The organism is Stenotrophomonas sp. HMSC10F06, assembly GCF_001807865.1.
Classification (GTDB): Bacteria; Pseudomonadota; Gammaproteobacteria; order Xanthomonadales; family Xanthomonadaceae; genus Stenotrophomonas; species Stenotrophomonas bentonitica_A.
In genome coordinates, this window is the sequence record NZ_KV791263.1 from 1 (window position 1) to 54,714 (window position 54,714).

General features: G+C 68.1%; 54 protein-coding genes and 1 tRNA gene (1 of these 55 only partly in view). 21 read left to right on the top strand and 34 right to left on the bottom strand.

The features are described 5' to 3' along the window. The 9 genes from HMPREF3113_RS06190 to HMPREF3113_RS06230 all read right to left on the bottom strand — a co-directional run. Positions 1–892 (bottom strand): symmetrical bis(5'-nucleosyl)-tetraphosphatase (locus HMPREF3113_RS06190; protein WP_070471476.1); only part of this gene is annotated, 892 nt, incomplete at its 3' end. 13 nt (positions 893–905) lie between these two features. Then, on the bottom strand, positions 906–1,289 hold the full coding sequence (gene apaG / locus HMPREF3113_RS06195; RefSeq protein ID WP_046272001.1) for a Co2+/Mg2+ efflux protein ApaG: 384 nt from the start codon (positions 1,287–1,289) through the stop codon (positions 906–908). A 121-nt stretch (positions 1,290–1,410) separates the two neighbouring features. After that, a complete protein-coding gene (gene rsmA / locus HMPREF3113_RS06200) occupies positions 1,411–2,247 on the bottom strand; it encodes a 16S rRNA (adenine(1518)-N(6)/adenine(1519)-N(6))-dimethyltransferase RsmA (protein ID WP_019182429.1) in 837 nt (278 codons plus the stop codon). Next, on the bottom strand, positions 2,244–3,224 hold the full coding sequence (pdxA, locus tag HMPREF3113_RS06205) for a 4-hydroxythreonine-4-phosphate dehydrogenase PdxA (protein ID WP_070471477.1): 981 nt from the start codon (positions 3,222–3,224) through the stop codon (positions 2,244–2,246). Before pdxA ends, rsmA begins: the two co-directional genes overlap by 4 nt. Before the next feature lie 3 nt (positions 3,225–3,227). Further along, positions 3,228–4,574, bottom strand: a complete 1,347-nt coding sequence (locus tag HMPREF3113_RS06210; protein ID WP_019182427.1) for a peptidylprolyl isomerase — start codon at positions 4,572–4,574, stop codon at positions 3,228–3,230. Then, on the bottom strand, positions 4,571–7,024 hold the full coding sequence (gene lptD / locus HMPREF3113_RS06215; RefSeq protein WP_019182426.1) for an LPS-assembly protein LptD: 2,454 nt from the start codon (positions 7,022–7,024) through the stop codon (positions 4,571–4,573). The genes HMPREF3113_RS06210 and lptD overlap by 4 nt, the downstream gene beginning before the upstream one ends. A 116-nt stretch (positions 7,025–7,140) precedes the next feature. After that, positions 7,141–8,052, bottom strand: coding sequence for a histone deacetylase family protein (locus HMPREF3113_RS06220; RefSeq protein ID WP_070471478.1), 912 nt, complete (start codon positions 8,050–8,052; stop codon positions 7,141–7,143). Between the two features lie 34 nt (positions 8,053–8,086). Then, positions 8,087–8,641, bottom strand: a complete 555-nt coding sequence (locus HMPREF3113_RS06225) for a cob(I)yrinic acid a,c-diamide adenosyltransferase (protein WP_070426656.1) — start codon at positions 8,639–8,641, stop codon at positions 8,087–8,089. A gap of 18 nt (positions 8,642–8,659) precedes the next feature. After that, the gene (locus HMPREF3113_RS06230; RefSeq protein WP_070426657.1) at positions 8,660–9,244 is read right to left on the bottom strand and encodes a hypothetical protein; all 585 of its coding nucleotides are present in this window, start codon (positions 9,242–9,244) and stop codon (positions 8,660–8,662) included. Between the two features lie 94 nt (positions 9,245–9,338). Between HMPREF3113_RS06230 and ubiH the strand changes: the two genes are divergently transcribed. Both ubiH and HMPREF3113_RS06240 read left to right on the top strand, forming a co-directional pair. Then, complete coding sequence (gene ubiH, locus HMPREF3113_RS06235) at positions 9,339–10,544, top strand: 2-octaprenyl-6-methoxyphenyl hydroxylase (protein WP_070471479.1); 1,206 nt, start codon at positions 9,339–9,341, stop codon at positions 10,542–10,544. Then, positions 10,541–11,716, top strand: a complete 1,176-nt coding sequence (locus tag HMPREF3113_RS06240) for a UbiH/UbiF family hydroxylase (RefSeq protein WP_070471480.1) — start codon at positions 10,541–10,543, stop codon at positions 11,714–11,716. The genes ubiH and HMPREF3113_RS06240 overlap by 4 nt, the downstream gene beginning before the upstream one ends. A gap of 9 nt (positions 11,717–11,725) precedes the next feature. Here HMPREF3113_RS06240 and HMPREF3113_RS06245 read toward each other — a convergent pair whose 3' ends face one another. The 4 genes from HMPREF3113_RS06245 to HMPREF3113_RS06260 all read right to left on the bottom strand — a co-directional run bounded on the left by HMPREF3113_RS06245 (position 11,726) and on the right by HMPREF3113_RS06260 (position 15,817). Beyond that, positions 11,726–12,121 (bottom strand): EF-hand domain-containing protein, encoded by a 396-nt coding sequence (locus HMPREF3113_RS06245; protein ID WP_070471481.1) that lies wholly within the window; start codon positions 12,119–12,121, stop codon positions 11,726–11,728. A gap of 113 nt (positions 12,122–12,234) precedes the next feature. Next, complete coding sequence (gene rlmM / locus HMPREF3113_RS06250) at positions 12,235–13,281, bottom strand: 23S rRNA (cytidine(2498)-2'-O)-methyltransferase RlmM (RefSeq protein WP_046271994.1); 1,047 nt, start codon at positions 13,279–13,281, stop codon at positions 12,235–12,237. Between the two features lie 24 nt (positions 13,282–13,305). Then, positions 13,306–13,866, bottom strand: coding sequence for a nucleoside deaminase (locus HMPREF3113_RS06255; protein ID WP_019182418.1), 561 nt, complete (start codon positions 13,864–13,866; stop codon positions 13,306–13,308). 202 nt (positions 13,867–14,068) lie between these two features. Next, a complete protein-coding gene (locus HMPREF3113_RS06260) occupies positions 14,069–15,817 on the bottom strand; it encodes a glutamine--tRNA ligase/YqeY domain fusion protein (RefSeq protein ID WP_070471482.1) in 1,749 nt (582 codons plus the stop codon). Positions 15,818–16,260: 443 nt separating this feature from the next. Here HMPREF3113_RS06260 and HMPREF3113_RS06265 point away from each other — a divergent pair, with 443 nt between their 5' ends. Both HMPREF3113_RS06265 and msrA read left to right on the top strand, forming a co-directional pair. Further along, entirely contained in the window at positions 16,261–16,527 is a 267-nt protein-coding gene (locus tag HMPREF3113_RS06265; RefSeq protein ID WP_070471483.1) for a putative signal transducing protein, read from the top strand. A 30-nt stretch (positions 16,528–16,557) separates the two neighbouring features. Beyond that, positions 16,558–17,211 carry a peptide-methionine (S)-S-oxide reductase MsrA gene (gene msrA / locus HMPREF3113_RS06270; protein WP_026069653.1) on the top strand — a complete coding sequence of 218 codons (654 nt, stop codon included), beginning with the start codon at positions 16,558–16,560 and terminating at the stop codon, positions 17,209–17,211. 236 nt (positions 17,212–17,447) lie between these two features. Here msrA and HMPREF3113_RS06275 read toward each other — a convergent pair whose 3' ends face one another. The 5 genes from HMPREF3113_RS06275 to ahpC all read right to left on the bottom strand — a co-directional run bounded on the left by HMPREF3113_RS06275 (position 17,448) and on the right by ahpC (position 22,365). Next, positions 17,448–18,410, bottom strand: a complete 963-nt coding sequence (locus HMPREF3113_RS06275; protein WP_046271992.1) for a transaldolase — start codon at positions 18,408–18,410, stop codon at positions 17,448–17,450. A gap of 53 nt (positions 18,411–18,463) precedes the next feature. Further along, on the bottom strand, positions 18,464–18,871 hold the full coding sequence (gene rnk / locus HMPREF3113_RS06280; protein ID WP_019182413.1) for a nucleoside diphosphate kinase regulator: 408 nt from the start codon (positions 18,869–18,871) through the stop codon (positions 18,464–18,466). A gap of 138 nt (positions 18,872–19,009) precedes the next feature. Next, the gene (oxyR, locus tag HMPREF3113_RS06285; RefSeq protein ID WP_019182412.1) at positions 19,010–19,966 is read right to left on the bottom strand and encodes a DNA-binding transcriptional regulator OxyR; all 957 of its coding nucleotides are present in this window, start codon (positions 19,964–19,966) and stop codon (positions 19,010–19,012) included. 91 nt (positions 19,967–20,057) lie between these two features. Beyond that, positions 20,058–21,650, bottom strand: a complete 1,593-nt coding sequence (gene ahpF / locus HMPREF3113_RS06290) for an alkyl hydroperoxide reductase subunit F (protein WP_070471484.1) — start codon at positions 21,648–21,650, stop codon at positions 20,058–20,060. Positions 21,651–21,801: 151 nt separating this feature from the next. Then, positions 21,802–22,365, bottom strand: a complete 564-nt coding sequence (gene ahpC / locus HMPREF3113_RS06295; protein WP_019182410.1) for an alkyl hydroperoxide reductase subunit C — start codon at positions 22,363–22,365, stop codon at positions 21,802–21,804. Positions 22,366–22,793: 428 nt separating this feature from the next. Between ahpC and prmC the strand changes: the two genes are divergently transcribed. After that, positions 22,794–23,642 carry a peptide chain release factor N(5)-glutamine methyltransferase gene (prmC, locus tag HMPREF3113_RS06300; protein ID WP_019182409.1) on the top strand — a complete coding sequence of 283 codons (849 nt, stop codon included), beginning with the start codon at positions 22,794–22,796 and terminating at the stop codon, positions 23,640–23,642. A gap of 102 nt (positions 23,643–23,744) precedes the next feature. Beyond that, entirely contained in the window at positions 23,745–24,689 is a 945-nt protein-coding gene (pip, locus tag HMPREF3113_RS06305; protein WP_070471485.1) for a prolyl aminopeptidase, read from the top strand. Between the two features lie 89 nt (positions 24,690–24,778). On the opposite strand, the gene HMPREF3113_RS06310 is transcribed toward pip, so the two are convergent. Beyond that, positions 24,779–25,666: a LysR family transcriptional regulator gene (locus tag HMPREF3113_RS06310; protein WP_070471486.1), complete on the bottom strand. Its 888-nt coding sequence runs from the start codon at positions 25,664–25,666 to the stop codon at positions 24,779–24,781. A gap of 110 nt (positions 25,667–25,776) precedes the next feature. Here HMPREF3113_RS06310 and HMPREF3113_RS06315 point away from each other — a divergent pair, with 110 nt between their 5' ends. Beyond that, positions 25,777–27,222 carry an MFS transporter gene (locus HMPREF3113_RS06315; RefSeq protein ID WP_046271988.1) on the top strand — a complete coding sequence of 482 codons (1,446 nt, stop codon included), beginning with the start codon at positions 25,777–25,779 and terminating at the stop codon, positions 27,220–27,222. A 15-nt stretch (positions 27,223–27,237) separates the two neighbouring features. Here the strand turns inward: HMPREF3113_RS06315 and HMPREF3113_RS06320 are convergent, their stop codons facing one another. From HMPREF3113_RS06320 to HMPREF3113_RS06335, 4 genes are read right to left on the bottom strand one after another with little or no spacing between them, the layout of a single operon-like run. Further along, the gene (locus HMPREF3113_RS06320) at positions 27,238–28,047 is read right to left on the bottom strand and encodes an N-formylglutamate amidohydrolase (RefSeq protein ID WP_070471487.1); all 810 of its coding nucleotides are present in this window, start codon (positions 28,045–28,047) and stop codon (positions 27,238–27,240) included. Continuing rightward, positions 28,040–28,591 (bottom strand): NUDIX hydrolase, encoded by a 552-nt coding sequence (locus HMPREF3113_RS06325; RefSeq protein ID WP_019182404.1) that lies wholly within the window; start codon positions 28,589–28,591, stop codon positions 28,040–28,042. Before HMPREF3113_RS06325 ends, HMPREF3113_RS06320 begins: the two co-directional genes overlap by 8 nt. After that, positions 28,588–29,553 (bottom strand): 5'-3' exonuclease, encoded by a 966-nt coding sequence (locus tag HMPREF3113_RS06330; protein WP_237393507.1) that lies wholly within the window; start codon positions 29,551–29,553, stop codon positions 28,588–28,590. Before HMPREF3113_RS06330 ends, HMPREF3113_RS06325 begins: the two co-directional genes overlap by 4 nt. A 1-nt stretch (position 29,554) precedes the next feature. Next, on the bottom strand, positions 29,555–30,130 hold the full coding sequence (locus tag HMPREF3113_RS06335) for a nitroreductase family protein (protein WP_070426669.1): 576 nt from the start codon (positions 30,128–30,130) through the stop codon (positions 29,555–29,557). A gap of 331 nt (positions 30,131–30,461) precedes the next feature. On the opposite strand from HMPREF3113_RS06335, the gene HMPREF3113_RS06340 reads away from it, so the two are divergent. After that, on the top strand, positions 30,462–32,783 hold the full coding sequence (locus HMPREF3113_RS06340) for a DUF1631 domain-containing protein (protein WP_070471488.1): 2,322 nt from the start codon (positions 30,462–30,464) through the stop codon (positions 32,781–32,783). Positions 32,784–32,853: 70 nt separating this feature from the next. After that, on the top strand, positions 32,854–33,936 hold the full coding sequence (locus HMPREF3113_RS06345; protein WP_070471489.1) for an NAD(P) transhydrogenase subunit alpha: 1,083 nt from the start codon (positions 32,854–32,856) through the stop codon (positions 33,934–33,936). A gap of 81 nt (positions 33,937–34,017) precedes the next feature. Here the strand turns inward: HMPREF3113_RS06345 and HMPREF3113_RS06350 are convergent, their stop codons facing one another. From HMPREF3113_RS06350 to HMPREF3113_RS06360, 3 genes are read right to left on the bottom strand one after another with little or no spacing between them, the layout of a single operon-like run. Next, complete coding sequence (locus HMPREF3113_RS06350; protein WP_070471490.1) at positions 34,018–34,443, bottom strand: DUF3106 domain-containing protein; 426 nt, start codon at positions 34,441–34,443, stop codon at positions 34,018–34,020. Beyond that, positions 34,443–34,754 (bottom strand): hypothetical protein, encoded by a 312-nt coding sequence (locus tag HMPREF3113_RS06355; RefSeq protein ID WP_070471491.1) that lies wholly within the window; start codon positions 34,752–34,754, stop codon positions 34,443–34,445. Before HMPREF3113_RS06355 ends, HMPREF3113_RS06350 begins: the two co-directional genes overlap by 1 nt. A gap of 20 nt (positions 34,755–34,774) precedes the next feature. After that, positions 34,775–35,350 (bottom strand): RNA polymerase sigma factor, encoded by a 576-nt coding sequence (locus HMPREF3113_RS06360; RefSeq protein ID WP_070471492.1) that lies wholly within the window; start codon positions 35,348–35,350, stop codon positions 34,775–34,777. A 130-nt stretch (positions 35,351–35,480) separates the two neighbouring features. On the opposite strand from HMPREF3113_RS06360, the gene HMPREF3113_RS06365 reads away from it, so the two are divergent. Both HMPREF3113_RS06365 and HMPREF3113_RS06370 read left to right on the top strand, forming a co-directional pair. Next, positions 35,481–35,789: an NAD(P) transhydrogenase subunit alpha part 2 gene (locus HMPREF3113_RS06365; protein ID WP_019182396.1), complete on the top strand. Its 309-nt coding sequence runs from the start codon at positions 35,481–35,483 to the stop codon at positions 35,787–35,789. After that, complete coding sequence (locus HMPREF3113_RS06370; protein WP_070471493.1) at positions 35,786–37,240, top strand: NAD(P)(+) transhydrogenase (Re/Si-specific) subunit beta; 1,455 nt, start codon at positions 35,786–35,788, stop codon at positions 37,238–37,240. Before HMPREF3113_RS06365 ends, HMPREF3113_RS06370 begins: the two co-directional genes overlap by 4 nt. A 267-nt stretch (positions 37,241–37,507) precedes the next feature. On the opposite strand, the gene HMPREF3113_RS06375 is transcribed toward HMPREF3113_RS06370, so the two are convergent. Beyond that, positions 37,508–37,927, bottom strand: coding sequence for a hypothetical protein (locus tag HMPREF3113_RS06375; RefSeq protein ID WP_070471494.1), 420 nt, complete (start codon positions 37,925–37,927; stop codon positions 37,508–37,510). A gap of 118 nt (positions 37,928–38,045) precedes the next feature. Here HMPREF3113_RS06375 and sufT point away from each other — a divergent pair, with 118 nt between their 5' ends. The 3 genes from sufT (at position 38,046) to HMPREF3113_RS06390 (ending at position 42,075) form a co-directional block, all read left to right on the top strand. Next, positions 38,046–38,597, top strand: coding sequence for a putative Fe-S cluster assembly protein SufT (sufT, locus tag HMPREF3113_RS06380; RefSeq protein ID WP_019182393.1), 552 nt, complete (start codon positions 38,046–38,048; stop codon positions 38,595–38,597). 57 nt (positions 38,598–38,654) lie between these two features. After that, entirely contained in the window at positions 38,655–39,752 is a 1,098-nt protein-coding gene (locus tag HMPREF3113_RS06385; protein ID WP_070471495.1) for a branched-chain amino acid aminotransferase, read from the top strand. Between the two features lie 577 nt (positions 39,753–40,329). Beyond that, positions 40,330–42,075, top strand: a complete 1,746-nt coding sequence (locus HMPREF3113_RS06390; protein ID WP_070471496.1) for a S8 family peptidase — start codon at positions 40,330–40,332, stop codon at positions 42,073–42,075. Between the two features lie 76 nt (positions 42,076–42,151). Here HMPREF3113_RS06390 and HMPREF3113_RS06395 read toward each other — a convergent pair whose 3' ends face one another. From HMPREF3113_RS06395 to wrbA, 3 genes are all read right to left on the bottom strand, one after another. Continuing rightward, the gene (locus HMPREF3113_RS06395; protein WP_026070231.1) at positions 42,152–42,637 is read right to left on the bottom strand and encodes an asparaginase domain-containing protein; all 486 of its coding nucleotides are present in this window, start codon (positions 42,635–42,637) and stop codon (positions 42,152–42,154) included. Positions 42,638–42,740: 103 nt separating this feature from the next. Continuing rightward, positions 42,741–43,088 carry a DUF2069 domain-containing protein gene (locus HMPREF3113_RS06400; protein WP_070471497.1) on the bottom strand — a complete coding sequence of 116 codons (348 nt, stop codon included), beginning with the start codon at positions 43,086–43,088 and terminating at the stop codon, positions 42,741–42,743. Next, the gene (gene wrbA, locus HMPREF3113_RS06405) at positions 43,085–43,675 is read right to left on the bottom strand and encodes an NAD(P)H:quinone oxidoreductase (protein ID WP_019186096.1); all 591 of its coding nucleotides are present in this window, start codon (positions 43,673–43,675) and stop codon (positions 43,085–43,087) included. Before wrbA ends, HMPREF3113_RS06400 begins: the two co-directional genes overlap by 4 nt. A gap of 132 nt (positions 43,676–43,807) precedes the next feature. Between wrbA and HMPREF3113_RS06410 the strand changes: the two genes are divergently transcribed. Then, positions 43,808–45,082 (top strand): YihY family inner membrane protein, encoded by a 1,275-nt coding sequence (locus HMPREF3113_RS06410; protein WP_070471498.1) that lies wholly within the window; start codon positions 43,808–43,810, stop codon positions 45,080–45,082. Then, complete coding sequence (locus HMPREF3113_RS06415) at positions 45,079–45,642, top strand: TlpA family protein disulfide reductase (protein ID WP_019186098.1); 564 nt, start codon at positions 45,079–45,081, stop codon at positions 45,640–45,642. The genes HMPREF3113_RS06410 and HMPREF3113_RS06415 overlap by 4 nt, the downstream gene beginning before the upstream one ends. 111 nt (positions 45,643–45,753) lie before the next feature. On the opposite strand, the gene ppk2 is transcribed toward HMPREF3113_RS06415, so the two are convergent. From ppk2 to hemA, 4 genes are read right to left on the bottom strand one after another with little or no spacing between them, the layout of a single operon-like run. Next, on the bottom strand, positions 45,754–46,533 hold the full coding sequence (gene ppk2, locus HMPREF3113_RS06420; protein WP_070471499.1) for a polyphosphate kinase 2: 780 nt from the start codon (positions 46,531–46,533) through the stop codon (positions 45,754–45,756). 51 nt (positions 46,534–46,584) lie between these two features. After that, the gene (locus HMPREF3113_RS06425; protein ID WP_070471500.1) at positions 46,585–48,294 is read right to left on the bottom strand and encodes an O-linked N-acetylglucosamine transferase, SPINDLY family protein; all 1,710 of its coding nucleotides are present in this window, start codon (positions 48,292–48,294) and stop codon (positions 46,585–46,587) included. Between the two features lie 25 nt (positions 48,295–48,319). Continuing rightward, positions 48,320–49,405, bottom strand: a complete 1,086-nt coding sequence (gene prfA, locus HMPREF3113_RS06430; protein ID WP_070471501.1) for a peptide chain release factor 1 — start codon at positions 49,403–49,405, stop codon at positions 48,320–48,322. Beyond that, positions 49,383–50,681 (bottom strand): glutamyl-tRNA reductase, encoded by a 1,299-nt coding sequence (hemA, locus tag HMPREF3113_RS06435; RefSeq protein ID WP_019186102.1) that lies wholly within the window; start codon positions 50,679–50,681, stop codon positions 49,383–49,385. The genes prfA and hemA overlap by 23 nt, the downstream gene beginning before the upstream one ends. 65 nt (positions 50,682–50,746) lie before the next feature. On the opposite strand from hemA, the gene HMPREF3113_RS06440 reads away from it, so the two are divergent. The 5 genes from HMPREF3113_RS06440 to HMPREF3113_RS06460 all read left to right on the top strand — a co-directional run. Next, a complete protein-coding gene (locus tag HMPREF3113_RS06440) occupies positions 50,747–52,435 on the top strand; it encodes a tetratricopeptide repeat protein (RefSeq protein ID WP_175440334.1) in 1,689 nt (562 codons plus the stop codon). Then, positions 52,432–53,091: a lipoprotein insertase outer membrane protein LolB gene (lolB, locus tag HMPREF3113_RS06445; RefSeq protein ID WP_070471503.1), complete on the top strand. Its 660-nt coding sequence runs from the start codon at positions 52,432–52,434 to the stop codon at positions 53,089–53,091. The genes HMPREF3113_RS06440 and lolB overlap by 4 nt, the downstream gene beginning before the upstream one ends. Continuing rightward, a complete protein-coding gene (gene ispE, locus HMPREF3113_RS06450) occupies positions 53,088–53,957 on the top strand; it encodes a 4-(cytidine 5'-diphospho)-2-C-methyl-D-erythritol kinase (protein WP_070471504.1) in 870 nt (289 codons plus the stop codon). Before lolB ends, ispE begins: the two co-directional genes overlap by 4 nt. Before the next feature lie 9 nt (positions 53,958–53,966). After that, a tRNA-Gln gene (locus HMPREF3113_RS06455) sits at positions 53,967–54,043 on the top strand. Positions 54,044–54,179: 136 nt separating this feature from the next. Then, on the top strand, positions 54,180–54,714 hold the 5' portion of the coding sequence (locus HMPREF3113_RS06460; protein ID WP_026070235.1) for a ribose-phosphate diphosphokinase. 425 nt of this gene lie beyond the right edge of the window; the window shows 535 of its 960 coding nt (coding positions 1–535); it begins with the start codon at positions 54,180–54,182; the stop codon falls past the right edge of the window.

Below are 54,714 nucleotides of genomic sequence, written 5' to 3' on the forward strand. Positions count from 1 at the left end.
GGCGCCCGTTCGGCGGCGTGCCTTCGGCGGCCGGCCGGCGTGCCGGCGGACGCGGCGCGGAGACCGGCATGGGCACATCGCGGCCCGGCACCTGCACCACGCGCAGCTCGTCGGTATCCAGCTGAAGGGCGGTGAGCTTGCCCCCCCAGACCGCGCCGGTATCGATGGCGTGCACGCCCTGGGTGATGGTCAGGCCCAGGGCGGACCAGTGCCCGCAGACGATCTTCAGATCGCGCTCGGCGCGGCCCGGCACTTCGAACCAGGGATACAGCCCCTGCTCCTGCGTACCCGGCGTGCCTTTGTCCTCGATCCCGATCCGGCCACGCGGCGTGCAGTAGCGCATGCGGGTGAACAGATTGATGATCGCGCGGGAGCGGTCGTAGCCGGCCAGGCCGGGCGACCAGCTCGGCTTGTCGCCGTACATGTTGCGGAACAGCTTGCGGTAGCCGCTGCCATGCAGCTGCTGCTCGACCTCGCGGGCGTGCTTCTCGGCCAGCTGGGTGGTCCATTTCGGGGCCAGGCCGGCGTGGATCATCATCCAGCCCAGCTCACGGTCCACATGGGCCAGCTTCTGCATGCGCAGCCATTCCAGCAGCTCGTCGCGGTCCTCGGCCTGCACGATGCGCAGCAGGTCCGGGTTGACCTTGCGCTGCTCTTCCTCGGTGCGTGCACCGACCGCGAGCAGCGACAGGTCATGGTTGCCCAGCACGATCACGCTGCTCTCGCGCAGCGAATGGACCAGGCGCAGGGTTTCCAGCGACTGCCCACCGCGGTTGACCAGGTCACCGCAGAACCACAGTTTGTCGACCGCGGGGTCGAAGTTGATCTTTTCCAGCAACCGCTGGGTGACGTCGTAGCAGCCCTGCAGGTCGCCGATGGCCCAGACACTCATGCGTGCGCCTCCATCAGTGCAGTGTGCGCGGAACGGTCAGGACGAACGGCGCGATGGGGGCGGCGAACTCGGTGCCGTCATCGGCCACCATGTCGTAGTGCCCCTGCATCGTGCCGTGCTCGGTCTCCAGCATGACACCGGAGGTGTAACGGAAGTCTTCACCGGGGCGCAGCCGCGGCTGCTCGCCGATCACCCCGTCGCCGTCGACCCGCTCGGTGCGGCCATTGGCATCGGTGATCCGCCAGTGGCGGGCCACCAGGCGTGCGGCGACGCGCCCCTGGTTGAGGATGCGGATCGTGTAGGCGAACGCGTAGCGCCCGTCCTCCGGCGTGGACTGGTCATCGAGGAAGCGGGGGGCGACCTCGACGGAGATCGCGTAATTTGCAGCGTCGTTCATGCAGGCAGTGTAGTAAAAGTTGTGCACGATGAGATGAGTGCTGCCCGGCTGGCAGCGCCCCGTCATGAAGGTCAGGCGGTTCCACGTGCGCGCGGCGCCCCGGGGGCCGCGGGCGAGGCGCTCATCCCTGCGCGGCGTCGTCACCGTCGGTGTACGGCACGTTCGCCAGCGCGATGAACTGCGCTACGTCCAGCTGCTCGGCACGGGCATCGCTGCGCACCCCGGCTGCTTCGAACTGCTCGGGCGTGCATACGTTCTGCAGTGCATTGCGCAGGGTCTTGCGGCGCTGCCCGAAGGCGGCCTTGACCACGTGGGCAAATCGCTTGCGGTCCAGGATGCCGACCGTGGCCGGATCGCGCGGGACCAGCCGCACCACGGCCGAATCGACCTTCGGCGGCGGCCGGAACGCACCCGGCGGCACCACGAACAGCGAGGTCACCTTGCAGAACGCCTGCAGCATCACGCTCAGCCGGCCGTAGACCTTGCTGCCCGGATCGGCGGCCATGCGGTCGACCACTTCCTTCTGCAGCATGAAGTGCATGTCGGTGATCACCGCCGCGTGGTCCAGCGCATGGAACAGGATCGGCGAGGAAATGTTGTAGGGCAGGTTGCCGACCAGGCGGATCGGACTACCGGCGGCCAGCTCGGTGAAATCCACCTGCAGCACGTCGCGGTGGATGATGGTCATCTCACCCAGCGGCTCGGCGGCGGCCGCCAGCGGCCCGACCAGGTCGCGATCGAACTCGATCACGGTCAGTTTCGGGTGGCGGCGCAGCAGTGGCAGGGTGATGGCGCCCTGGCCGGGGCCGATTTCGACCAGGCGGTCGCCGTCCTTCGGGTTGACCGCCAGGACGATCTTGTCGATGTAGCTGCGGTCGGCGAGGAAGTGCTGGCCGAGCTGCTTCTTGGCGGGGCCGGAGAAACCGGGCGCGCCGGAGGAGGAATACGAAGAAGTCATGGCACCAGTGTACGTTGGCGCGCCAGCCGGGCACACAGCGCGGTGGCAGCGAGGAGGCTGGAGGGGTCGGCGATGCCGCGGCCGGCCAGGTCCAGAGCGGTGCCGTGGTCGACCGCGACGCGCGGGTAGGGCAGGCCCAGGGTGATGTTGACGGCCTGCTCGAAGCCGCTGTACTTGAGCACCGGCAGGCCCTGGTCGTGGTACATGGCCAGCACCGTGTCGAATCCGGCCAGCTTGGCCGGCAGGAACGCGGTATCGGCCGGCAGCGGGCCGACCAGGTCCATGCCCCGGGCGCGCAGGCGCTCCAGCAGCGGGATGATCAGGTCCAGCTCTTCGCGGCCCAGATGGCCGTCTTCGCCGGCATGCGGGTTGAGCCCGAGCACGGCGATGCGCGGCGAGGCCAGGCCGAAATCGCGCTGCAGGGCGTCGTGCACGATCTGCAGGGTCAGGGCCAGGCTCTCGGCAGTGATCGCATCGGCGACCGAGCGCAGCGGCAGGTGGGTGGTCGCCAGGGCGACCCGCACGATCTCGTTGGCCAGCATCATCACCACCGGGGTGCGGGCCTGGTCGGCCAGCAGTTCGGTGGTGCCGCTGTAGGCGATGCCGCCTTCATTGATGACCGCCTTGTGCACCGGGCCGGTGACCACGCCGGCCAGTTCACCGGTCAGGCAGGCCTGGCCGGCCTGGCGCAGGGCGCCGATCACCGCGCCGGCATTGGCCGGGTCGGGGGTGCCGAAACGGGATGGCACCGCATTGGGCACCACCCGCAACGGCAGATCGCCCGGCTGGCGGGCGATCGCGTCTTCAGGCAGGAGCTGCAGCGGCAGCGACAGCGCCGCGGCGGCGGCGTGCAGGGTATCCGGGTCGGCGAAGGCCAGCAGCCGGCAATCGGCGCGCGGCTGCTGGATCAGGCGGAGGCAGAGCTCCGGGCCGATCCCCGCCGGCTCGCCCGGTACCAGCGCGAGCTGCGGGAACATGGATCAGGACTGCGGCGGCGTGGTCGCCGCGGCACCCGGCGCATAGCCGCGCATGTCCACGTAGGCTTCGCCACGCAGTTCCTGCAGGAAGCGGTTGTACTCTTCCTCCAGCTTGCGGCGGCCGATCGTTTCACGGATCTGGGCACGCTGGTTGTCGGTGGTGGCATCGGTCTGGCGCGTGGCAACGCGCTGGACGATATGCCAGCCGGCATCGGTGCGGAACGGCTGGCTCACGCCGCCGTCGGCCACGCCTTCGACCTGCTTGCCGAAGTCCGGGCCGAATGCATCGACCGGGAACCAGCCCAGATCGCCGCCCTGACCCTTGCTGTTGTTGTCTTCCGAGGATTCCTTGGCGACCGCGTCGAACTCGGCGCCACCGGCGATGCGGGCGCGCAGCGTGTCGATCTTGGCCTTGGCCGCGGCGTTGTCCTGCTGGTCGGTGATGCGGACCAGGATGTGACGGGCGTGGTACTCGGTGATGGTGTGACCGCCGGCGGCAGCCGCGCTGGCATCACGCACCTCCACCAGCTTCAGCAGCTGGAAGCCGCTGGGGCCACGCAGCGGACCGACCACGTCGCCGGTCTTCATTTCCTTCATCATCTGCGCGAAGGCATTGGGGATCTCATCCAGCGAACGCCAGCCCAGGTCGCCGCCTTCCAGCGCGTTCGGGCTGTCCGAATAACGGACAGCCGCGGCGTTGAAGTCGATCTCACCCTTGTCCAGCAGTGCCTTGACGCCATCGGCCTTCTTCTGGCCGGTGGTGATCTGCTCGGCGGTGGCACCTTCGGGCAGGCCGATCAGGATGTGGGCCAGGTGGTACTGGGTGCCCACGGTGGCCTGCTGCTTGAGCGCGCCGTCCACTTCGCCCTCGCTGACGGTGATGCGGCTCTGCGCGAAGCTCTGGCGCAGGCGCTGGACGGTGATCTCGTCACGCACCGAATTGCGGAAATCGTTGAAATCCAGACCGTCGCTGGCCAGACGCTGGCGCAGGGCATCCAGGGTGGAGCCGTTCTGCTGGGCGATGGCGTTGATGGCCTGGTTCAGTTCCTGGTCGCTGACCTTGATGCCGCTGCTCTCGGCACGCGCCACCTGCAGCTTGACCAGGACCAGACGCTCCAGCACCTGGCGGCTGAGCACATCATCGGGCGGCAGCTGGTTTTCGCGACCAGCGTACTGCGCCTTGATGTTCTGGACGGCACGGTCCAGTTCGCTCTGCAGCACGACGTCCTCATCGACGATCGCCGCGATGCGGTCCAGCGGCTGACTCTGCTGGGCCAGCACCTGCAACGGGGCCGTCGCGGAGGAGACCGCCAGCAGGGAGGCGAGGAGTACGGGAAGGGTCTTGGTCATGGGATCTGATTCGGATCGTAGTCGTCGCGGGCTGCACCGGTGTTGCTGGGCGGCACCAGATAGAGGTCGTCTCGGTAGTACCCGAGAATAGCACGGCGCAAGGTGCGGTCCGTGTTCTGGCCGATGGAGCTCAGGCCCTTGAGCACGAACTCGATCTGGAAGGAGTTGTTGAGTTCACCCTCGCGGTTGCGCACGTAGCGGCGGGCAATGGCGCGAACGGCGAGGCAGCAGCTGTCCCACTGCACACCGCCGATGATTTCCAGCGGAGCGCGGTCCTGGATGGAGTAGTAATAGCGGCCGACCAGGCTCCAGCGCTCATTGAGCGGGTACAGGAAGGACAGGTCGGCCTGCTCCAGCAGGGTCCGGTCACGGCGGGTCGCCGTGGTCGAGGCCTGCGGATTCAGACGGCTGCGGTAGGTCAGATTGACGATGCCGTCGTTGGACATCAGGTAGCGCGCGCGCACGCTGGCCAGGTCCTCACGCTTGTACTTGGGGTCCCACTGGTAGGTGGCGCCCAGCGTCCAGCGGTCGTTGATCATGTAGTTCGTATCGGCGATCCAGGCCGACTTGCCCTGCTCGACCGGGGTTTCACTGCTGTTGAGCGTGACCCGCGAATCATCGAAGTACAGGATCTGGCCGATGCTGCCCGAGAAGCGCTCCTTACCGGTGTCCTGGTCGATGAAACGGGTGCTCACCGCCATGGTCAGCTGGTTGGCATCGTTCTGCCGATCGGCGCCGGAATAGCGCGAATCGCGGAACAGCTGGCCCCAGCTGAAGGTGAAGTCACGCGTATCGAACACCGGCAGATCGCTCTGGTCGCGGTACGGCGTGCGCAGGTAGAACAGGCGCGGTTCCAGGGTATGCAGGAAGCGGGTATCGCCGATTTTGGTCTCGCGATCGAAGAACAGGCCAGCGTCGATGGTGCCGATCGGCAGGCTGCGGCTTGGCGAAGTATTGCCGCGCAGCTGGTCGGGGGTCGCGGTGGCCGGATCGATACCGGCGGCGATCAGGTTCTGCCGGCGGATGTCGTCGGCCAGGCCGCGCTCCAGGTCGTACCCGGTGTAGCGGTAGGCCAGGGTCGGGGTGACGTACCAGGCCGCGCCACTGAAGGGCATGGAGACATATGGCTTCACGTCCAGGCGCGAACCGCCGTCCATGCTGCGTGACACGCCGGTGCGCTCGTACTCCTGGTCGGCGCCGAACTTCTCATGCACATCCAGGTGCGTGAAGTTGACGGCTTCGGCGTACACGCCGGTTTCCAGCCAGGGCAGCAGCGGCTTGTCCCAGTTGACGAACAGGCGCGGCTGGCGGGCGTAGGGCAGGGACGCTTCGGTCAGGGTGTAATCGGTGAGCTGCCAGTAATCGGCCATCAGGCCGCCGGTCCAGTTCTCGCCGGTGCCGTAGATGCCGATCTGGCTCTGCAGGTTGGAGGTGGTCACGCCGAGCAGCCGGTTGGAGAAATCCTCCAGATAGCGCTCATCGCTGACCCAGGCCAGGCTGGCACGGGCCTGCCAGTTGGCGTTGATGTTGTGGTACCCGCTGAACTCCACGCGGCCGCGATCCTTGTCGCGCAGCTTGTCGTTGGGCAGGTAGGCGGTCAGCAGTTCGCCGCGGCCACCGTCGTAGAGGTAGCGGAATTCGTTGTCGAGCATGAAGCCGCGCTTGCTCATGTAGCGCGGCATCAGGGTGTCGTCGAAGTTCGGCGCCAGGTTCAGATAGATCGGCTGGGTGTAATCGAAGCCGTTGCGCCCGGACAGGCCCACCTGCGGATAGAGGAGGCCGGTCTGGCGGCGATCATCGATCGGGAACTTGAAGTAGGGCGCCCACAGGATCGGCACCTTGCCGATCCGCAGCACCGCGTTGCGTGCGGTGCCGAAACCGGCGTCGTTATCGACCTCGATCTGCGGTGCCGACAGCTTCCATACCGGCTGCGAGGGATCGCAGGTGGTGTAGGTGGAGCGGTGCATCTGGCCGACCGCACCCTGCAGGTCGATCGACTCGGCGCCACCATTGCCGCGGCGGGACACCAGCTGATACTGGATATCGCTGATCTTGTGGGTGTCGCTTTCCTGGTTGCCCTCGGCGCGACGGGCCTTCATCCGGATCGAGGAGTCCTGGTAACGGACATTGCCCTCGGCGATGTAGTTGCCGCTTTCGGTATCGAAGCTCAGGTTGTCGGTGCCCAGGAACTGGTCGCCGCGCTTGAGCGCGACATTGCCCTGGTAGTTGGGCACCACGGAGGTACCGGTCAGTTGGTCGCCTTCGATGTCCGTCGGCTGCTGGTCACGCGTCGCGGCCGCGGCTTTGTCGGCCTTGGGCGCGTCGTCGAACACGGGCAGCACGTCGGTCACCGGGCACAGGCCCCAGTTCACCGGCTTGTCGTCGGCCAGGGCCGGCAGGCAGATGGCGATACTGAGGGGGAGGGGCAGCAGGCGGAGGGCTCGGCGCACGCGGTATCGGATTCGGACGAAAACGGATCGTAGCTTGCCCCATCCCTTGCATAGGGGCAATGAAGGTCCGGCCCAGGCAGGGGGCCGGGTTCATTCGCCGGGCGGCCCCGCGCGGCTCAGCGCAGCTGGCCGACGTGGGCCACGCTGCACTCGGCCAGGGCCTGCAGGTCGTAACCGCCCTCGAGCATGGAGACGATCCGGCCGGCCCCGTGGCGCCGGGCCAGGCCGCGCAGCTCGGTGGTGATCCAGGCGAAATCCTCGGTTTCCAGCATCAGGTCGGCCTGCGGATCGCGCATGTGCGCATCGAAGCCGGCCGAGATCAGCAGCAGTTGCGGGCGGAAATCATCGATGGCCGGCAGCATCTCGTCGGCCCAGGTGTTGCGGAAGCGGAAGCCGCCGCTGCCCGGCGGCAGCAGGATGTTCATCAGGTTGCCGGCCCCGCGGTCGCGGCGCAGGCCGGAGTTGGGGAACAGCCCGGCCTGGTGGGTGCTGTAGTAGGCCACCCCGGGATCGGCGATGAAGATGTCCTGGGTGCCGTTGCCGTGGTGCACATCGAAATCGACGATGGCGATCCGCTCCAGCCCGTAGCGGTCACGCGCGTAGGCCGCGGCGATGGCGATGTTGTTGAACAGACAGAAGCCCATGGCGGTGCTGGCGCTGGCGTGGTGGCCGGGCGGGCGCACCGCGCAGAAGGCGACCGGGTCGTCGCCGAGCATCACTGCATCCACGGCGGCGACGCCGGCACCGGCTGCATGCAGGGCCGCGCTGGCCGAGCCGGGCGAGGTCATGGTGTCCATGTCGATCAGGCGCAACGGCTCGGTCTGCGGCTTGAGCACCAGGTCGATCAGTTCGCTGTCGTGGACCCGGGCCAGCTCGCCGAGCTTGGCGGGCGGTGCTTCGCGCCAGTCCAACTGGTTCGGATAGGCCGCCTTCAGCGCATCGAGTACCCCCTGCAGGCGCGCCGGGCATTCGGGATGGCCGCGGCCGGGATCGTGTTGCAGACAGGCGGGGTGGGTGAAAACCAGCATGCGGGCAGGATATCCGGTGGGGCGGCGGGGCCGCTCAGGCGTGGCGGCGCTCGTGGCGCCAGAGCACCTCGCCGTGGCCGTCGGCACGGGCCAGTACGCGCGCGAGCACGAACAGCAGGTCCGACAGGCGGTTGAGGTAATGCAGCGCTTCCGGGCGGACCGTCTCCCGGCGCGCCAGGGTGACGGTCTCGCGCTCGGCGCGGCGCACGATGGTGCGGGCCAGGTGGCAGCGCGCAGCGGCTTCGCCACCGGCGGGCAGGATGAACTCCTTGAGCACCGGCAGATCGGCGTTGTAGTGATCCAGCTGCTGCTCCAGCGCCTGGATATCGGCCGCGTGGATGGCGGCATGGCCGGGGATGCACAGCTCGCCGCCCAGATCGAACAACTGGTGCTGGATCACCGTCAGCAGGGTGCGCACATCGGCCGGCAGCGGCACCGCAAGCAGCACGCCCAGCGCCGAGTTGGCTTCATCGACGGTGCCGTAGGCGGCCACCCGCGCGTCGTCCTTGGCCACGCGGCTGCCATCGCCCAGGCCGGTGCTGCCGTCGTCACCGGTGCGCGTATAGATGCGGGACAAGCGGTTGCCCACGGTCGCCTCCGGCCGCGGTCAGCGCAGAACGTCGCGGCGCGCCTGCAGCAGCTTGCCGACCTGTTCGGTCGCCAGCTGCAGGGCGGCGGCCAGACCGACGTAGACCGCAGCGGTACGCAGGTAGGGCAGGAACCAGTCGCCGTAGTTCTTCGCCCAGCCGCTGAAGGTGGGCGTGGCGACGTTGTCGCTGGTCCAGTAGAAACCGCCCTGGGCGAACAGGTGGCAGACCGCTACTGCTGCGACCAGCAGCAGCGCGCCCTTGCCCAGTGCGGCCCAGCTGGCGCCGTGATAGCCGGCGCGCAGGAGCATGCCGCCGCCCCACATGGCAAAATAGGCCGGCAGCAGCATCCAGTAGCCCGGTGACACGCAGTAGTGCTGCCAGAAGTCCAGGCCGCTGCGGCGGATGACGATCCAGTCGACCAGCACCGCCACCGCCATCAGCAGCGGAAACGCCCCGCGGGTCCACGCGCGCAGGTAGAAGCCGCCGATGAAGAACACCGCCCAGGACGCATCCGGAATCGCCGCGAAATGGTTGACCCGCGTGGCCGCCATCAGCAGCACGAGCACGGACAGGACGAAGGCGCGGTGGGCAGTGGAGGTCATGGCGGTGACGGGTGGGGGCAGGCATTCATTCTAGCGCCTGCTGCGGCACCCCGCCGCACGCCGCCCGAACGGGCGAACCCTTATCATGGCGGGCATGAGTGAACGACATGATGTAGTGATCGTAGGCGGCGGGCTGGTCGGTGCCAGCCTGGCCATCGCCCTGGACCGTGCCGGCCGTGATGTCGGCCTGGTCGAGGCTTCGCCGCTGGGCACGCTGCCGGCAGTGTTCGACCAGCGCAACCTCAGCTTCGCGGCCGCCACCGTCAACGCGCTGACCGCGCTGGGCGTGATGCAGAAGCTGGCCACTGCGCCCGGCCCGATCACCCGCATCCATGTCAGCCGCGCAGGCGATTTCGGCCGGGTGCAGATGGCGGCCGCGCAGTACCAGCGCCCGTGGTTCGGCCAGGTCGTGGTCGCCCGCGATTTCGGCCAGGCGCTGGAGGCGCGGCTGGACACGCTGGCCCACCTGACCCGCTATCGCCCGGCCCGGTTCGTGCGCCTGGGCGCCACGGTGGACGGGTATCGCCAGGTCTTCATCGCCGATGACAGCGGTGAGCGCTGCCTGCTGGCGCGCCTGGTGGTCGGTGCCGACGGCACCCGCAGCGGCGTGCGCGAGGCGCTGGGGATCGAGGTGGACGAGCATGATTTCGAGCAGACCCTGTTCGTCTCGCGGGTGCGCGCCGCACGTGCGCCGGACGGCACCGCGTACGAGCGCTTCACCGACACCGGCCCGACCGCGCTGTTGCCGCGTGGCGACCGCCACTTCGGTGCGGTGCACGGCGTTGCCCGCGAGCAGGCCGATGCGGTGATGGCGCTGGACGATGCGGCCTGGGTGAGCCGGCTGCAGGGGGCCATCGGCTGGCGTGCCGGCCGCCTGCTGGAGAGTGGGCCACGCAGCGCGTACCCCTTGATCCAGGTGTTGTCGCGCGCGCTGGTCGGTGAGCGCACGGTCCTGCTGGGCAATGCCGCGCAGACCATCCATCCGCTGGGCGCCCAGGGCTTCAACCTGGGCCTGCGCGATGCGCTGACCCTGGCCGAACTCGTGGCCGACGCCGACGATGCAGGCAGCGATGCGCTGCTGCGCGAACACGTGGCACGGCGTCTGGAGGACCGCGAGCAGACCATCGCCTTCTCCGGTGGGCTGGCGCGCCTGACCAGCAATCCGGCGCCGCTGATGCGGCCGCTGCGGTCGCTCGGCCTGCTGGCGGCACAGGCGACGCCGATGCAGTCGATGCTGGTGGGTGGCGCGATGGGCTTCCGCGGTCAGGTGCCGGCGCTGTGCCGCGGAGCCGGCCTGTGAGCCGGCGCTCGCAGGACGTGGTGGTGGTCGGCGGCGGCGTGGTCGGTGCGGCCTGCGCCCTGGCCTTGGCCGATGCCGGATTGACGGTGACGCTGGTCGAAGGCCGCGAGCCCGCCGCGTGGCAGCCGCAGCAGCCGGACCTGCGCGTGTATGCGTTCGCGCCGGACAATGCGCAGCTGCTGGCCGCGCTCGGCGTGTGGCCGGCGGTGAGCACGGCGCGGGCGTGTGCCTACCGCCGGATGCGGGTCTGGGATGCGGCCGGCGGCGATGAACTGCGCTTCGATGCGGACACGCTCGGCCGCGAACAATTGGGCTGGATCGTGGAAAACGATCTGCTGGTGGACCGCCTGTGGGCGGCGCTGCCGGCGGCCGGCGTGCAGCTGTGCTGCCCGGCGCGGGTGGAAGCCCTGGAGCAGGACGCCAACGGGGTGCGCCTGCGCCTGGATGACGGCCGCAGGCTCGAGGCGTCGCTGGCGATTGCCGCGGACGGGGCCGAATCCACCCTGCGCCGGCTGGCCGGGCTGGAGGTCACGCGCCAGGAGTACGGCCAGCGTGGCGTGGTCGCCTACGTGGATACCGAAAAAGCCAACGAAGCCACGGCCTGGCAGCGCTTCCTGGTGACCGGCCCGCTGGCGGTGCTGCCGATCGGCACGCACCGCAGCTCGATCGTGTGGACCCTGCCCGACGCCGAGGCCGAGCGCGTGCTGGCGCTGGATGATGCGGCGTTCGGTCGCGAGCTGACCAACGCCTTTGCCGGCCGCCTGGGCGCGATGACGCTGGCCTCCAGGCGCGCGGCCTTCCCGCTGCGCCGACAGCTGGCGACCGGTTACGTGGCCGGCCGCGTGCTCGCGCTGGGGGATGCGGCCCACGTGGTGCATCCGCTGGCCGGGCAGGGCGTCAATCTCGGCCTGCGTGATGTGGCTGCGTTGCGGGCAATGGTGCTGGCCGCACAGCAGCGCCGCCAGGACTGGATGTCACCGCACCGCCTGCAGCGCTGGGCGCGCGAGCGCCGCAGCGAGAACACCGTCGCTGCGTACAGCTTCGATGCGATCAATACGGTGTTCTCCAACGATGAAATGCACCTGACCCTGGCGCGCGGGCGCGCGCTGGGCTGCGCCGGCAAGCTGCCGCCGCTGGTGTCGATGTTCTGGAAGCGCGCCGCGGGGCTGTGACCCGCGCGCTCAGTCGATCAGCCAGCCAGCCAGGTCGGCGCGGTCCAGCTTGCCGCGCCGCTTCACGTCCAGCGCGTTGAACTCATCGGCCAGGGTCGGGTTGGCCTGCGCTTCGGTACGGCTGATGAAGCCGTCGCCGTCGACATCCAGCGCCGCGAACGCGATCCGGTACTGACCGACCACGCTCACCGGCTGCACCGAACGCACCGTTACCGCTGCTTCGCCGGCCGGCGCGGCCAGCGTCACCTGATGGGTCACCTCGCCCTGCGAGAGCGGCTGTGCGCGCACGCTCGCGGGGACCTCGCGCAGCGGTTGGCTGACCGCCGGTGACGGCGGGCGGACCTGGGCCAGGGCAAGCGTGGGCAGCAGCGTCAGCAGCAGGATGAGGTTTGATCGGCGTCGCATGGAATCTCCGTTCGTGACGTGGGGGCGCCGGGCGGCCGGCGCGTGCTTCGATCATTGCCGCGCGGTGCGCGGCCAGCCGGGCATGGCCCGGCTTTACCGGCGGTGCGCGTGGGTCAGCGCAGCGGCGAGGCCAGCACCGTGATTTCTTCGCGGTCGTGGTACAGCTGCTTGGCGCGTAGATGCAGCGGCCTGCCGGCCTGTTCCTGGAACAGCTCCAGGCACATGCGGGTTTCATCCCAGCGCTTTTTCATCGGCAGCTTGAGGTTGAAGATCGCATGCTTGCACCAGCCCTCGCGGAACCAGGTGGCCATGCGTTCGGCCACGCGGCGGGGCTGTTCGACCATGTCGCAGACCATCCAGTCCAGCGGGGTCTCCGGCTGCCAATGGAAGCCATCGGCGCGCAGATGCTCAACCAGCCCGGTCTCCAGCACGTGCTCGCGCAGCGGGCCGTTGTCCACGCTGATCACCTTCAGGTGCTGGCGGGTCAATACCCAGGTCCAGCCGCCCGGCGCAGCGCCCAGGTCGGCCGCGCGCATGCCCGGCTTGACCAGCAGTTCGCGCTCTTCGGGCGTCATCAGGGTGAGCAGGGCTTCATCGAGCTTCAGCGCCGAGCGCGAGGGCGCGTCGGGCAGCAGCTTCAGGCGTGGAATGCCCAGCGGCCAGGGCGCGCTGTCGCGGGTGTCGGCCACGCACACGAAGGCATGACGGCCATCCACGAACACGATGTGCAGGCGCGGCAGGCTGGTGTTCGGCTTGTCGGTCAGCAGGCCGGCCTTGCGCAGCGCCGGGCGCAGCGCATTGCCGAACGCGCGGGCCAGGCCGGCCAGCGGCTTGCCTTCGTCCGAGTCCGGATGTTCGACCCACATGTCGCCGAAGCGTTGCTGCCCCTGCAGGGCGGCGAGGATCGGGGTGATGCGGTCGGCAGCATCCAGCTGCGGCAGTTCGGCCAGCACCTGCAGCTTCTGCCGGGCGAAGATCAGCGAGCGCCAGGACAGGGCCTTGGACAGCGCCGCACCTTCGTCGGTGACGAACACCACGTAACCGTCATTGCGCTGGGTGCGCGCATAGCCGGCTACGTTGGCATAGGCCGCACGCTCGGACAGCTCGGCGGCCAGTTCCGGTTCAAACCCCTGGCGGCACAGACACAGCAGGCCGCTCATCGCATCGCGCCCGAAGCGCGGATATCAGTAATGGGCACCGTTGATCTCTCCGTACTGGCGCAGCACCGCGCGCGCGGCGTCGCGCTCGATGTCGCGCACGACCTCGATGCCACGCTTGTTGAGTTCGCCGATCCAGTCCGCCGGCAGCGGGCCTTCATCGAAGGGGGTCAGTTCTTCCACGTCCTGTGCGCTGGCACCGATCAGCAGCCGATCGATGCCGGCCCAGATGGTGGCGCCGTAGCACTGGCAGCACGGCTGCGAGGAGGTGGCCAGGGTGATCGGTGACAGCACATCGTTCAGGCGCGGGGTCTGCAGGCGCTGCTGGGCCAGCATGTAGGCCATGTTTTCGGCATGCGCCAGCGAGGTCGTATGCGGCACCACGCGGTTCACGCCGGCGGCGATCACGCGATGATCCGGCCCAAACACCACGGCGCCGAACGGGCCGCCGCTCTGTGCCTCGACATTCAGGCGCGACAGTTCAATCGCCAGCGCGACCTTGTCGGCGTCCTCGGGATAGACACGGCCCAGATCGATCTGGTCGTGGATCCAGGCGGGCAGGGTGAGATGGACTTGCGCGTACAGCATCGGGACATGAACCTCTTCAAAGATGGAGCAGCGGCAGTGTATCGGGCCGCGCCCGGGGATGGCGTGCCCGCGCTGAACGCAGCCACGCGCACGCCGGCGCAGGGCTGCGCCGGTCGCAGGGAATCTGGAGCGCAGGCCCTGCCGATGCAGGGTCGCGCCGGGGTCACGCGGTGGCCGGTGCCTGGCACCGGCCGGGTGCAGCTTACGCCGACCAGGTATCGCGCAGGGTCACGCTGCGGTTGAACACCGGCTTGGCGGCGGTGTGGTCGCGGCGGTCGGCCACGAAGTAGCCGGTCCGTTCGAACTGGAACGACTGTTCCGGCGCGGCGCTGGCTGCGGCCGGCTCGACATAGCCGGTGACGGTGCGGCGCGAGTCCGGATTGAGGTAATCGCGGTAGGTCTTGCCGTCGGTTTCGTCGTCCGGGTTCGGCACCGAGAACAGACGGTCGTACAGGCGGATCTCGGCCGGCACCGCATGCACGGCGCTGACCCAATGGATGGTGCCCTTGACCTTGCGGTTGGCGCCTTCCATGCCCGGCCGCGATTCCGGATCCAGCCAGCCGCGCAGTTCGGTGATGGCGCCGTCGGCGTCCTTGATCACCTCATCGCAGCGGATGATGCCGGCGCCGCGCAGGCGCACTTCGCCACCCGGCACCAGACGCTTCCAGCCCTTCGGCGGAACCTCGGCGAAATCCTCGCGCTCGATCCACAGCTCGCGGGCGAACGGCACCTCGCGGGTACCGAAGGCCTCATCCTTGGGATGGTTGGAGAAGGTCAGGGTTTCTTCGTGGCCATCGGGCAGGTTGGTCAGCACCAGCTTGACCGGATCGACCACCGCCATGCGGCGCGCGGCGGCGCTGTCGAGGTCTTCGCGCAGCGCGCCTTCGAGCACGCTGAAATCGATCAGCGAATTCTGCTTGCTGATGCCCACACGCTCGGCGAACAGGCGCATCGCCGCCGGGGTATAGCCACGGCGACGCAGGCCCTGCAGGGTAGGCATGCGCGGGTCTTCCCAGCCATCCACCAGCTGCTCGGTGACCAGCGCCATCAGCTTGCGCTTGCTCATCACCGTGTAGTTGATGTTCAAACGCGAGAACTCGATCTGGCGCGGCTTGGCCGCCTCACGCGGCAGGCCGCGATCGACCAGCGGCTGGGTCAGCGCGTCGTTGTGGGCGAAATCGACGTTGTCCACGCACCAGTCGTACAGCGGGCGGTGGTCTTCGAACTCCAGCGTGCACAGCGAGTGGGTGATGCCCTCGATGGAATCGCCCAGTGCATGCGCGAAGTCGTACATCGGGTAGATCGGCCATGCATTGCCGGTGTTCTGGTGTTCAACGTGCTTGATCCGGTACAGGGCCGGGTCGCGCAGGTTGATGTTGCCGCTGGCCATGTCGATCTTGGCCCGTACGGTGCGCGCACCATCCGGGAACTCGCCCGCGCGCATGCGGCGGAACAGGTCCAGGTTTTCCTCGACGCTGCGGTCGCGGAACGGCGACGGGCGACCCGGTTCGGTCAGGGTGCCGCGGTAGGCACGCACTTCCTCGGCCGAGAGGTCGCACACGTAGGCCTTGCCGTCGCGGATCAGCTTTTCGGCAGCCAGATAGTACGCATCGAAATAATCCGAGGCATGGCGCAGCTCGTTCCACTCAAAGCCCAGCCAGCGCACATCGTCCTGGATCGCGGCCACGTACTCCGGGTCTTCCTTGGCCGGGTTGGTATCGTCGAAGCGCAGGTTGCACACGCCGTTGAACTCGCCGGCGATGCCGAAGTTCAGGCAGATCGATTTGGCGTGGCCGATGTGCAGGTAGCCGTTGGGCTCGGGCGGGAAGCGCGTCTTGATCGCGGCATGCTTGCCGCCGGCCAGGTCCTCGCGGACGATCTGACGGATGAAATCCCGTTTTTCCTGGGTTTCCGGAAGGGCGTCGGTGGTGGCGGCGGTAGACTCGGACATGATGCGCGGTCGCAGTTAAAAGGTAGAAAGACCAACAGTTTAGCCTGTCGCAAGGCGACAGGCTAAACGGGTAGGTGCCGACCGTTGGTCGGCACGCGTGGACGCGCCACCGCATTCGCGCTGTCGCCCCACGTTTTGCTGCGCAAACCGCGGGCCCCATCTCACCATCACCCAGACCCCCCGCGCCTTCGGCGCCGCCCCCTGACTCAGGGGGCTCCCCTCCAGACGCATTCGGTAGTGCCGGCCGCTGGCCGGCTCCTCATGGCCTGGCAAAGATTCGGTCGTGCCGGCCGCTGGCCGGCGCTGCACAGTGCCGGCGATATCGGGAGCCGGCCAGCGGCCGGCACGACCGGATCCGCCGGCGCCTGGAAGATGACCGCCGCGGGTCGGGACGCCTTCAGCCCCCGGGCGTATGCTGGGCCCATGCCCTCCGGAGCCCACCCATGCACGTGATCTACCAGGCCGACAACCTGTTCGACGCCCATCTGGTCAAACACGCCCTGGAGGATGCGGGAATCCCCGCGTTCGTCTTCGGCGAATCCCTGCTGGGCGGCATGGGCGAACTCCCGTTGTTCGGCGTCCTGCGCGTGTGCGTCCCCGACCTGGCCCGTCCCGAAGCCGAAGACATCGTCGCCCAGCTGGGCTTGGGCGCGGCCCCGGACGCCCCCATGTTCGATGGAGACGAAAGCGCCGGCCTGTTGCCGGCCTAGGAGAACGCCATGTTGGGTATTGGAAACGGTCTGTTGGGCATCGGCGCCTTCAAGCAGCGCCTGCCGCGCCCGGAAGAGGCGTTGCCGGGCCGGGAGCACCCGCTGCCACTGCTGCACAACCAGCATTACGTCAACAGCCACCCGCTGAAAGACAGCTTCACCGGCCTGGAGCGTATCCGCTTCGCCATGGGCTGCTTCTGGGGCGCTGAACGCAAATTCTGGACGATCCCCGGCGTCTACTCGACCTCGGTCGGCTACGCCGGCGGCGTCACCCCTAACCCCACCTACGAAGAAGTCTGCTCCGGCCTTACCGGGCACACCGAAATCGTCGAGGTCGTCTACGACCCGGCCATCGTCCCGCTCGAGCGCCTCCTTCAGGTCTTCTGGGAAAGTCACGATCCCACCCAGGGCATGCGCCAGGGCAACGATACCGGCACCCAGTACCGCTCCGCGCTCCACGCCACTACCCAGGCCCAGCTCGACGCCGCCCTGGCCAGCCGTGATGCCTACCAGCAGCGCCTGAACGACAGCGGCTACGGCGCGATCACCACCGATATCGTTTTTCCGGCGCCCGAGTACTACTACGCCGAGGATTACCACCAGCAGTACCTCGCCAAGAACCCGAACGGCTACTGCGGCATCGGTGGCACCGGCGTCAGTTGCCCGATCGGTGTGGGTGCCTGATCACGTGGGAGCCGACCAACGGTCGGCTCTACCCGGTCCAATAGACGGCCTTGGGTTCACTGCTGTACTGCGCACCCGGACGCACCCGCCATGTGTCGACGGCGCGTCCAGCAATCGCGCCCACATCGGGCCAACCCCGACGAAAGTGAGCGGTTGCGGTTGCGGTTGCCGCAAGCGCCAAAAACGAAAGGCCCCGCAGTGCGGGGCCTTTTGTATAGCGAGCCAACCGCCAGCGCTTACAGGCGCTCGCGGATCGTCTGGCGCAACGCCTCCAGATCCTTGGCGAACGCATCGATACCGCTTGCCAGCTTCTCCGTCGCCATCGGGTCGGCCGCCAGATCCGCCGCGAAGCGCGCCGCATCGATCGGCGTCACCTGCACCGGCTCGGCCGCACCGGCCACCAGCTTGCGCGGCAGCTCGCCATGATCGGCGTCCAGCTTCTCCAGCAGGTCCGGCGAAATCGTCAGGCGATCGCAGCCGGCCAGCGCCTCGATCTGCGCCGTCGAACGGAACGAGGCACCCATCACCACCGTCGGCGAACCACGGCGCTTGAACTCGGCATACACGCCGCGCACGAACACCACGCCCGGGTCTTCATCGATGCTTGCCGGCGCCTGCCCGTTGGCCACATACCAATCCAGGATGCGGCCCACGAACGGCGAAATCAGGAATGCACCGGCCTCACTGCAGGCCAGCGCCTGGGTGGGATTGAAGATCAACGTCAGGTTGCAGTCGATCCCTTCGGCCTGCAGCTGACGTGCCGCTTCCACGCCTGCCCAGGTGGCTGCGATCTTGATCAGCACCTTGCTGCGCGGCACGCCGGCTGCCTCGTACATGGCGATGAACTGGCGCGCCTTGGCGACCGTCGCTGCGGTGTCGTGCGCCTGGTCGGCATCGACCTCGGTCGAGACCCGGCCCGGCACCAGGGTGCTGAGCAGGGTGCCCACGCCCACGGTCAGGCGATCGGCCACCGCGTGGACAACCGCCTCGCGCTCGCCACCCTGCTCGCGGCCCCAGGCCAGCGCGCTCTCGATGAGATCGGCGTACACCGGCAGGTCCAGCGCTTTCTTCACCAGGGTGGGATTGGTCGTGCAGTCGACCGGCTTCAAGCGCTTGATCGCCTCGTAATCGCCGGTATCGGCAACCACCACGGACAGATCACGCAGCTGGGAGAGTTTGGACAGCGAAACGGTGCTCATTGCAACTCCTGGGACGAAACGGTGGAACCTGCGCGACGACGCAGCAGGCGGGGTCAGGCGTGGGGCTGGTGGTGGACGGCGGTCACCCGCAGGCGCAGCTTGCGGCCGCCCGGTGCCACCCAGTCCATGGTCTGGCCGATCGACAGGCCCAGCAGGGCGGTGCCCACCGGTGCGAGGATCGATACCTTGCCCTGTTCAACATCGGCCTCGCGCGGATAGACCAGCGTCAGAACGTGTTTTTCGTTCTGCAGCTCATCTTCGCACTCCACGCGCGAATGCATCATGACGGTGCCCTCGGGAACCTGGTCCGGCGCCACAACGGTCGCCCGGTTGAGTTCTTCGGCCAGGGCGATCCCGGCGGGGGTCTGGCTGACAGCGGGAGACTCGAGCATGGCGTCCAGGCGGTCCATGTCGTGGCTTGAAACAATGATGGAAGGGGGCAGTCCGCTGGAAGTGGACATGGTGTAGCTCCTTGCGTTTGTGGAAGACCCATGCAAAAAGGCGGCGCCTGCTGGCACCGCCTCGTCCTATTGTGCTGACAATCGTAGACGGATGCGACCCGTCCGGCGTATCGGCCCCGCCGGCCGGTTCAGCCAGGCTCAGCCAGCGCGTTGCAGCGGCGTGGCCGTGGCACCCGGAACGTCGGTGGACTCCAGCGCGAGCAGGCCCTGCGGCAGCCGTTTGAACTGCTGGGCCAGCTGTTCCAGGAACCCGGTCATCGCCGAACTGCGGCGCCAGGCCATCGCGATGCGGCGGCTGGGGCGGTCATCGCCGCTGAAGTCCAGCAGGCGGATGTTGTCCGAGCGCGGCACCGGGGGCTTGACCGACAGCGTCGGCAGCAGGGTGATGCCCACATCGGCAGCCACCATCTGCCGCAGCGTCTCCAGGCTGGTGGCGCGGAACTCCGATTTCTCGTTGGCGCCAAACAACCGGCAGACGGCCAGCGCCTGGTCGCGCAGGCAGTGTCCATCCTCGAGCAGCAGCAGCTTCTGCGACGACAGCTCCTGCACGTCCAGATGCTGGCGGCGGGCCAGCGGGTGCTGCTGGGAAACCGCCAGCAGGAAGGGCTCTTCGAACAGGAACTCGGCGTGCAGCTGGTCATCGTCCAGCGGCAGTGCCAGCAGGGCGGCATCGAGCTTGCCCTCGCGCAGCCGGGTCAGCAGCTCATCGCTCTTTTCCTCGACCAGCAGCAGTTCCAGCTGCGGGAAACGCTCGCGGATGTTGGGGATCACATGCGGCAGCAGATACGGGCCCAGCGTCGGGAAGATGCCGAGCCGGACGGTGCCGGCTTCGGGATCGCGGCTGCGCCGCGCGGCTTCCTTCATCTGCTCCACCTCGGCCACGATGGTGCGCGCGCGCGCGGCCGCTTCCACCCCGGCGGGGGTGAGCATGACCTTGCGCGGGGCACGTTCCACCAACGGCAACCCCAGCTCATCCTCGAGCTTGCGGATCTGGGTGGACAGGGTGGGCTGGCTGACGAAGCAGGCGGCGGCCGCCTTGCCGAAATGGCGGTGGTCGGCCAGCGCCACCAGATACTTCAAATCACGTAGGTTCATTTCCTTGGACCTCTTGCGGCAATGGACCGGGTGATGGCGTGGCTACCCAGCAGACAGACAAGGTTCCCGGCGAACCGGGAACCGAAACGTTTCAGGCAGCTTCGGCGACAGCGCCGCTGCTCTTGGGAACGGAGGTGCGGATCAGGTGATCAAAGGCGCTCAGTGCCGCAGTGGAACCGGCGCCCATCGCGATGACGATCTGCTTGTACGGAACGGTCGTGCAATCGCCTGCGGCGAAGACACCCGGCACGCTGGTCTGGCCGCGGTCGTCGATCAGGATCTCGCCACGCGGTGACAGCGCCACCGTGTCCTTCAACCATTCGGTATTGGGCAGAAGACCGATCTGCACGAAGATGCCTTCCAGTTCCACCCGGTGCGAATCGCCACCGACGCGGTCCTGGTAGACCAGGCCCGTCACCTTCTGGCCATCGCCCAGCACTTCCTGGGTGAGGGCGCTGGTGATGATGGTGACGTTGCCCAGGCTGCGAAGCTTCTTCTGCAGTACTTCATCGGCGCGCAGTTTGTCATCAAATTCCAGAAGGGTCACATGCGTCACAAGGCCCGCCAGATCGATCGCTGCTTCCACGCCGGAGTTGCCGCCACCGATCACCGCCACGCGCTTGCCCTTGAACAACGGACCGTCGCAATGCGGGCAGTACGCCACGCCCTTGTTGCGGTACTGATCTTCGCCGGGCACGTTCATCTGGCGCCACCGTGCACCGGTGGAAAGGATCACCGAACGCGATTTCAGCGATGCACCGTTTTCCAGTTTGATTTCGACCAGGCCATCATCGCCGGCGGGCACCAGGGCGGTGGCGCGCTGCAGGTTCATGATGTCCACCTCGTACTCGCGCACGTGCTGTTCCAGCGCGGCGGCCAGCTTTGGACCTTCAGTTTCCTTGACCGAGATGAAGTTCTCGATCGCCATGGTGTCCAGCACCTGGCCACCGAAGCGTTCGGCGGCCACGCCGGTGCGGATGCCCTTGCGTGCGGCGTAGATCGCTGCCGCTGCGCCGGCCGGACCACCCCCCACCACCAGCACGTCGAACGGTGCCTTGGTGCTGAGCTTTTCGGCATCGCGCTTGGCCGCGCCGGTATCGAGCTTGGCCACGATCTGTTCCAGCGTCATGCGGCCCTGGTCGAACACTTCGCCGTTGAGGTACACGGTCGGTACGGACATGATCTGGCGCGCTTCCACCTCGGCCGGGAACAGGCCGCCATCGATCGCCACGTGCTGGATGCGCGGATTCAGCACCGCCGCCAGGTTCAATGCCTGCACCACGTCCGGGCAGTTCTGGCAGGACAGCGAGAAGTAGGTTTCGAAGCGGTACTCGCCTTCCAGGTTGCGCACCTGCTCGATCAGCTCGGCCGTGGCCTTGGACGGGTGGCCGCCAACCTGCAGCAGGGCCAGCACCAGCGAGGTGAACTCATGGCCCATCGGCAGGCCCGCGAACACCAGATGGATGTCCTGGCCGGGCGTGGTCAGCGCGAAAGAGGGCGTGCGCTCGCTGCTGTCGCGACGCACGTCCAGGCTGATCTGCGCCGACAGCGTGGTCAGCGTGTTGAGCAGCTCGAGCATCTCCTGCGACTTGGCGCCGTCATCCACGTGCGCCGTGATCTGGATCGGACGGGTGACACGTTCCAGATAGGTCTTCAGCTGGGACTGGAGGTTGGCATCCAACATCGAAAAACTCCTTGATTCAGGCAAGGGAACAGCGTCGACGAACCCCGCGGGTGCATCTGCGCGACATGGGGGTGAACCGAAACCGGCGCGTGGGGCACCGGCTTGGGTTCACCCCCATCCCCGGCGGGCGGGGATGGGGATGGGATACGGCTTAGATCTTGCCGACCAGGTCCAGCGACGGGGTCAGGGTCTTCTCGCCTTCCTTCCACTTGGCCGGGCAGACCTGGTTCGGGTTGGCGGCGGTGAACTGGGCAGCCTTCAGCTTGCGCAGGGTCTCGGAGACGTCACGGGCGATCTCGTTGGAGTGGATCTCCAGGGTTTTGATCACGCCTTCCGGGTTGATGATGAAGGTGCCGCGCAGGGCCAGGCCTTCTTCTTCGATGTGCACGCCGAAGGCGCGGGTCAGCTGGTGGGTCGGATCGCCGACCAGCGGGAACTGGGCCTTGCCGACGGCCGGCGAGGTTTCGTGCCACACCTTGTGCGAGAAGTGCGTGTCGGTGGTGACGATGTAGACCTCGGCGCCAGCCTTCTGGAACTCGGCGTAATGGTCGGCGGCGTCTTCAATCTCGGTCGGGCAGTTGAAGGTGAACGCGGCCGGCATGAAGATCAGCACGGACCAGTGACCCTTCAGGGTGCTGTCGGAGACCTTGATGAACTCGCCGTTCTGGTAGGCGTTGGCTTCGAACGGCTGGATCTGGGTGTTGATGAGCGACATCGTTGTTCCTCTTGGTGAAGGGGGTGGGTGAAGCGACCAACACAGGTTAGCGGCTTCGTTCCCATAAGGACAATCCATTGATTGCATCTATGCGATAGTCATAGGCTATCAAAAGGGTCTGATCCTGCGATGAATGGTGATGGCCATGGCCGTCAAAAACGTTGCAGCGCAATGATCAGCGGGCGGTAGCGGGTGATCGCTTCAATAGCTTCTGCATATGCGCCGCGGTGGGAACCTGAACGGCGCGGGGCGCCTCAGTGCCGGAACGCCCGGTTTTCCCACGGAATTCGATAGCGGCTACGAATCTATATATGTAGTGGCGATGCGTAGTTTCAATCGCGTTGCTGCCGCCGAAGGCCCCTGGCGCACGCCTGGCCGACCGCTGCCGGTGCACTACACTGCGCGCCCCGACGTTGCTCCGATCCGCCATGACTGCCGCCCCGCCAGACGTCCGCCAGCTGCTCGCCGATGCCGCCACCCGCCTGCCCGGTGTGGAGGGCAGGCACGACGCCGAACTGCTGCTGCTGCAGGTGCTGGAGCGTGAGCGCAGCTGGTTGTTCGCCCACGCCACCGATCCGGTCGCCCCCGCGCAGGTGGCCGCGTTCGAGGCCCTGCTCGCCAAGCGCCTCGCCGGCGAACCGGTGGCCTACCTGCTGGGCCGCCGCGGCTTCTGGACCCTGGACCTGGAGGTCAGCCCGGCCACCCTGATCCCGCGCCCGGAGACCGAACTGCTGGTCGAGCTGGCGCTGGCGCGGTTGCCCGCGGATACCCCGCTGCGGGTCGCGGATCTGGGCACCGGCAGCGGCGCGATCGCGCTGGCCCTGGCCAGCGAGCGGCCGTTGGCGCAGGTGATCGCGACCGACCTCAGTGAGGCGGCCCTGGCCGTGGCAGCGCGCAACGCGCAGCGCCACGCACTGGACAATGTCAGCTTCCGGCAGGGGGCGTGGTACGCGCCCCTGGCGGGCGAGCGCGTCGAGCTGATCGCCACCAACCCGCCGTACATCGCCAGCGACGACCCGCACCTGGCGCAGGGCGACCTGCGTTTCGAACCGGCCACCGCGCTGGCCTCCGGCCCCGATGGGCTGGACGACATCCGCCTGATCATCGACGGTGCGGCAGCGCACCTGCTTCCCGGCGGCTGGCTGCTGATCGAACACGGCTGGGACCAGGGCGAGGTGATCCGCGCGTTGTTGCAGCAGGCCGGTTTCCAGTCGGTCGCCACCGAGCGCGACCTGGAGCAGCGCGACCGCGTGAGCCTGGGCTGTCTGGCGGCCTGACCGGGTGCCGGCCCCGCGCCGACCCCGGGGCTAGAATGACCTGTCCACCGGGCCGCCGCGCAGCGTGATGCGGCGACTGTCATTCCACATGGAGTTCCTGTCATGCGTACGCTGTATCCCGCCATCACCCCTTACGACGTCGGCACCCTGAAGGTCGATGACCGCCACACGCTGTATTTCGAGCAGTGCGGCAATCCCGACGGCAAACCGGTGGTGATGCTGCACGGTGGTCCGGGCGGCGGCTGCAGCGAAAAAATGCGCCAGTTCCACGACCCGGCCAAGTACCGGATCATCCTGTTCGACCAGCGCGGTGCCGGCCGTTCCACGCCGCATGCGGACCTGGTCGACAACACCACCTGGGACCTGGTCGCCGATATCGAAACACTGCGCGAGCACCTCAAGGTGGATCGCTGGCAGGTGTTCGGCGGCAGCTGGGGCTCGACCCTGGCGCTGGCCTATGCCCAGACCCACCCGCAGCGCGTGACCGAACTGGTCCTGCGCGGCATCTTCATGCTGCGCCGCTGGGAGCTGGAATGGTTCTACCAGGAAGGCGCCAACCGCCTGTTCCCGGATGCCTGGGAGCACTACCTCAAGCCGATCCCGGCGGTGGAGCGCCACGACCTGATCTCGGCCTTCCATCGCCGCCTGACCAGCGATGACGAAGCCGCCCGCCTGGCGGCAGCCAAGGCATGGAGCGTGTGGGAAGGCGCAACCAGCTTCCTGCACGTGGACGACGACTTCGTGAACAGCCACCAGGACCCGCAGTTCGCGCTGGCCTTCGCCCGCATCGAGAACCACTACTTCGTCAACGGCGGTTTCTTCGAGGTGGAAGACCAGCTGCTGCGCGACGCGCACCGCATCGCCGACATTCCGGGCGTGATCGTGCACGGCCGCTACGACGTGGTCTGCCCGCTGCAGAGCGCGTGGGAACTGCACAAGGCGTGGCCGAAATCGACGCTGGAGATCAGCCCCGCCTCGGGTCATTCCGCGTTTGAAGCGGAGAATGTCGACGCGCTGGTGCGTGCGACCGATCGCTTCGCGGGTTGATGGAGAAGTGCCGACCAACGGTCGGCACCTACCGGGTCACCCCCAGACGTCGCGCGGTGGATCACGACCGTTGGTCGTGACGCGGCGGGTTACCAATCACCGCCCAACAACGCTTCGGCCAACACCTGCAGCTTCGGTGAGGCCTGCCGCGAGGGCGGGTAGACCAGCGACAGCACCCGGCTGCGGCCTTCGAACGGTTGCAGCACCCGCTGCAGCCGGCCGTCTGCGAGTGCATCGGCCACCGCGAAATCCATCACCTGCACGATGCCGATCCCGGCCAGGGCGCCCTCGACCAGCGGGTCGCCGCTGTCGAACACCATCCGCGCCGGCGGGGTGAACTCGCGCAGCTGGCCATCGGCCTCGCGGAACTGCCAATCCACCAGCCGCCCGCTGCGCAGATTGCGCACCGCCAGGCAGGCGTGATCGTGCAGCGCATCCACGGTGGCCGGTTCCCCGTGCTGCGCGAGGTAGGCGGGGGAGGCGACGGTGACCCAGTTCAACGGCCGCAGGGGGCGCGCCACCATGCGCACATCGCTGATCGGCCCGGTGCGCAATGCGGCGTCGAAGCCTTCCTCGACCAGATCGACCAGCCGGTCGTTGAGCACCAGCTCGAACTGCAGTTGCGGGTGTGCCGCCATCAACTGCCCGGCCAGCGGCACCAGCACCTTGCGCCCGAACATCGACGGCGCCGTCAGTTTCAGCACGCCCGACGGCGTGGAGGGGCGATCACCCAGCCGACGCTCGGCATCCTCCAGCCCGCTCAGCAGCGGCGCGCAGTGCTCGACGAACTGGCGGCCATCCGGGGTCAGGCTGACGTTGCGGGTGTTGCGGTGAAGCAGGCGCACGCCAAGCGCGCTCTCCAGCCGCCCGATCGCGCGCGACAACCCGGATTGACTGATCCCCAGCTGACAGGCGGCGAGGGTGAAACTGCGCGCCTCTGCCACCTGCACCAGCATGCGCACGGCGTTGAGATCCATGACGTCCTCCGATTCATGCGGATATGCATGACAGATATCGAAGTATCCGGGTTTATTTATGAAGCGTCATCAATGAGACTGCCCACCCTCTTACGCAGTACCGAGTCGGCATGACCTCCCCCCTGTCTCCCGCTGGCGCGCCGGCGCCCGCATTTCCACGCCTCGCCCTGGCTCTGCTGGCGATGGCCCAGCTGATCATCGCGCTGGATTCCACGATCATCTTCGTCGCCCTGCACGAGATGGGCACGCAGCTGCAGATCAATGCCCAGCAGCTGCAGTGGATCGTCAGTGGCTATACGGTGGCCTTCGGCGGCTGCCTGCTGCTTGGCGGCCGTGCGGCCGATCTGCTGGGCCGACGCCGTATCTATCGGCTCGGCATGGCGCTGTTCGCGCTGGCCTCGCTGGTGGGTGGGTTCAGCAACAGTGCGTGGCTGCTGATCGCCGCCCGCGCGGTCCAGGGCATCGGCGCGGCGCTGCTGTTCCCGGCCACGCTGGCGCTGATCAACACGATCTACGCCGAAGGCGCGCCGCGCAACCGCGCGCTGGCGATCTGGTCGATGGCCAGTGCGGGCGGCCTGGCCTTGGGCACCCTGCTCGGTGGCGTGCTCACCCAGAGCTTCGGGTGGGCCTCGGTACTGCTGGTGATCGTCCCCTTCGCCGGTGGCTGCGCGCTGCTGGGCGGCTGGTGGCTGCCGCGCGATCCCGCGCCGCTGGCGGGCCGCTCGTTCGATCTGGCCGGCTGTGTCACGGTGACCCTCGGCGGCAGCCTGCTGGTCACCACGCTGGTGCAGGGCCCGGAGTGGGGCTGGCTGGCGCCGCGCACGCTGATCTGTCTGGTGGTATCGGCGGTGATGCTGGCCGCCTTCGTGCAGATCGAACGCCGCAGCCGCGACCCGCTGATGCAGTTCTCGCTGCTGCGCCTGCGCAGCCTGCGTGCGGCGATGCTGCTGACCATGCTGTTCATGAGCAGCTACGGCGTGCAGTACTACTTCCTGGCGCTGTATTACCAGGATGGCTACGGCTGGAGTGCGCTGCAGGCTGGCCTGGCGTTTCTGCCACCCACCCTGGTGTGCACCTTCGGCATCCGCATCGCCGAGCGCATGCTTGCGCAGCGTTCGCCGCGCCAGGTGCTGGCGGTGGGCATGCTGGCCGGTGCGATCGGCATCGCCGCGGTCGCCGTTGCGTTGCCGTATGGCGCGACCTACTGGGCGCTGCTGCCGGGCATCGTGGTGCTCAGCCTCGGCCAGGGCATCACCTGGACCTCGATGTGGATCGTGGCCGGGCAGGGCGTGCCGGCCGCGCAGCAGGGCGTGGCCTCGGGCATGGCCGCCACCGCGCAGCAGATCGGCGGTGCGCTGGGCCTGGCGCTGCTGGTGATGGTGGCCAACGCCGGTCGTGGCAGCGCCGGTGCCAGCAGCGACGCGGCCCTGCAGGGCATGATCCACGCGCAGTACGGTGCGGCACTGTTCGCGTTGCTGGGCGTGGGCGTGGCGCTGTGGCTGCGGCCGCAGCAGGACCGTGCAGCGCCCACGCCGGTGTGCGCGGGCGAAGGGTGAATCGATCACCAAGCCTTACCCAGGCGGCAGTGCGTCCAGTTGCGGCTGCAGGGCGGTGAAGATCCGCGCCAGGCGCTGTGCCCACGCCTGCTGGCCAGCGGCATCGGCAATCAGGTCCTGGCGGATCTCCAGCTCCACGTGCACCAGCCCGCGGCCTTCGCCATGCACCGGCACGGCGTAGTCGCTGGTGCTGCTGACGGCGTAGGGCTGGTTGTCGCCCACCACCAGGTCGCCTTCATCGCGCAGCGCCTGCAGCAGGGGAAGCGCGAATCGCGTGTCGCGGTGGTACAGCACGCCGGCATGCCAAGGCCGCGCAGCGTCATTCATCACCGGGGTGAAGCTGTGCATCATCACCAGCACCGTCGGCCGGGCCTGCGCGTGGCGGGTATCGAGCTCGGCATCGATGCGCGCATGGTAGGGCGCGTGGATCGCGTCGATGCGCTGCTGTCGCTGCGCCGCTGTCAGGCGCTGATTGCCGGGAACGACGGTAAGGTCACTGACCGCCGGCATCAGCGTGGGCGAAGCCAACGGCCGGTTGCAGTCGATCACCAGCCGCGAATATGTCTGCGTGATCGCCCAGGCATCCAGCAGCCGTGCCAATTCCACGGTGACCCCGGCGATGCCGATATCCCAGCCGATGTGGCGGTCCAGCTCGGCCTGCGGCAGGCCGAGATCGTCCAATGCGGCCGGCACCTGCTGGCCGGCGTGGTCGGCGATCAGCACGAAGGACGAACGGCCCTGCGCCTGATGCACGGTAAACGCGGCCGGGTCGGCCGGCCCGAGCAGTGATGCGCCGGTATGTGGATGGAACAGCGAATCAGCCACGCGGGGTCCCGTCCAGGTGGTGTTCGATCATCCACAGCCCGGCCCACAGCTTGGCATCCAGCTCGTAGCCCTGGCCCATCTTTTCGACCAGCCACGCCGCGGCGCGGGCGCGGGGAATCTCGTGCACGGTGATGTCTTCGCTGGCATCGCCGCCGCCTTCACCGACCTTGCGCAGGCCGGTGGCACGCACGAAGGCGATCTTCTCGCTGCTGGCACCGGAGGAGGTCGGGCCGATCATCAGCACTTCAGCGTGGTCGGCGGTCCAGCCGGTTTCTTCCTCCAGCTCGCGCACCGCCGAGACCTCGATGGATTCACCGGCATCGATGTCGCCGACCAGGCCGGCGGGCATTTCGATGGTCCTGGCCTGCAGCGGTATGCGGAACTGCTCGACGAACAGCACGGTGTCTTCGGGGGTGACCGCAATGATGATCGCGGCCAGGCCACCGGCGTGGGTACGCTCGCTGTACTCCCACGTGCCGCGCACGACCATGCGCTGGTACTTGCCTTCAAAAACGACCTTGGGGGCTTGCGTATCGGGGCTCATGCGAACTCGCTGGCAACGGAAGAGGAATCGGACAGGCCGGCGGCGGCGAACAGGCGGCGCCGGGTCAACGGGCCGAAACGCAGCGCATCGCACAGGCCCTGCAGCATCTGTGCATCGGCCACGCCCCGGCTGAAATCGGCAGCGGCGCCCTCCAGCGGCGCATCCAGCGCGATGGTGGTCAGCTGACGCCACAGCAGCGCATGCTCGCGTTGTTCGCGCAGGCGTACGGCCATCTGCGCGGCACCGCGCAGGCGCAGGAACGGCACTTCATCCAGGCGCTCATACAGCACGTCCAGGCTGCCGAAGTGGGCCAGCAGCACGGCGGCAGACTTGGCACCCACGCCGGTCACGCCGGGGATGTTGTCGACCGCATCGCCGCACAGCGCCAGGTAGTCGGCGATCTGGTGCGCATGCACGCCGTGGCGCGCCTTGACCCCGGCCATGCCCCAGCGCTGGTTGCGTGCGTAGTCCCACTGTTCGTCATGCTCGAACAGCAGCTGCGAAAGATCCTTGTCGGCGGAGATGATCACCCCGCGCATGCCGGCGTCGCGGCGTGCGTGCAGGGCGCTGCCGATCAGGTCATCGGCCTCGTATTCGTGGTGGGCCAGCACCGCCAGGCCCAGCGCGGTGCACAGCGCCTTGCAGTGCGCGAACTGGCGGCGCAGCGCATCGGGCGCGGGATCGCGGTTGGCTTTGTAGGCAGCGTAGATCCGGTGGCGGAAACAGCTGTCCAACGCTTCATCAAAGGCGATGGCGATGTTGGCCGGGCGCTCGCGTTCGAGCAGGTCGAGCAGGAAGCGCGCGAAGCCGTGCACGGCATTGGTCGGCCAGCCCTGCTGGTCCTGGAATTCGTCGGGCATCGAATGCCACGCGCGGAACACATACAGGCTGGCATCGACCAGATACAGCGGCGCACGCAGCGGCGGCGGGGGCATGCCCGGGCCGGCGGGAAGGGCGGACATCTCAGCCCTCCCAGTCCTGCAGCAGCGCGGCCGGGTCCGGTCGCTCACGCTCGGGTACCTCGGTTTTCGGGGTGCCGATATGGATGAAGCCGGCGATCTGCTCGCCCTCGGCCAAGCCCAGGCGGGCATGCACGGCCGGGTCGAACGCCATCCACGCGGTCAGCCACTGCGCCCCGAAGCCCAGCGCCTGGGCGGCCTGCAGCAAGGCAAAGCAGACGCAGCCGGCGGTCATCAGCTGCTCTGCCTCGGGCACCTTGGGGCTCGGGCGCGGGCTGGCGATGACGGTGATGATCAGCGGGGCGTGGGAGAAACGCTGGCGATCCTTGTCCAACTGGGCCGGCGAGACCTGGGGGTCGCGCTGGACGGCGCGCTCGGCCAGGAACGCACCCAGACTGTGACGCGCATCGCCGGCGATCCGCAGGAAGCGGTAAGGCACCAGCTTGCCGTGGTCGGGCACCCGCACGGCCGAGGTCAGCATCCGCAGCAGGGTGGCCGGGTCGGGGCCGGGTTCACCCAGTTGCTTGGCGGGGACCGAACGGCGTGCATCCAGGGCGTGCAGGGCGGAGGGGACGGACATGGGTTCTCAATCAGACTTAACGATGCCCCGATTATAGTCGCGACCGTTTGTGACACGGCCTCGGACGATCTCGGTGCAATTTGCGACAAAACGTGATGAACATCACCTAATCAGCGGACTTCCTTCACGTGGCTGTACTCGCTTCCACGGCCTGCTGCGCTTACGATACAAAGCCTGCCGGGCCACCGGTGATGAGGTTTAAAGTGTCGACTGCTTCACTGTCTTTGATCGGTCGGCCGGCCTACCATCCGAGCGTGGGCGCATGGGGTGCGCCGGCGTTCGTTGTATCCATGTTGTACTCAGTGCCTGCGAGGGTGGGGAGCCTTTTCGCATGATCGCCACGCCCAATGTAGGGGGGCACCCGGGCCGTGACCCGGCGTTGTTGAAGATGGCCCGCGAGGCCGTGCTGCCAGGGCTGGTCGAGTCGTTCTCGACGGTGCTGGCGCGCTTTGACGATGTGTTGTTCGACCGTGCCGGTGACGCCGGCGCGTCGCAGTTGCTGTTCCTGGATGGCATGCGCGAGCTGCGCCGCCGCCGGGACGACATCGTGGCCGGCTTCAGCACCCACCTGGCCCAGGCCTGGGAAGCGCTGGAGCGGGGTGAACCGCTGTCGGCCGAGGCCACCCTGGCCGGGCAGGTCGAGGACGGGCTGAGCCTGGTGCCCGAGCATGTCCTGGAATCCCGCTTGGCGGTGCGCAACTTCGCCACCGTGCTGCTGCGTGACTTCAAACCGGTGCTGTCGCGGCTGGACCGCCGCCTCGGCCTGATCGCCGGCGCGCTGGAGCTGCAGGCCGATACCAACCCGATCAGTCCCGAGCATCTGGGTGTTGCCATCCACGAGGCCTTTGCCGACTGTGAACTGGCCCCGGAAGTGCGCCTGGTGTTGATCAAGCTGTGCGAGCGCGATCTGCAGCAGCCGATCGGCAAGCGTTACGAGTACCTGGATGAACAACTGGCCGCTGCGGGCGTGATGCCGCAGATGGCCGCGCGCCGGCCGGCGCCGCGTGCACCCTCGCCGCCGCCGCGCGACGAGCGCGATGCATTTGATGGCTTCCAGGCCGAGGCCGGCATGGGATCGGCGGGCGAAGAAAGCCAGGCACCGGCCTGGGCGCGTCGCTTCGCCGACCGCTGGGCCGAGAGCCGGGGCCGCCTCCAGGGCGGCGGACAGGCCGGGTACGAAGGGCCGGGCGAGGGCGGTGACAGCCTCGGCGGCAACCAGGGCATGCTGCTTGATGCCCTGCACGAACTGCTGCAGCAGACCCGCCATGTGCGCGAGGACGCCACCTCGGCGGCCAGCGTCGCGGTGGGCCAGCAGCGCCCGTTGAGCCAGCGCGAGATGATGTCGGTGCTGTCGCTGCTGCAGGCCACGCCTAGCGCGACCCTGCGTGCGGCGATCGGCGAAGACGGCGAATCGCTGGCGCAGCGCCTGAAAAGTGAAGTGCTGTCCGGTGCGACCCGGCTGGGGGTCGACCCCGCGCAGGCCCGGCTGGACCCGCAGGACGAGGACGCGATCGATCTGGTCGGCATGCTGTTCGATGTGATGCTCGACGAGCGCGCCCTGGAAGGCCGCTCGCGCGAGCTGATCGGCCGGCTGGTGGTGCCCTTCGTCAAGGTCGCCATGCTCGATCGCCGCATGTTCGTGCAGAAGACCCACCCGGCGCGCAAGCTGCTCAACTCGCTGGCCGAAGCCTGCGAAGGCAATACCGGCGAGAGCCAGGCCGAGCGCGTGCTGATGGGCAAGGTCGAAGAAATCATCGAGCGGCTGGTGGCCGAGTTCAATGAGAACCTGGCGATCTTCCTGACCCTGGAAGAAGAATTCCGCGAGTTCCTGACGCAGCATCGTCGCCGGATCGAGATCGCCGAGCGCCGGGCCGCCGAGACCCAGCGCGGCCAGGAAAAGCTGGAGATGGCGCGCCAGCGCGCCACTACCGAACTGGACCGCCGTATTGGCGATACCACGTTGCCGCAGGCCATCGGCGAGTTCCTGCGCCAGCCCTGGCAGCACCACCTGACCCTGACCGTGCTGCGCGAAGGCGAAGACGGGGCGTCGGTCGGTGAGGCGCTGAGCCTGGCCGATGGCATGCTGGAGGAAGTGGCCGAGGCCCGCCGCCATATCGTCGGCAAGCCGTGGCTGCAGGCCTGGCATCCCGCGCTGCGCAAGGTGTTCGCCAGCGTGGGGGTACACGCCGATGCAGCCACCAGTGCCATCGACGCGCTGCACGACACCCTGCAGGGCATCGCCGAATCGCGCCCGGAGCTTGAGCGCGCGCTGCCCGAACTGCCGCAGGTCGCGCTGCCCTCGCCACCGGCCCACGAATCGCCGTCGGTGGAGCTGGGCAGCAAGGTGGATGTCAGCGATTTCGACAATGCCGATGCCGACCGCTTCCGCGGCCTGGAGATCGGCAGCTGGCTGGATTTCGTCGACAAGGACGGCAAGGTCCAGGCCGGCAAGCTGTCCTGGGTGAGCCCGATTTCCCAGCGCCTGCTGTTCGTCAACCGGCGCGGCGTGCGGTTCTGCGTGGCCTCGCCGGAAGAACTGGCGGTGATGGTGCGCCTGGGTCGCCTGCGCGCGCATATCGACGATGGGGCCTTCGACAGTGCCATGCAGGGCGTGATCGATCGCCTGGATACCAGGAACGCCACCGTGCATTGACCCCGGGGCCACTCTGGCCTGACGATCAGGTTACGATCAGCCCACAATCCGCTGATCGTCGGGGACAGGCATGGCTGTCGAGGTGTTGGTGGTAAAGGAACATGCGCCGGGAGAACGGCGCGTGGCGATGACGCCGGAAACGGCGCGCAAATTGATCGCGCTGGGGGCGAGCGTCGCATTCGAGTCCGGTGCCGGGGTAGCGTCGGGCTTCCCCGATGCGGTGTATCAGGACGTGGGCGCGCAGCCCGCCGATGACACCCGCCTGGCCCAGGCCGACCTGGTGCTGTGCGTGCAGCCACCCGCCAATGACCGCCTTGCCCGGTTGAAACCGGGCGCCAGCCTGATCGGCATGCTGCATGCGCAGGCCGATGCCGAGCGCGCCGGGCTGATCCAATCGCGCGGCCTGCATGCGTTTCCGCTGGAGCGCTTGCCGCGTACCACGCGGGCCCAGTCCATGGACGTGCTCAGTTCGCAGGCCGGCATGGCGGGCTACAAAGCCACCCTGATCGCGGCGCAGCGCGCGCCGCGCTTCTTCCCGATGCTGACCACCGCTGCGGGCACGATCCGGCCGTCGAAGGTACTGGTGGTCGGCGCCGGCGTGGCCGGCCTGCAGGCCATCGCGACCGCCCGCCGTCTCGGCGCGCAGGTGGAAGGCTTCGATGTGCGTCCGGAAACCCGCGAGCAGATCGAATCGCTGGGCGGCAAATTCCTTGACCTGGGCGTGAGCGCGGTCGGCGAAGGTGGTTACGCGCGGCCGCTGACCGATGAGGAACGTGCCGAGCAGCAGCGCCGCCTGGGCGAGCACCTGCGCACGGTGGACGTCGTGATCTGCACCGCCGCGGTGCCCGGCCGGCCCGCGCCGAAAATCGTCAGCACCGCGATGGCGCGTGGCATGAAACCGGGCAGCGTGATCGTCGATCTCGCCGCGGAAACCGGCGGCAACTGCGAAGCCACCCAACCGGGCGAGGTGGTGGATCTGGACGGCGTGCTCATCGACGGCCCGCTCAACCTGGCCAGCCAGGGCGCGGTGCATGCCAGCGAGATGTACGCCCGCAACGTCTACAACTTCGTCGCGCTGTTCCTGAAAGACGGCGCCGTCACCTTCGACTGGGACGACGAACTGCTCGCGAAAACCCGCTGGGTCGCCGCCTGAAAAAACGGGGACGGGGATAGTTGATAACTACCCCCGTCCCCGTTGTTGGTCGTTGCTTCAGTGCTTCAGTGCGTCGGCGCTTCAGCGCTTGGACGGCGCAGCAGGGGCGGGGTTGGCCTTCAGCCACGCCTTGCGTTCGTCCGGCGTCATCCGCGCCCAGCGGTCGCGCAGCGCCTGCCGTTGCTCAGGGCTCATGCTGCGCATCTGACCGAACAGTGCGCGCGCCTGTTCGCGTTGCTCCGGCGTCATGTTCTCGAAACGGTGGCGGCCCCGCTGCGCCTGCGCGCGTTGCTCCGGGGTCATGGCCAGCCAGCGCTGGCCGTGCTGCAGCATGCGTTCGCGCTGGGGCGCCGGGGCGTCGTTCCAGCGGTCACGCACCGGCGCGATCAACGCCTCACGCTGCTGCGGGCTCAATGTGTCCCAGTCCGGCAGCGGGGCGGTCTGTGCCCAGCCGGCCGCACTCAGCGTCAGCCATACCAGCCCGAGGGACAGTCGCAGTTTCATCATCACTCCATTGCCAGGTCGGTACTGCCCAGCCACACATACAGATCGGGATTCTCGTCGAGGACATCGCTGCTGTCATCGGTGGCGCTCGCCATCACCGGTGCCGGCGGGGCACTCGATTCGCCCAGGAGGAAACTGTAGCCCAAGGCGAGGGCGACCACCGCCGAACAGGCCGTCGCCATCCACCACGACGGTGCATGCCGCTTGGCCGGTGAGGCCGCATGGCGCGCGCTACGCAGCCGCGCCAGCGTGGTCGGCGAGAGCGTATCCAGCGCCTGCGCATGCAGCTGCCGCAGGGCGGCATCGTCAGGCATCGAAGGGGGCAGGGGGCGGTTCACAGGGCGATCTCCAGAGACTGCTGCAGCGCCTGGCGGGCGCGCGAAAGATGGGTTTTGACCGCGCCTTCGCTGCAGCCCATGGCCTTGGCCGTGGTGGCGCCATCCAGGTCCTGCAGCACGCGCAGGGTGAAGGCCTCGCGCTGGCGCGCAGGCAACTCCCGCAGCGCCTGCACCAGTTGTGCGTAATGATCGCGCTGCTCATGGGCCTGAGCCGGACCGGGGGCGCTGTCGGCCCAGTCGATGTCGTGGTCGCTGCCGGCCTCGTCGCTGCTGCGCCAGAACTTCAGGCGGAAGCCACGGCGGCGCTGCAGGTCGACCACGCGGCGGCGCAGGATGCTCCAGAACAACGGCGCCCATTCGGCGGCGGGTTTGTCGCGATAGCCGAGCATCTTCAACATGCTGTCCTGCACCGCATCCAGCGCGTCCTCGCGCTGGCGCAGGCCCGCTTCGGCGAAGCGGAACGCGCGCGGGCCGATGCCGGCCAGGAAGGCGTCCAGCGACACCGGCAGCGCCACCTCGGGCGTGGCGGGCAGGTCGGCATCCGTCGACGGTAGGGGAGAGCTCACCAGCACAGGGTAGCGTTCCGGCAGGGGGATACCGTGAGAACGCCCCAGGGCGGGCGCGGTTGACCGGCCTGCCCGATTGGTTCAGCGCATGGTTATGATGCAGGGGACGGGATGACCGCCTGGGAGAGTGACTGCAATGAGCGACGGGTTCGTGGCGTTGTATATCTTCATGCTGGCCGCCATTGCCGGCCACGTGATCATTTCGCGGGTGCCGGTGATCCTGCATACCCCCCTGATGTCCGGGTCCAACTTCATCCACGGCATCGTGCTGATCGGCGCGATGGTGGTGCTGGGGCACGCGCAGACGCCGCTGGAGAAGATCATCGGGTTCATCGCGGTGGTCCTGGGCGCCGGCAACGCAGCCGGCGGCTACGTGGTGACCGAACGCATGCTGGACATGTTCAAGCCCAGCGCCAAGCGCGACGCCGGGGAGAAGGCGCCTTGAACGTGACCACCGCGCAGCTGCTGCAATGGCTGGTCCAGGTGAGCTACCTGGTCGCCGCGACCCTGTTCCTGCTTGGCCTGCAGCGCATGGCCTCGCCGATGACCGCGCGCAGCGGTATCCGCTGGGCCGGCCTGGGCATGCTGATCGCCACGGTGGCGACGTTCTTCCTGCCGGAGCTGCACAACATTCCGCTGATCCTGGCGGCGGTGGCGATCGGCACCGGCGTGGCCTGGTGGTCGGCCAAGCGCGTGGCGATCACCGACATGCCGCAGATGGTGGCGCTCTACAACGGCATGGGCGGTGGCTCGGCGGCGGCGATCGGTGCGGTCGAACTGCTGCGCTTCTCGTTCCTGACCAACCGCGATACCACCCATTGGAGCGAGCAGGCGCTGGCCGACCTCGCCGCGCGCCAGCCGTCGGCAACGGTGCTGGCGCTGGCCGTGATCGGTTCGGCGATCGGTGCGGTGTCGCTGTCCGGCTCGATCATCGCCTGGGCCAAGCTGGACGGTCGACTCGACCGGCGCGTCACCTTCCCCGGGCAGCAGGTGTTCAACATGCTGGTCGCGCTGGCGATGGTGGTGCTGGGCATCTGGGCGGCGGTCACGCTGAGCCCGGTGGCGATCATCAGCTTCTTCGTGGTCGCACTCGCACTGGGCGTGCTGATGACGCTGCCGATCGGCGGCGCCGACATGCCGGTGGTGATCTCGCTGTACAACGCGTTTACCGGCCTGGCGGTGGCGTTCGAAGGCTATGTGCTCGGCAACGAGGCGCTGATCATCGCCGGCATGATGGTCGGCGCGGCCGGCATTCTGCTGACGCGGTTGATGGCCAAGGCGATGAACCGGCCGATCAGCGGCGTGCTGTTCTCCAATTTCGGGGGCGGCGGCGTGGCGCAGGAAATCAGCGGCGCGCAGAAGCCGATCGAGGCCAGCGATGTCGCCGCGATGCTGGCCTTCGCCGAGCGCGTGGTGATCGTGCCCGGCTACGGCATGGCCGTGGCCCAGGCGCAGCACAAGGTGTGGGAGTTGGCGCAGCGGTTGATCGATCGCGGCATCAAGGTGAAGTTCGCGATCCACCCGGTCGCCGGGCGCATGCCGGGGCACATGAACGTGTTGCTGGCCGAAGCGGGCGTGCCCTACGACCTGATCGCCGACATGGACGACATCAACCCCGAGTTCCCGAACACCGACGTGGTGCTGGTGATCGGCGCCAACGACGTGGTCAACCCGGTCGCGCGCACGGATCCGGCCAGCCCGATCTACGGCATGCCGATCCTGGACGTGGTCAACGCCCGCAACGTGGTGGTGATCAAGCGCGGCAAGGGCACCGGCTTTGCCGGCATCGAGAATGCGCTGTTCTATGCCGACAACGCCCGGATGCTGTACGGCGATGGCGCCGGTGCGGCGAGCGCGTTGGTCAGCGAACTGAAGGCCCTCGACGGCGGCCATTGAACACAGCGGTAGTGCCGGCCGCTGGCCGGCTCCCGCGATGCATCAGTAACCCGGTAGTGCCGGCCGCTGGCCGGCTCCCGCGATGCATCAGCAACCCGGTAGTGCCGGCCGCTGGCCGGCTCCACGCAACGCGTGAATACCAATGCGTCTTCGCCCAAGCGTCATGAAGAGCCGGCCAGCGGCCGGCACTACCAATACCCGGGATTCAGCGACCCGACGCATCCGTCGATACCCGGGATGCGGCGACCCGAAGCCTCCGTGGGGCGGTTACTTCGCCACCCACCAGCCGATCACCAGCGCCACGCCCAGCCACAGCCATTCCACCGCGCCGTTGGCCAGGCCGCTCAGGGTCCACGCCAGATAGGGCCCCATGCGCAACGCTGATTCCCACGGGGTGAGCCCCATCGAGCCGCCCAGGTAGGCCGAGGCGATCCCCCAGTTGGCCGCCAGCGCAACCAGCACGGTGGCCAGCACGGTCAGCACCACCCGGGGGGCACCGGCGCGCAGGGTGCCCAGGCGCAGCATGAACGCGACCTCCAGCGCGGCCACAACCGCCATCCAGCTGGCCTGGCGGCCGGTGAGCAGGGCGATGAACAACCAGGCCAGCGTGGCCGTGACAACACCAAGCAGAAACAGCGGGGGCCAGAGCCAGTGGCGGCTCCGGACAGGCACGGACGTGGGCGACATGCAATCTTCCTGTAAGTCCCCACAGGATACCGGCTTGCGGGGTGACCGGCGCGTGGGCGGCCACTGGGCTAAAATGGTCGCCTTGCGGGAATTGGCCGCGACCCCCATATCGATCCACATGTATTCCCGTAGCAGTGAACCTGTCCACTTCGAACGCGACTGCGAGGCCGTCATGGTCCCGCAGGGCGAAACGGTCACGCTGCCCGCTGGCAGCTATGGCTATATCACCCAGGCCCTGGGTGGCAGCTATACCGTCTTTGTCGAAGGCAATCTGTTCCGCATCGCCGGCAAGGATGGCGACGCCATCGGCAAGGAAGCGCCCCCGGCGCTGGAACTGCCCGCCGATGCCTCCGACGAGGAGGTCGAAAAACTGGTGTGGCAGCAGCTGCGCACCTGCTTCGATCCGGAGATCCCCTTCAACATCGTCGATCTGGGGCTGGTCTATGAAGTGGACCTCAAGCACCTGGACGACGGCCAGCGCGAGGTCGACATCAAGATGACCCTCACTGCGCCCGGCTGCGGCATGGGCGAGATCCTCGTCGATGACGTGCGCAGCAAGCTGGAAATGATCCCGACGGTGGCCGAGGCCGACGTCGAGCTGGTGTTCGACCCGCCGTGGGGCCGTCACATGATGTCCGAGGCCGCCCGGCTCGAAACCGGCATGCTGTAACCGCCCATCGCCAGCCGGCGTCACGGCGTTCCCCGTAACCAGAACAGGAAATATCCGGTGTCCCAGTCTTCCGTGAGCTTCAACACCACCCGTTCCGCCCAGCCGCGCAGCAGCGAGGAGCGTGAGCGCATCCTGGCCGCCCCCGGTTTTGGTCTGCACTTCACCGATCACATGGTGGAAGTGCGTTGGGACAAGGACACCGGCTGGCACGATGCCGTGGTGCGCCCGTACGGTCCGCTGCAGCTGGACCCGGCCGCCGCGGTGCTGCATTACGGCCAGGAAATCTTCGAAGGCATCAAGGCCTACCGCCACGCCGATGGCTCGATCTGGACCTTCCGCCCGGAGGCCAACGGCCGCCGCCTGCAGCGTTCGGCCCAGCGCCTGGCGCTGCCGGAACTGCCGGTGGAGATCTTCGTCGAATCGCTCAAGCAGCTGATCGCCGTGGATGCGTCGTGGGTGCCCTCGGCCGACGAATCCAGCCTGTACTTCCGTCCCTTCATGATCGGCGATGAAGCCTTCCTCGGCGTGCGCGGCGCGCACAAGGCCGGCTACTACGTCATCGCCAGCCCGGCCGGCCCGTACTTCGCCAAGGGCGTGGCGCCGGTCGCGATCTGGCTGTCCACCGAGTACGCGCGCGCGGGCAAGGGCGGCACCGGCGCGGCCAAGTGCGGTGGCAACTACGCCGCCTCGCTGCTGCCGCAGCAGAAGGCGCAGGCACAGGGCTGCTCGCAGGTGCTGTTCCTGGACCCGGTCGAAGGCAAGTACCTGGAAGAACTGGGTGGCATGAACGTGTTCCTGGTCTACAAGGACGGCACCCTGGTGACCCCGGCGCTGTCGGGCAGCATCCTGGAAGGCATCACCCGTGAAAGCATCCTGCAGCTGGCCCGCGACCGCGGCATGAAGGTCGAAGAGCGCAAGGTCACCCTGGAGGAGTGGAAGGACGGCGTGAACTCCGGCGAGATCGTGGAAGCGTTCGCCTGCGGTACCGCTGCGGTGGTCACCCCGATCGGCCAGCTCAAGGGCGAAGGCTTCTCGGTGGGTGACATCAACGCCCCGGCCGGCGAAGTGACGATGTCGCTGCGCAAGGAACTGACCGACATCCAGTACGGCCGCCTGCCGGACCGTCACGGCTGGCTGGTCCGCCTGGACGCCTGAGTCCTCGGGCTCTGAGCGGAAGCATCGAAAACCCGCCTGGCGACAGGCGGGTTTTTTGTTGCCCGTTCGCCACCGCGCCGGTGGTGCTCCCCCAAGACAGGCCGCGCAGCGTTTGACATCGGTAGTGCCGGCCGCTGGCCGGCTCTGCAGCATTCCGCGGAGCCGGCCAGCGGCCGGCACTACGGGATGGTCGGGGAGCCGGCCAGCGGCCGGCACTACTGTCCTGCGGTGGCAGTGGCGTAAGTGATTGATGCGCAAGTGTTGTCCCGGATTTGTCGGCCGCGACAGCCATTTCAGACAATCCGTGGCGCAATCGGACCTCCCGAAAGGCCGTGAGCGCCTTCACTTTCACAAACCCTCGACCCGGAAAGTCTCAGATCCGACATTTCATGTCACTGAAGTGCAGCTGAAACATTGTTGATCGGCCAGTCATTCACTAGCGTCGCGATGGGCGGTTTGATTCAGGGGAACCGATCCACTCACCGGGCCGATCCGCGCCATCGATTGCAGCAGCCCCCGGATCGGACCTGGATTCTCCGCCGCGACGACGGCATTCACTGTCTGAAAGGGAAATCCGATGTCTCATGTCTCGCAACACCGTTTGCGTCAGCGTGCATTGGTTGTACTGGGCGCGTCCGTTCTGTCGCCCCTGCTGCTGGCCACCCCGGCCTTCGCCGGCGATGTGCAGTTGAGCGGCCTGTCCTCGGCGCCGACCCATCAGCGCTTCATCGTGAAGTACAAGGATGGCAGCACCGAGGTCGCCACCCCGACCGCGCTGGCCAGTTCGCTCAAGGCCGCCGCGGCGGCGGTACCGGCCGCCCAGGGCCGCGCGCTGGGGCTGCAGAAGCTGCGCCAGCTGGCGATCGGCCCGACCGTGGTCAAGGCCGACCGGCCGCTGGACCGTGCCGAAGCCGAACTGCTGATGCGCCGCCTGGCCGCCGACCCGAGCGTGGAATACGTCGAGGTCGATCAGCTGATGCAGGCCACCCTGGTGCCCAATGACACCCGGTTCTCCGAACAGTGGGGCTTTGGCACCAGCAATGCCTCGATCAACGTACGCCCGGCCTGGGACAAGGCCACCGGCGCCGGCGTGGTGGTGGCGGTGATCGACACCGGCATCACCAACCACCCCGACCTCAACGCCAACCTCCTGCCCGGCTACGACTTCATCAGCGACGCGGCGATGGCGCGCGACGGCGGTGGCCGCGACAACAACCCCAACGACGAAGGCGACTGGTACGCCGCCAACGAATGCGGCTCGGGCATTCCGGCCTCCAATTCGAGCTGGCACGGCACCCACGTGGCCGGCACCGTCGTGGCGGTGACCAACAACAGCACCGGCGTGGCTGGCACGGCCTTCAATGCCAAGGTCGTGCCGGTGCGCGTGCTCGGCAAGTGCGGCGGCTACACCTCCGACATCGCCGACGCCATCGTCTGGGCCTCTGGCGGCACCGTCAGCGGCGTCCCGGCCAACGCCAACCCGGCCGAAGTGATCAACATGTCGCTCGGTGGCGGTGGCAGCTGCTCCACCACCTACCAGACCGCGATCAACGGCGCCGTCTCGCGTGGCACCACGGTGGTCGTGGCGGCCGGCAACAGCAACACCAACGTCTCCTCCTCGGTACCGGCCAACTGCGCCAACGTCATCGCGGTAGCCGCGACCACCTCGGCCGGCGCCCGCGCCAGCTTCTCCAACTACGGCACCGGCATCGACATCTCCGCGCCGGGGCAGGGCATCCTCTCCACCCTCAACAGCGGCACCACGGTACCGGGCAGTGCGTCCTACGCCTCCTACAACGGCACCTCGATGGCGGCACCGCACGTGGCCGGCGTGGTCGCGCTGGTCCAGTCCGTCGCGCCCACCGCGCTGAGCCCGGCCGCCATCGAAAGCCTGCTCAAGAGCACCGCACGGCCCTTGCCGGGCGCCTGCTCCGGCGGTTGCGGCGCGGGGATCGTGGACGCCGATGCGGCGGTGACCGCCGCGCTCAACGGCACCGGCCCGGGCCCGGGTACCGGCACCGTGCTGCAGAACAATGTGCCAGTCACGGGCCTGGGCGCTGCCAGCGGTGCCTCGCTGGCCTACACCGTGACCGTGCCCTCGGGCAGCAGCCAGTTGAAGGTCACCATCGCCGGCGGCAGTGGCGATGCCGATCTGTACGTCCGCAACGGCAGCGCGCCGACCGATACCGTCTACACCTGCCGCCCGTACCTGAGCGGCAACAACGAAACCTGCACGATCAGCGCCCCCGCGGCCGGCACCTGGCATGTGCGGGTGAAGGCCTACTCGACCTTCTCCGGGGTCACCCTGACCGCGCAGTACTGATCGCTTTCCCATCGCACCAACGCAGAACGCCCCGGCATGCCGGGGCGTTCGTTCGATCAACACGCTGCGCCAGGGATTACGCCGCTTCGAACCGGTTCGCGGCGACGTTCTTGCGCACCTGCTCCGGATTCCAGATCCGGCCGTTCATCGCGATGTACACACCGCTCGGCAGCGACTGCACCGCACCGATCGCGCAGCCGATGTTGAACTCCGCATCCGAACCGCGGAACCGTGCCGGGCTCAGCGCGCCGGTCATGACGATGGTCTTGTCGGTGATCGACTTCAGCACCTGGCCCGTCTGCACCATCGAGTCGGTGCCGTGGGTCACCAGCACATGCCGGGTCGGCTGCGCGGCGATTGTCGCCCGGATCAGCTCGCGGTCCTCGTCGGTGATGTGCAGCGAATCCTTGCGCAGGATCGGAATCACGTTGAAACGGAAGGTCACGCCCAGCTCGCGCAGGATCATCCCGATCTGCGGATCACCGATCTGATAGTCCGACTTGTCGTCGAAGTAGATCTTGTCGATCGTGCCACCGGTGGTGATGATCAGTAGTTCTTCCATTGCAAGCATCCTGGGTACCAGACAGAAGGGCACGGAACCGCCGCGCCGACCGGTAGATGATACGGCTGACGCCCGCCCGATGCAGGCTTGCGACGCTACACGGTCAGCCGGTTGTGGTCTTCCGCCCGAAGCGCCGCCGCAGCCCCGGCGCGCTCGCCACCCCGATCACCGCCAGCGCCAGCGCCAGCTCGAGCCACCCCCACAACGCGACCTCCGGGTGGCTCCAGGCGCTCATCACCCCGTGGCTGAACCAGAACAGCGCCAGCACCCCGGCCCAGAACATTGCCTTGCCCCGCCGCACCAGCACGCCCAGCGCCAGCAGCAGCGGCGGCAGGGTGAAGACCAGCTGGCTGGCCAGCCAATGCTTGTCCTGCGCGAACCAGACCGCGAACAGCACCGCCAACGCCACCAGCAGCAGGGCCAGCACGATCTCCTGCGCCCGGGTGCTCACGCCAGCCGCCGTGCGATATCGGCCACCCGCCGCCCCAGCGCCCGCGCCAGGATGCTTTCATCCTCGCTCGGCACCGGGTTGTCGTCCGCCCCGGCCACATGGCTGGCGCCATACGGCGTGCCCCCGGTCGTGGTGTGGCTCAGTGCCGGCTCGGTGAAGGGGATGCCCACGATCAGGCAGCCGTGGTGCAGCAGCGGTACCTGCATCGACAGCAGGGTCGACTCCTGCCCACCGTGCAGCGAGGCCGTGGAGGTGAACACCCCGGCTGGTTTGCCGGCCAGGGTGCCGTTGACCCATTCCGCGCCCAGCCCGTCCAGGAAGTGCTTCACCGGCGCGGCCATGTTGCCGAACCGGGTCGGGCTGCCCAGCAGCAGCCCCGTGCACTCGGCCAGATCGGCCACGCTCACATACGGCGCACCGTCTTCGGGCACCGGGGGCAGGGCCGTCTGTGTCACCGCGGCCACCGGCGGCACCGTGCGCAGCCGCGCGCTCATGCCCGGCACCTCGCCGATGCCGCGCGCAATCTGGCGGGCAAGCCGTGCCACTGAACCGCCACGGCTGTAATACAGCACCAGGATCTCCGCCATTTCGCTTTCATCTCGTTGCGTCCGATGCAGGCAGTATGGCAACGCAGCCCGCTCAGGGCGAGGTCCGTGGCGGGCCGGCCGCCGTGAGCAGGCGTGCATGCCGCACACCCGTCATCGGGTACCCTTGCGCCGATGGAACCTCTCGATACGATCAACCTGTGGATCGAACGCGTCCGGGACCGCGCGCGCACGATCAGCTTCGGCCGCTTCCTGTGGCGCCGTTTCCTTGATGACCGTCTGTTCCAGGCGGCCGCCTCGCTGGCCTACACCACGGTGTTCGCGCTGGTGCCGCTGGCCATCGTGGTGTTCGGGGTGCTCTCCGCGTTCCCGGTGTTCGACCGCTGGAGCGACACCCTCAGCGACTACGTGTTCTCCAACTTCGTGCCCAACGCCGCGCGCGCCGCCGAAGGCTACCTGCGCCAGTTCTCGGCCAGCGCCGGGCAGCTCACTGCCGCCGGCTTCATCGCGCTGGTGGTGTCGCTGCTGATCACCCTCAACAGCGTGGAAGAAACCTTCAACCAGATCTGGCGGGTGAGCTCGACCCGACCGAAGCTGACCCGCTTCCTGGTCTACTGGACCGTGCTCACCCTCGGCGCCATGCTGGCGGCGGCGTCGCTGGCGGTCTCGGCGCGGGTGTTCGCGTTGCCCCTGTTCGGCACCAGCGAAGGCCGCTGGCTGGCCAACGTGTCACTGACCGTCGTCCCGATCCTGATCGAATTCCTCTGCATCATGCTGGTCTACCGCGTGGTGCCGCACCACACGGTCAAATGGCGGCATGCCATTCCCGGCGCGATCCTGGCCGCGATCATGCTCGAGCTGGTGAAGTGGGGCATGGGCGCCTACCTGGGCAGCTTCCAGTCCTACCAGAAGCTCTACGGCACGGTCGCCTTCGTGCCGATCCTGCTGCTGTGGATCTACCTGTGCTGGGTCTCGGTGCTGCTCGGCGCCTCGCTGGCCTCCTCGATCGCTGCGTTCCGCTACCAGCCGGCCGACCTGCGCCTGCCGGTGGGCTACGAGATCTACGGCCTGCTGCGGCTGATCGGCCGCTTCCACCAGGCGCGCGCCGATGGCCGCAGCCTGGATGACGACGAGATCCTGCGGCTGGAGCCGATGCTGACCGATTCGCTGCTGCATACCCTGCTGTGCGATCTGGAAGCGATCCGCGTGGTCCGCCGCGACGAGCAGGGCGAGTGGCTGCTGGCGCGCGACCTGGACAAACTCACCCTGGCCGACCTGTACGAGACCACGCAGATGCGGATCCCGATCAAGGAAGCCTACCTGCCGTATCGCGACGACAGCCTGGGCACGGCCTCGGTGGCCGCACTGGACACGCTGCGCCTGCCGCTGCGCGAACTGCTCAAACGCCGCGTCAGCGATATCTATTCGACCCCCGGAGACAAACCATGACCGCCAAGCCCCTGCTGCTGGCCCTGGGCCTGCTGACGCTGGCCGCCTGCAACAAGCCCGCTGCACAGAGCGAGGCCACTGCGCCCGCCGCCCCGGCCCCGATCGATGAACCGGCTGTGCCGCCGACCGACGCGGTGCCGGCCACCGAGCGCAGGACCGTCGAACAGCCGACGCTGAAAGCCAAGGCGCTGGACGGCACCGACTACGATCTGGCCGCTCACCGCGGCAAGTGGGTGGTGGTGAACTTCTGGGCGACCTGGTGCGCCCCATGCCGCAAGGAAATGCCCGAGCTCTCCGCGCTGCACGCGATGCGCAATGAAATCGAGGTGGTCGGGCTGGCCTTCGAGGACATCGAACCGGCCGAGATGAAGGCCTTCCTGGAGAAGCGTCCGGTCACCTATCCGATCGTGATCGTGGATACGTACAACCCGCCGGAAGACTTCGCGATCCCGCGCGGCCTGCCGATGACCTACCTGATCGCGCCGGATGGCAAGGTCGCCAAGGAATTCCTCGGCCCGGTCACCGCGCATGACATTGAAGCGCGGATCAAGGAAGGCTGATCCTCACGGGCATGCCGGCGGATACCCGGCATGCCTGTGCCTCGCAGCGCCGGTAGATCCACGCCATGCGTGGATACGGAATGCATGAAAGCATCCACGCATGGCGTGGATCTACCCGACGACGAAGGGTTCAATCGGCTTCAAGACCCCGAAGTGCTCCTTGTGCAGCTTGCCCTTCAACGGCGGCAGCGCCAGCACCGGTTCGTCCACGCGGGTATCGGGCAGGCGATCGAGCAGGTTGCGGATCAGGCCCAGCCGCCCGCGTTTCTGGTCGTTGAAGTCCACCAGCGTCCACGGGGCATCATCGTTATGCGTCGCGCGCAGCATCGCTTCGCGGCTCTCGGTATAGGCGCTGTACTTGCTGCGTGATTCCAGGTCCACCGGCGAGAGCTTCCAGCCCTTGAGCGGATCGAGGTGGCGTTCGGCGAAACGCTTTTCCTGCTGCGCCTGGTCCACGCTGAGCCAGTATTTGAACAGCACGATGCCGTCGTCGATCAGCAGCTTTTCGAACACCGGCGCCTGCGCCAGGAAGCTGCGGTACTGCGCCTCGGTGCAATAGCCCATCACGTGCTCGACCCCGGCACGGTTGTACCAGCTGCGGTCCATCAGCACGATCTCACCGGCCGCCGGCAGGTGCGAGACATAGCGTTGGAAATACCATTGCGTGCTCTCGCGGTCGGTCGGCTTGGGCAGCGCGACCACCTTGCACTGGCGCGGATTGAGATGCTCGGCGATCGCCTGGATCGCACCGCCCTTGCCCGCGGTGTCGCGGCCTTCGAACAGCACCAGCACCCGCTGTCCGGTGTGCTGCACCCAGCGCGCCATCGCCGCCAGTTCCAGTTGCATCGGTTCCAGCAGGGCCTGGTAGTCCTTGCGCTTGAGCTTGCCCATCGGCGTGCCTCGGTGATTCACAGGGAAGCCCGAGCCTAGCGCAGCCGATGCTCAGGCGATGTGTGGGCCCTGCCAGCCGCGTTCGCGTGCGAGCGTTTCGATCACCTCGGTGAGGTCGCGCGCGAAACCGGCCATGTCGAACAGGCCGCTGTCCTCGCGGCGTTGCGCCAGCGTGGCGCGCGCGGCCTGCAGCGCGGCCGGGTCATTGCCCAGGCGCACTGCGGTGGCCACGAACGCGGCATCATCGGCGACGTTGAAATCGTGCATGCCCAGGTGATGATTCAGGCTGCCGGCCACGCGCGAGGCGAACGTCGTGCCGGGGCAGGTCAGTACCGGGCAGCCGGCCCACAGCGCATCCGAAGCGGTGGTGTGGGCGTTGTAGGGATGGGTGTCCAGGAACAGGTCGGCGTGCTGGTAACGCGCCAGGTAGTGCGGGTGGGGCAGGCGCGGCATGAACACTAGTCGCGCCGGATCCAGCTGCGCCTGGCGTGCCGCGCTGCGCAGCCGCGCGTCGGCATTGCCCGGGCCGGAGAGCAGCCACAGCACGCTGCCCGGTATGCCCTGCAGCACCGCCAACAGCCGCTGCATGCTGCGCGGGTTGAGCTTGTAGCTGTTGTTGAAGCAGCACAGCACCATGCCCTGCGCCGGCAGGCCGCAGTCCTCGCGCGACGGTGCCGGTTCCAGCACGCGGGTGTTGTCCGAGGGCTGGAACGCGCGCGGCAGGCGCCGCACGTTCTCACTGAAGGCCGGCACCAGCGCGTCGGGCAGCACGAAGGCATCGGCCAGCACATGATCGATCCACGGCGCGCCGGAGGTGCCCGGGTAGGCGAGCCAGTTGACCTGCACGGGCGCCGGCCGCATCGCCAGCACCTGCGGCGTTCCGCCACCGCCCCAGCCGCGCAGATCGAACAGCACATCGATGCCCGCCTCGCGGATGCGTCGGGCGATGTGCTGATGCGGCTGCGCGCTGACATCGTGCAACGTGTTTGCCGCCTGCCGCAGGCGCTGGCGGATGGGGCTGCCGTCGTCCCCGGTGAGCGCGAACAGATGCAGCTCGAGCATGCCCTGCGCGCGCAGCTGTTCGAACAGCGCCACGGTCAACAGGCCGGTGGGATGTGCGCCGAAGCCGTTGGAAAGAAAGCCGACCCGCAACCTGCCCGCGTGGCGCACCCCGGAAGGCGGCAACCGCGCGATTCCCTCGGCTAGCGCTGCCGCACGTTGCCGCGCACAGGCAAGCTGCTCGGCGGCGCTGCTGTCTTCGCTGAGAAAGGCGAACGGCTCGACCACGGCCTGGCCCTGGGCGACGGCCTGGCGTACCCGCGCCGACAGCCGATCCAGGTCGCGCCAGTCGCACAGGCGGCGTTGCCAGTTGAGCAGCTGCGCGGTGATGTAGGGCTCGCTGGGCAGCAGACGGTGCGCATGGCGATACGCATCGGCGGCCGCTTCGGGCTGACCAGCGTCTTCCAGTGCGTGGCCAAGCCACAGCGTGATCCCGGGGTGCTGCGGCGCGCGATCGGCGGCCTGGCGCAGCAGGGTGGCCGCTTCATCATGGCGACCCTGCATCCAGCGTGCGCGACCGAGCCGGGCCAGTGCCTCGGGATGGTCGCCGCGCAGCTGCAGCGCGCGCGCTGCAGCCTGCTCGCCGGCACGCACGTCGCCGGCCTCCAGCTCGGCGTCGGCCAGCATCACCCAGGCAATGAAATCCGTCGGTTGGCGCTGGACGGCCTGACGCAGCTGCAGACGCTGCGGATCGGCACTCATCGTGGCCGCTCCGCGGCGGGCATGCTCAGCTGCCCTCCGCGAGCCGGGCCAGCTCGTCGGCCTGGTGTTCGTGGGTCAGGCGGCTGACCAGTGCATCCAGATCGCCGGTCAGGATGTTGGGCAGGTCGTACAGGGTCAGCCCTTCCACGCGGTGGTCGGTGATCCGGCCCTGCGGGAAGCTGTAGGTCCGGATGCGCTGTCTGCGGTCGCCACTGCCGACCTGCAGCCGGCGGCTTTCGGCCTGGGCGGCGGCCTGCTTGCTGCGTTCGGTGTCCAGCAGCTGCGCTTTCAGGCGCTTCATCGCCTTGTCGCGGTTGGCGTGCTGGCTGCGCTCGGTCTGGCATTCCACCACCACGCCGGTCGGCAGGTGGGTGATGCGGATCGCCGATTCGGTCTTGTTGACGTGCTGGCCGCCGGCGCCGGAGGAGCGGTAGGTGTCCACGCGCAGGTCGGCCGGGTTGATCACCACGTCCTCCACGTCGTCTGCCTCGGGGATGATCGCCACGGTCGCCGCGGAGGTATGGATGCGCCCCTGCGACTCGGTCGCCGGCACGCGCTGCACGCGGTGCGTGCCCGATTCGAACTTCAGCCGCGAGAACGCCCCCCGGCCGACCACGCGCGCCACGACTTCCTTGTAGCCGCCATGTTCGCCGGGGTTGTCCGATTCGATCTCGACCTTCCAGCCCTGGCGCTCGGCGTAGCGGGCGTACATGCGGAACAGATCGCCGGCGAAGATCGCCGCCTCGTCACCGCCGGTACCGGCGCGCACTTCCAGGAACAGGTTGCCGTCGTCGCGAGGATCGCGCGGGACCAGCAGCAGGGCCAGTTCCTCGTCCAGCTGCTGCAGGCGCTGCTGGGCGGCCGTGATTTCCTCGTCGGCCAGCTCGCGCAGGTCCGGGTCTTCGCGCATCGCTTCGGCGGCGGCGAGATCGGCCTTGGCACGGGCTTCGTCGGCCAGCGCGTTGGCGACCGGCTCCAGCTGCGAAAACTCGCGCGAGAGCGTGCGGAAGCGGTCGTTGTCGCCGACCACGGCCGGGTCGGACAACAGGCGTTCCAGTTCTTCGCGGCGCTCGGCCAGCGCTTCCAGCTTACGGCGCAGGGTCGGCGTCATCATTCCTCGCTACATCGGTACGCACGGCAGGGTGCTGGTAACCCGGCTTGGCCGGGAACAGGCGCTCGGCGGCGCGGGTGAGTTCAGTATCGCCGCTGAGCGCGGCCGCGCGCAGGGCGGCGGTCGGCGGGTGCAGCAGGCGGTTGGTCAGGCCGTGCGCGAGCAGTTCGAGCACTTCCTCGGGTGATTTGCCATGGGCCAGCTGCTGGCGGGCTTTCTCCAGCATCTCCACGCGGGTCGCTTCGCCGTAGGCGCGCAGCTGCCGCAGCGGGGCCTGGTGCACGCTGGCCTGCAGGGTTTCCACGAACCGGGCGACCTGCAGCTCGATGATCGCTTCGGCCTCGGCCGCGGCTTCCCGGCGGCTGCGGCGGTTGTCTTCGACCGCCCGCTCCAGATCGTCCACGGTGTACAGGAAGGCATCGGCCAGTTCACCCACGCCGGCCTCGATATCGCGGGGCACGGCCAGATCGAACAGCAGCATCGGCTTGTGCTTGCGCGTCTTCAACGCGGCAGCGACGTGCGCACGGGTGATCACCGGCTCGCGCGCGGCGGTGGCCGAGAACACCACGTCGGCCTCGCCCAGGTGGCGGTCCAGTTCGCTCAATGGCAGGGCGACGCCGCCATGCCGGCTGGCCAGCTCCTGCGCATGGGCGAGGGTACGGTTGGCGATCAGCAGCCGGCGTACGCGCCCTTCGCTGAGATGGCGTGCGGCCAGTTCGATGGTCTCGCCGGCGCCGACCAGCAGCACGGTGGAATCTTCCAGCCGTGCGAACGAGTTCTGCGCCAGCCGCACCGCGGTGGAGGCCACCGAGACCGGGTTGGCACCGACGCGGGTATCGGTGCGGGCGCGCTTGGCCACCGAGAAGGTCTGCTGGAACAACCGGTCCAGGCGCTGGCCGAGCAGGCCGTGGTCGCGGGCGAGCGCCCAGGCGTCCTTCACCTGGCCCAGGATCTGCGGCTCGCCCAGCACCATCGAATCCAGCCCGGTGGCCACCCGGAACAGGTGGCGCACCGCATCGGCGTCGGCGTGCTGGTAGAGATACCCATGCAAGGTGCCGGCGTGCGACTCCAGCCACTGCGCCAGTGCATCACCGGACTCGGCCACCGCATACAGCTCGGTGCGGTTGCAGGTGGAGAGCAGGACCGCCTCGGCCACCTGCGGGGTATCGCGCAGCGACGCCAATGCCTGGGGCAGGGCGTCGCCGCCAAAGGACGCGCGTTCGCGCAGTTCCACCGGCGCGGTCTGGTGATTCAGTCCGAGCACCCACAGGGTCATTGTTCAGTTGCTTGCGATAAGCTGCTGGCCATTCAAGTCGTCATTTTAAGGCTCAGATGCCCCCGATGCCCGCATTGATTCGCATCTCCAGCGTTCTGCTGCTGTCTTTGTTCACCGCCAACGCCCTGGCCGCCCCCCCGGCAGCCCCGGCCAAAGGCAAGGACAGCACGGCCGAGGCGGTCCCCCTGGCCCCGGTCATGGCGGGCGAATTCGCCCTGCAGGCAGGCAAACTGGGCGACGCCGCGCGCTGGTACCTGGAGGCGGCCGAGGCCAGTGAAGGCGATGCCGGCCTGGCCGAGCGCGCCTCCCGGATCGCCATGCTGGCCAACGATGACAAGCGCGCCGCCCGCGCGCTGGCCCTGTGGGAGCAGCGTGCGCCGCGCTCACTGGCCATGCGCAGCAGCACCGCCGCGCTGGACATGCGCCAGAACAAGGTGAAGGCCGCCCGCACCGAACTGCAAGCGCTGCTCAAGGACCCGGACCCCACCGCCTGGAAGTTCGCGATCGGCGCCCTGATCAGCGGCGGCAGCGATCCCAAGGTGCCGGCCCAGGTGCTGGGCGAGCTGGTCGATGCCAACGCGATCCCCGACCGCTTGGAGGTCTGGCAGGAGTTCGGCCGGCTGGCGATGCGCATGGAGCAGCCCGAGCTGGCCCGGCGCATGGTCGACGAGGTGGTCAAGCGCTTCCCCGATGAACCACGCGTGGCCCTGCTGCATGCCAGCCAGCTCAACCAGGCCGGCAAGACCGATGAGGCCCTGGCCCTGCTGAAGGGCGTGGAGCCCAGGACCACCCAGGACCCGGAGCTGCGCAATGCGGTCGCGATCTCCTACGACCTGATGGGCCAGCCCGCCGCCGCCGAGCGCGTGCTGGCGGTCGGTCCGCAGGATGTGCAGACCTACGGCATGCGTGCGTCGCTGCTGGCCAAGCAGAAGGACGACCCGGGCCTGCTGGCCCTGTATACCGACATCTCCCGGCAGGCGACCAAGCCGGACCCGGCCCAGCGCCTGCTGCTGGGCAAGATCGCCGAGTACCTCAAGCGCTACGAGGAAGCGGTCAACTGGTACCACAGCGTGCCCGGTGGCCCGGAGCGCGATGAGTCGCGGCTGCGGGCGGCCAATGCGCAGAACGAGCTGGGCCGCACCGACAAGGCGCTGGCCGAAGTGCACGCCATCCAGTCCGATGCCACCGTCGATGACGATGCCCGCCGCGATGCCTATCTGCTCGAGGCCGAGCTGCGCCAGCGCGGCAACGACGATGCCGGTGAACTGGACGCGCTGGCCCGTGGCCTGGCGGCGTATCCGGATGAGAACGCGCTGTTGTATGCCCGCGCCCTGGCCTGGGAGCGTCGCGACGACATCCCGCGCGCCGAGGCCGACCTGCGCAAGGTGCTGGTCACCGACCCGGAAAACATCGCCGCGCTCAACGCGCTCGGCTATACCTTGGCCGACCGCACGCAGCGTTATCAGGAAGCCTTGGAACTGATCGACCGTGCGCGCGTGGCCGAGCCGGACAACGCCGCCATCGTCGACAGTTACGGCTGGGTGCTGTATCGCCTGGGCCGCAACGAAGAAGCACTGGTGCAGCTGCGCCGCGCCTGGACGCTGGCCAAGGATGCGGAGATCGCCGCGCATGTGGGCGAGGTGCTGTGGGTGTTGAACAAGAAGGACGAGGCGCGCCATTTCTTTGAAGAGGCGCGCAAGCTGGACCCGGACAACCGCGCCCTGCAGCGCGTGATCGAGAAATACGGCGTATGAATCTGCTCTCCCTGAAGGCCGCGTTTGCCGCGGCCGTGGCGTTGTCGCTCTCCGCCTGTGTATCCCTGGATGAGCGCAAGGCGCCCTCCGCCCCGACCGTGGTCACCGCTGTTTCGCCCGCTGCGCAGCAGGCCGAGGCCGAGCGCGTCGCCGCCGTGCGCGCCTCGCCGGCCTGGTCGTTCCAGGGCCGGGTGGCGATCAGCAAGGGCAAGAACGGTGGCAACGGCCGCATCGACTGGCAGCAGCAGGCCCAGGAGTACGTGGTCGAACTCAGTGCCCCGGTCACCCGGCAGAGCTGGAAGCTGACCGGCGACAGCCAGCACCAGGGCGGGCGGTTGGAAGGCCTGGAGGGCGGCACGCGCGAAGGCGAAGACGCCCAGCAGGTTCTGCTGGAGGCCACCGGCTGGGATATCCCGGTCAACCAGCTGCCCGAGTGGGTACGCGGCCTGGTGGCCGACGCCGCGCCGGCGGGGCTTATCGAGCGCGACGGCGAAGGTCGTCCGCGCCGTGTGCGGCAGCTCGGGTGGGAGATCCAGTATCTGGACTGGTACCCGGCCGAAGCGGGTCGTCCGGTGCTGCCGCGGCGCATCGAAGCGGTCAATGGCGACGCCAAGGTCCGTCTGGTGGTCGACAGCTGGGTGCTGGCCAGCCCATGAGTACGTTGGATGCGCGCGAGGGTTGGTCGAACTGGCCAGCCCCGGCCAAGCTGAACCTGTTCCTGCACATCACCGGCCGCCGCCCGGACGGTTACCACGCGCTGCAGACCGTGTTCCGTCTGCTCGACTGGGGTGACCGGATCCGGCTGCGGGTCCGCGAAGACGGCAGGATCCGCCGCGAAGGCACCTCGGTGGCGGGGGTGGCCGAAGCCAATGATCTCGCCGTGCGCGCGGCGCTGTTGTTGCAACGTGTCGCGAACGTCGCCCAAGGTGCTGATATCGGCATCGAAAAGCATGTGCCTGCCGGCGGTGGTTTCGGGGGAGGGTCGTCCGATGCCGCCACCGTCCTGGTCGCCTTGAACCGTCTCTGGAACGCCGGCCTGGACGTGGATGCGCTGGCCACGCTGGGGCTGCAGCTGGGCGCGGACGTGCCGGTCTTCGTGCGCGGGCACAACGCCTGGGCCGAAGGCGTGGGCGAACTGCTCACCCCGATCGCACTGCCGCCGGCCTGGTTCGTGCTGGTCCACCCGGGCGTTCACGTGCCGACGCCTGCACTTTTCGCATCACCGGATTTGACGCGGGATGCCCCAGTGGCGAAAATAGCGGACTTCGCTTCCGGGTCTTTGCTCGGGAATGCGTTCGAGCCGGTCCTGCGCCGCCGCGAACCTGCCGTAGAGGCAGCGCTCGCAGCGTTGAGCAGTATCGGCCGGGCACGACTCACCGGGTCGGGAAGCGGTTGTTTCGTCGAATTCGCCACGCGCGCTGCTGCAGAGCAGGGCCTGGCGCAATTGCCGAAGGAACTGCAGGCATGGGTGGCTGCGGGCATGGAGCGCTCGCCACTGCTTGATGTACTCGAGCGTTACTGATTTTGATGCAGGGGCGTCGCCAAGAGGCCCAAGGCACCAGGTTTTGATCCTGGCATTCGGAGGTTCGAATCCTCCCGCCCCTGCCACTAGCGGATATCTGCCGCGACTCCATGCGCATGTCTGCGCGGGCGCGGTGCATACGCCGCGGTGTTGTCACCGCAGACACCTCCGGGTGCCAGCGGCCCAGTTCTCCGCCAATCGCTCCCGCCCGAGACCGTCATGATGCAAGAACACCCCAACCTGCTGGTATTTTCCGGCAACGCCAACAAGCGCCTTGCGCAGAGCATCTGCAAGGAACTGGGGGTGCGGCCTGGCAAGGCGTTGGTGTCGCGCTTCTCCGATGGTGAAGTGCAGGTCGAGATCGAGGAAAACGTCCGCAAGCAGGACGTGTTCGTGATCCAGCCGACCTGCGCGCCCAGCGCAGAGAACCTGATGGAACTGCTGGTCCTGATCGATGCGCTCAAGCGCGCCTCGGTCAACAGTGTCACCGCCGTGGTGCCGTATTTCGGCTACTCGCGCCAGGATCGCCGCATGCGGTCCTCGCGCGTGCCGATCACCGCCAAGGTGGCGGCAAAGATGTTCAGCGCTGTCGGGGCTGACCGGGTACTGACGGTGGATCTGCACGCCGACCAGATCCAGGGCTTCTTCGACATGCCGGTGGACAATGTGTACGCCTCGCCGCTGCTGCTCGCCGATATCTGGCGCGCTTACGGCACGGAGAACCTGATCGTGGTGTCCCCGGACGTGGGTGGTGTGG

What these genes read in the sequence shown, in the direction of transcription:
- apaG (WP_046272001.1), bottom strand. Translation starts at nt 1,289, where the DNA reads ATGAACGACGCTGCAAATTACGCGATCTCCGTCGAGGTCGCCCCCCGC.
- rsmA (WP_019182429.1), bottom strand. Translation starts at nt 2,247, where the DNA reads ATGACTTCTTCGTATTCCTCCTCCGGCGCGCCCGGTTTCTCCGGCCCC.
- pdxA (WP_070471477.1), bottom strand. Translation starts at nt 3,224, where the DNA reads ATGTTCCCGCAGCTCGCGCTGGTACCGGGCGAGCCGGCGGGGATCGGC.
- HMPREF3113_RS06210 (WP_019182427.1), bottom strand. Translation starts at nt 4,574, where the DNA reads ATGACCAAGACCCTTCCCGTACTCCTCGCCTCCCTGCTGGCGGTCTCC.
- HMPREF3113_RS06220 (WP_070471478.1), bottom strand. Translation starts at nt 8,052, where the DNA reads ATGCTGGTTTTCACCCACCCCGCCTGTCTGCAACACGATCCCGGCCGC.
- HMPREF3113_RS06230 (WP_070426657.1), bottom strand. Translation starts at nt 9,244, where the DNA reads ATGACCTCCACTGCCCACCGCGCCTTCGTCCTGTCCGTGCTCGTGCTG.
- ubiH (WP_070471479.1), top strand. Translation starts at nt 9,339, where the DNA reads ATGAGTGAACGACATGATGTAGTGATCGTAGGCGGCGGGCTGGTCGGT.
- HMPREF3113_RS06245 (WP_070471481.1), bottom strand. Translation starts at nt 12,121, where the DNA reads ATGCGACGCCGATCAAACCTCATCCTGCTGCTGACGCTGCTGCCCACG.
- rlmM (WP_046271994.1), bottom strand. Translation starts at nt 13,281, where the DNA reads ATGAGCGGCCTGCTGTGTCTGTGCCGCCAGGGGTTTGAACCGGAACTG.
- HMPREF3113_RS06255 (WP_019182418.1), bottom strand. Translation starts at nt 13,866, where the DNA reads ATGCTGTACGCGCAAGTCCATCTCACCCTGCCCGCCTGGATCCACGAC.
- HMPREF3113_RS06260 (WP_070471482.1), bottom strand. Translation starts at nt 15,817, where the DNA reads ATGTCCGAGTCTACCGCCGCCACCACCGACGCCCTTCCGGAAACCCAG.
- HMPREF3113_RS06265 (WP_070471483.1), top strand. Translation starts at nt 16,261, where the DNA reads ATGCACGTGATCTACCAGGCCGACAACCTGTTCGACGCCCATCTGGTC.
- HMPREF3113_RS06275 (WP_046271992.1), bottom strand. Translation starts at nt 18,410, where the DNA reads ATGAGCACCGTTTCGCTGTCCAAACTCTCCCAGCTGCGTGATCTGTCC.
- rnk (WP_019182413.1), bottom strand. Translation starts at nt 18,871, where the DNA reads ATGTCCACTTCCAGCGGACTGCCCCCTTCCATCATTGTTTCAAGCCAC.
- oxyR (WP_019182412.1), bottom strand. Translation starts at nt 19,966, where the DNA reads ATGAACCTACGTGATTTGAAGTATCTGGTGGCGCTGGCCGACCACCGC.
- ahpF (WP_070471484.1), bottom strand. Translation starts at nt 21,650, where the DNA reads ATGTTGGATGCCAACCTCCAGTCCCAGCTGAAGACCTATCTGGAACGT.
- ahpC (WP_019182410.1), bottom strand. Translation starts at nt 22,365, where the DNA reads ATGTCGCTCATCAACACCCAGATCCAGCCGTTCGAAGCCAACGCCTAC.
- prmC (WP_019182409.1), top strand. Translation starts at nt 22,794, where the DNA reads ATGACTGCCGCCCCGCCAGACGTCCGCCAGCTGCTCGCCGATGCCGCC.
- pip (WP_070471485.1), top strand. Translation starts at nt 23,745, where the DNA reads ATGCGTACGCTGTATCCCGCCATCACCCCTTACGACGTCGGCACCCTG.
- HMPREF3113_RS06310 (WP_070471486.1), bottom strand. Translation starts at nt 25,666, where the DNA reads ATGGATCTCAACGCCGTGCGCATGCTGGTGCAGGTGGCAGAGGCGCGC.
- HMPREF3113_RS06315 (WP_046271988.1), top strand. Translation starts at nt 25,777, where the DNA reads ATGACCTCCCCCCTGTCTCCCGCTGGCGCGCCGGCGCCCGCATTTCCA.
- HMPREF3113_RS06325 (WP_019182404.1), bottom strand. Translation starts at nt 28,591, where the DNA reads ATGAGCCCCGATACGCAAGCCCCCAAGGTCGTTTTTGAAGGCAAGTAC.
- HMPREF3113_RS06330 (WP_237393507.1), bottom strand. Translation starts at nt 29,553, where the DNA reads ATGTCCGCCCTTCCCGCCGGCCCGGGCATGCCCCCGCCGCCGCTGCGT.
- HMPREF3113_RS06335 (WP_070426669.1), bottom strand. Translation starts at nt 30,130, where the DNA reads ATGTCCGTCCCCTCCGCCCTGCACGCCCTGGATGCACGCCGTTCGGTC.
- HMPREF3113_RS06340 (WP_070471488.1), top strand. Translation starts at nt 30,462, where the DNA reads ATGATCGCCACGCCCAATGTAGGGGGGCACCCGGGCCGTGACCCGGCG.
- HMPREF3113_RS06345 (WP_070471489.1), top strand. Translation starts at nt 32,854, where the DNA reads ATGGCTGTCGAGGTGTTGGTGGTAAAGGAACATGCGCCGGGAGAACGG.
- HMPREF3113_RS06350 (WP_070471490.1), bottom strand. Translation starts at nt 34,443, where the DNA reads ATGATGAAACTGCGACTGTCCCTCGGGCTGGTATGGCTGACGCTGAGT.
- HMPREF3113_RS06355 (WP_070471491.1), bottom strand. Translation starts at nt 34,754, where the DNA reads ATGCCTGACGATGCCGCCCTGCGGCAGCTGCATGCGCAGGCGCTGGAT.
- HMPREF3113_RS06365 (WP_019182396.1), top strand. Translation starts at nt 35,481, where the DNA reads ATGAGCGACGGGTTCGTGGCGTTGTATATCTTCATGCTGGCCGCCATT.
- HMPREF3113_RS06375 (WP_070471494.1), bottom strand. Translation starts at nt 37,927, where the DNA reads ATGTCGCCCACGTCCGTGCCTGTCCGGAGCCGCCACTGGCTCTGGCCC.
- sufT (WP_019182393.1), top strand. Translation starts at nt 38,046, where the DNA reads ATGTATTCCCGTAGCAGTGAACCTGTCCACTTCGAACGCGACTGCGAG.
- HMPREF3113_RS06390 (WP_070471496.1), top strand. Translation starts at nt 40,330, where the DNA reads ATGTCTCATGTCTCGCAACACCGTTTGCGTCAGCGTGCATTGGTTGTA.
- HMPREF3113_RS06395 (WP_026070231.1), bottom strand. Translation starts at nt 42,637, where the DNA reads ATGGAAGAACTACTGATCATCACCACCGGTGGCACGATCGACAAGATC.
- wrbA (WP_019186096.1), bottom strand. Translation starts at nt 43,675, where the DNA reads ATGGCGGAGATCCTGGTGCTGTATTACAGCCGTGGCGGTTCAGTGGCA.
- HMPREF3113_RS06410 (WP_070471498.1), top strand. Translation starts at nt 43,808, where the DNA reads ATGGAACCTCTCGATACGATCAACCTGTGGATCGAACGCGTCCGGGAC.
- HMPREF3113_RS06415 (WP_019186098.1), top strand. Translation starts at nt 45,079, where the DNA reads ATGACCGCCAAGCCCCTGCTGCTGGCCCTGGGCCTGCTGACGCTGGCC.
- ppk2 (WP_070471499.1), bottom strand. Translation starts at nt 46,533, where the DNA reads ATGGGCAAGCTCAAGCGCAAGGACTACCAGGCCCTGCTGGAACCGATG.
- HMPREF3113_RS06425 (WP_070471500.1), bottom strand. Translation starts at nt 48,294, where the DNA reads ATGAGTGCCGATCCGCAGCGTCTGCAGCTGCGTCAGGCCGTCCAGCGC.
- prfA (WP_070471501.1), bottom strand. Translation starts at nt 49,405, where the DNA reads ATGACGCCGACCCTGCGCCGTAAGCTGGAAGCGCTGGCCGAGCGCCGC.
- hemA (WP_019186102.1), bottom strand. Translation starts at nt 50,681, where the DNA reads ATGACCCTGTGGGTGCTCGGACTGAATCACCAGACCGCGCCGGTGGAA.
- HMPREF3113_RS06440 (WP_175440334.1), top strand. Translation starts at nt 50,747, where the DNA reads ATGCCCGCATTGATTCGCATCTCCAGCGTTCTGCTGCTGTCTTTGTTC.
- lolB (WP_070471503.1), top strand. Translation starts at nt 52,432, where the DNA reads ATGAATCTGCTCTCCCTGAAGGCCGCGTTTGCCGCGGCCGTGGCGTTG.
- ispE (WP_070471504.1), top strand. Translation starts at nt 53,088, where the DNA reads ATGAGTACGTTGGATGCGCGCGAGGGTTGGTCGAACTGGCCAGCCCCG.